The sequence below is a fragment of the Streptomyces sp. R-74717 genome (assembly GCF_047305335.1).
GTDB classification, from domain to species: Bacteria; Actinomycetota; Actinomycetes; order Streptomycetales; family Streptomycetaceae; genus Streptomyces; species Streptomyces atratus.
In genome coordinates this window covers 914328-971998 of the sequence record NZ_CP102361.1, presented here as the reverse complement: position 1 = coordinate 971998, position 57671 = coordinate 914328, and the positions used below count along the sequence as shown (strand labels likewise).

The window sequence follows — 57671 nt, the reverse complement described above, 5'->3', positions numbered from 1 at the left end:
CATCAGCCGGCGTTCGGTCCGCGGACGGCTGGAATGGATGTGGCGGGACCACCCGTTCCCCGACGACGCGGTACTGGCCGTCCAGAAATCCCTGGCGCTGGTCGCCTCGCCCTGGGAGCTGCTGGGCGGACTGCTGAAGGGCATTCCGTCCGTCGTGCTCGGCACCGACGAACTACTCGACCCGGTGCTGTTCGCCGCCGCCGTCGAGCAGGAGCGGATCACGCATCTCTTCCTGACCCCGCAGCTGATCGCCGGGCTGCTGGAGGAGAGCGCCAGACACCCCGGCGGGCACCGGCCCGTGCTGGTCACCAGTGGCGCCGACACCCTGCCGGTGGACACGGTCCTGCGCTTCCGTGAGGTCTGGCCCGACGCCACGCTGCTGAACCTGTACGGCATGACGGAGACCGCCTCCAACGTCGCCGCGTACGACACCGCCCGACTGCCCGCGGACGCCGAACGCGTCCCCGTCGGCAGGCCCGTGGCGGGTGCCTCGCTCTCGGTCCGCGACCGCCTCGGCCGACGGCTGCCATCCGGTGCGACAGGTGAGGTGTGGGTCTCCGGGCCTCCGCTCGCCCTCGGCTATCTCGGCGGCGACGGCGAAGACCGCTTCACCACGGACGACGCAGGAGTCCTGCACTACCGGACCGGAGACCGCGGCCGCCAACTCCCGGACGCGGTACTGGAGATCACCGGACGCGCCGACAACCAGATCAAGGTACGCGGCTACCGCGTCGAGCTGGAGGAGATCGAGGCCACGCTGCGCAAGGCGCCGGACATCACCGACGCGGGGGCGTACGCGGAGAGCGAGGGCGGCGAAGCACGCATCGTCGCCTGTTTCACCGCCGACGAGGAGAGCGGGCCCGCCGCACTGCGCGGCCATCTGCGCGACCGGCTGCCCGACTACATGCTGCCCGCCCGAATTCAGCAGGTCCCGCGGCTCCCGCTGAGCACCAACGGCAAGCTCGACCGCACCGCCCTGCGCACGCTCGTGGAGAGCATCACGCAGGAGCGGACGGCCGGATTCACCCCGACCGACGACACCGAGGCCGCTGTCGCCGCACTCTGGCAGGAACTGCTCGGCGCCCCACCGGCCTCGGCGGACCAGAACTTCTTCGACGCCGGAGGCCACTCCCTGCTCGCCGTGCGGCTCGCCAACCGGCTGGCGAAGACAGCAGGCCGACGCGTCCCACTGCGCCGCATCCTCGGCGCACCCACCGTCACCGCGATCGCCGCCCTGTGCCGCGAGACCCAGCAGGAGGAACAGGCATGAACGTCCCATGGTTGAGCGTGCCGGGCGAAATCCCACCGGACAGCGCGGCCGGCACCCTCGCCGTCTGCTTCGCACCCACCGGCGCCCACGGTTCGACGTTCGCGAACTGGCGGGGCCGGCTGCCCGAGGACACCGCACTCGCGCTCATCACACCGCCGGGCCGCGGTACCCGCGTCGACGAGGAACCCGTCACGGACATGACCGCCTACGCGGATGCCGTGGCGGCCGAGATACGCGCACTGCGGGGAGAGCGGCGACTGGTGCTGATCGGCGTCAGCCTCGGTGCGCTCCTTGCATACGAGACGTGCTGCCGGCTGCTCGATGCCGGGGTGCCGGTCGCGCGGCTGTGCGTGGTGGCCGGACAGTGCCCCGGTGACTTCCACGGAGACGGTGGCGACGTGACCGTCGAGGACGCCCGTGCCTTTGCGACCGGGACCGGACTGACCGACCCGGAGCTGCTGGCGGATCCCGAGTTCGAGGACGTGCTGCTGCCTCCCGTCATCGCCGATCTGCAGTTGGCCGCGGGCTACGACGGCAGCCGAAGTCCCGTACCGCACGTCGAGTTGCGCGCGGTGTGGGCCACCGAGGACCCGCACGTGCCCGAAGTGACCGTGCGCCGCTGGACCGACTGGACCCGTGGCGAGTGCACTCTGCTGTCCGTCGAGGGCGGTCACTACGCCCACCAGGAGAACCCGGCAGCGGTCATCTCCGCCTGTCTGGACGGACTTCCCGGGGCCCGGCCGTCACGACGTTCCGTGCTCGGCGCCGGAGCGACGGCCGTTGCGGGCACGGTGCTGGGCCTCGGTGCGGTGCCGGCCACGACACCCAGAGCGTCGGCCGCCGCGCCGACCGCCGCGGGCAGTGTCTCCTTCGAGGGCGATGCCTCCGACCCCGTGGGCCTCGCCGTGGCCATGATCCGCCAGAACACCAGTAACCCCGGAGACGGTGCGCTCACCCAGCCGTTCGCCCAGATGCTCCAGGGAATCTTCCGCGCGGCCGGGGTGGGCACCGAGATCGTGCCCACCCCCAAGGAAGGCAACGTCCACTTCTTCGCCCGCGTCCCCGGCAGCGGGCCGGCCCGGAAGAAACCACTCATCCTGCTCGGTCACTCCGACGTGGTCCCCGCCATCGGTGACAAATGGACGACGGACCCCTTCGCCGGAGACATCAAGGACGGCAAGCTGTACGGCCGCGGCTCGCTCGACATGAAGGGCGTCAACGCCGCATTCGTCGCCGCTCTGCTGCGTCATGTCCGGGAGGGCGCGGCCTTCGACCGCGACATCGTCTTCTGGTCCGACTGCGACGAGGAACAGGGGCCCTACGGGGTGCGCTGGTTCCTCACGGAACACCCCGGCAAGGTCGAGGCGGGCGCGGTCATCACCGAGGGCGGCTGGGTGCTCAACCAGCGCGACGGCACGACGCCCATGATCGCCTCGCTCACCTGCAACGACAAGCGCTCCCTGCTGCTGCGCCTGGAGACCTCCTCGTACGCCACCCACACGTCCAAGCCATTCACCGGACAGGCCGTGATCCGGTTGGGGGAGGTGCTTGACCAACTCGGGGAGTGGCGCGCGCACATCCGTCCCAACGCGCTGTCCCGGCAGTACTTCGCCGAACTCGCCGAGGCCACCACCGACCGGTCGCTCGCCGAGGCCCTGCGCGAGATGCTCGACGCCCGTACGGAACAGCAGCGGGACAGGGCCGGCGAAGCGGTGGTACGGCTCAGCGAGACCCCTGAGCTGCACAACGCGATGCTGCGCACCACGCTCGCCTTCACCTCCGCGCAGTCCGGCTACTACCCGAGCATCGTGCCGGGCACGGCGACCGCGGACTTCCGGGCCGCCTTCCTCCCCGGGGCCGACGACCCCGGCCGCATCGTCGCCGAACTGCGCTCGCTGATCGGCAACCGGGCGGCGCTGACCGTGGTCGGCAACCCCGGCGAGAGCGAGCAACAGGCCCTGGACCGGCTGCGCGGCTACCTGGCCGTGCCCGACTCCGGCTATGACACGGACGTCTTCCGCGCCTGGCAGACAGCCGTACGCAGGACACATCCCGGAGTACGGGCCACCGCTTGCCAGTTCGAGGCGGTCACCAGCGCGGTGCCGTTCCGAGAACAGAACGTGCCCGTCTACGGCATGTACCCGTTCACCGTGAACCGGGACATGCTCAAGCGCATGCACGGTACCGACGAACACATCGGCGTCGAGGCCCTGCGGCAAGGCACCGAAACCGTCTATCAGCTGCTGGCCGGACTGCGCACCGAGGCCTGACCCCACCGCACCGTGCGGGCGTGCCCGGCCGGGCACGCCCGCACGGTGGCCGGACCCCTGACGTCATCCCACCCTCACCCAGTCGAGAGTGCGCTCGACCGCCCTCTTCCAATCGGCGTAACCCTCGGCGCGCTGCTCGTCGCTCCACTGCGGCTCCCAGTGCTGCGACTCCTGCCAGTGCTCCCGCAACTCGCCCTGGTCGCGCCAGAAACCGGTGGCGAGACCCGCCGCATACGCGGCGCCCAGCGCGGTGGTCTCGGCGACGACAGGGCGGCTCACCCGCACCCCCAGGACATCCGCCTGGATCTGCATGCACAGGTCGTTGGCCGTGACCCCGCCGTCGACCTTGAGCACGTCGAGATGGACACCTGAGTCCTGTTCCATCGCCTCCACCACATCCCGGCTCTGGTAGCAGATGGCTTCCAGAGTGGCCCGCGCCAGATGGGCGTTGGTGTTGTAGCGGGCGAGACCGACGATGGCGCCGCGGGCGTCCGAGCGCCAGTAGGGAGCGAAGAGGCCCGAGAACGCCGGAACGAAGTACATCCCGCCGTTGTCCTCGACGGTTCTGGCGAGCCGTTCGCTCTCGGCGGCATCGCTGATGATCTTCATCTGGTCGCGCAGCCACTGCACGGCGGACCCCGTGACCGCGATGGAACCCTCCAGAGCGTAGACGGCCGGGCTCTTGTCGAACTGGTAGGCGACGGTGGTGAGCAGGCCGTGCCGCGACCGGATCAGCTTCGTACCGGTGTTGAGTACGAGGAAGTTCCCGGTGCCGTACGTGTTCTTCGCCTGGCCCGGATCGAAGCACACCTGCCCCACGGTGGCCGCATGCTGGTCGCCGAGCACCCCGGTGATCGGGATCGCGGCCCGCAGGGGCCGGGACGTGCGCGTGCGGCCGTACGCCTCCGCGTCGGAGGACGGGTGGATGGCCGGCAGCATCGCCCTGGGGATGCCGAAGATGCCCAGCAACTCGTCGTCCCAGTCGAGCGTCTCCAGGTTCATCAGCATCGTCCGGCTGGCATTGGTCACGTCGGTGGCGTGGATGCCGCCGTCGGGGCCACCGGTGAGGTTCCACAACACCCAGCAGTCCGTGTTCCCGAATACCGCATGGCCCTGTTCCGCAGCCTCGCGGACCCCCTCGACATTGTCGAGGATCCATTTGATCTTCCCGCCGGAGAAATAAGTGGCCGGAGGCAGACCCGACTTGCGGCGAATGACCTCGCCAAGGCCCTCGTTCTCCAGGGCCTTGGCGATCGAATCGGTCCGGGTGTCCTGCCACACGATGGCGTTGCAGTACGGACGACCGGTGCGGGGGTCCCAGACGACGGTGGTCTCGCGCTGGTTCGTGATCCCGATGGCATCGAGATCGGTGGCGCTCAGACCTCCGGTGCGCAGGGCGTTCTGCATCACCGAGTTGGTGCGCTCCCAGATCTCCACCGGGTCGTGCTCCACCCAGCCGGGGCGGGGCAGGATCTGCTCGTGCTCCAACTGGTGCTTGGCCACTTCGTTCCCGTCGTGATCGAAGATCATGAAGCGGCTGCTGGTGGTGCCTTGATCCACCGCGCCGATGAAGTCCGCCATGGCGTGCTGCCTCTCCTGAATCCCCGCTCGATGAAGAACCGGGCGTCATTCCTCCGATGGCATGGGGATGGTGCCCTCCGGCTCCGCCTCCGCGGTGGGCAGGAAACGGCCGACAAGGATTTTGTAGAGGAACGCACCGACCAGGCCACCCGCGAACGGGCCCACAATGGGCACCCAGTAGTAGAAGTTCCCGTACTGGTCCCGCCACGCTCCTCCGTAGCCGGTGAGGAAACTCGCGAGCCGGGGCCCGAAGTCACGGGCCGGATTGATCGCGTACCCGGCATTGGTGCCCCACGCCATACCGATGCCCACCACGATGAGGCCCACGATGAACGGTCCGAGATTGGCGCCCGGTGGCTTATTGAGAAGATCCGTGACCGCGAAGATCAGCAACACAAGAATGGCGGTTCCGATGACCTGGTCCCGCAGCGCCCCCCATTCGTGAACCGGAAGCGCGGGGTTCCCGTTGGCGGGCAGCGTCGAGAAAACGAATTGCGTCTTGATCGTGTGCCCCGGGTCCGCCTTCGCCAGGGCCTCGGTGTAATTCCATCGCACCACGAGTGCCCCGACGAACGCTCCTGCGAGCTGCGCGAGTGCGTAGGGTGCCACCTTCTTCCAGGGAAAATCCTTGAAAGCGGCAAGCGAAAGAGTCACAGCGGGATTGAGGTGTGCTCCGCTCAGCCTGCCCGCCACATAGATACCCAGAGTGACTCCGAGCCCCCATGCCCAGGCGATGCTGTCGTGATTTCCGAGACCCCCAGGCGGGTCGGTGAGTGCTCCGCCGGCCACGACCTGGGCCACCACACCACAGCCGAAGAGGATGAGAATCATCGTGCCGAGGAACTCCGCCGAGAGCTCCCCGACGATTCCCGACATCTTGAGCCGCTCCATGGGGATCTCGCTTCCTGTCGAGTCACCACCGTTGGCGGCATAGATCCACATATGAGCGTAGACGCAGGGGGTTGGTTCCGCATTTGGTGGTCATGTGGTGGCGGAAGCCGTGCGGTCGGCGCAGGGCTCGCCTCGTGAAGGGGCCCGAACCAGGGCCTGGCTGTCAGTCCACGTCGACGTTGTCGAAGAGTTCGAGCATGCTGCTGAGCACCCGCACGCAGGCCGTCACGTCGGCGTCGGTCAGGTTCCCGTCCACCTGGCGCAGCAGGGCCTGCTCTCGGGCGAGGGCGGCGGTGATCGCCGCCCTGCCGCCGTCGGTCAGCCGGATCGACGAAGACCGCTGGTGAGCGGGGTTCGGGATGACCTCGATCAACTGCCCCGCCGCGGCGTCGTTGACCACGCGACTGACCGGGCGCGCGTCGAGTGGAGGGCTGCACCGGTCCACGTGTCTCCGGATTCAACGGGCGGCGGCAGCCACCACACCGCCTGTTCCCGCGGCAAGGTGTCCGGACGGTGCGGGGTGCGACGGGGCGGGGAAACCCTGCGGGGGTATCCTCGGGCTCGTACCGCAGGACCGTACGACCGAGAATTCGAGGCAGCCGTGGATCGCAGACGGACGCGCACACCGGGAGCGTCCCGGCTGCTCGTGCTGTGTGCCGTCCTGTGCGGACTGTTCCTCATGCATGGGGCCCCCGCGAGCGCCGCCGAGGGCTGCCACGGCGCAATGGCCGTGACTCCGGAAGCGCCCATGCCCACGACGACGGGTGCCGACCACACAGCCTTGACGGATGCGCACGGCACCGCCCACGTGGCCGCCGCCATGCCAGGGATGAACGGCGAGTCGTGCGTATCCACCCACGCCCGCGATCGCCTGCTGCCGCTCCTCATGTCGCTGGGCCTCGTGGTCCTGGCCGTATGGGTGCTCGGGCGGCGACGTACGGCGGTGCGCGGACCGGCACGGCGGGGTCCGCCGTTCGCCGGCAGGGATCTACTGCTCCAGGTGTGCATCGCGCGGACGTGACAGGTGTCCGCCGGCTCCGGTCATCAGGCCGGACCGGCCTGATGATCCTGTCCCTTTCGCGCGCCACGGACGTGGCGCATCCACCTGGAAAGAACGTGTGATGTCCGCTTCCCTGTCTTCCCCTGCCCGCCGCCGCGCGCTCGCGGCCGCCGGCATCGTCGCCTCACTCGCTCTGGTGCTGGCGGCCTGCGGCTCCTCCGAAGGATCCAAGATCGACGGCTCGTCCATGCCCGGCATGGACCACGGCTCCTCCGCGCCTGCCACCCCCGGCAGTGCGTTCAACGACGTGGACGTGAAGTTCGCGCAGCAGATGATCCCGCACCACCAGCAGGCGATCGAGATGGCGAAGCTGGCCGGCGGCCGCGCCGCCGACCCCGAGATCAAGGAGTTGGCAGCCGCGATCGAGAAGGCCCAGGATCCCGAGATCAACACCATGAAGGGCTGGCTGACGTCCTGGGGCAAGCCGCTTCCCTCGGCCTCGGCCTCGATGGGGGACATGCCCGGCATGGACCACGGCTCGGACGGTTCGGGAATGCCCGGGATGATGTCCGACAAGGACATGAGTGACCTCGAAGCCGCCAAGGGCAAGGACTTCGACAAGAAGTTCGCCCAGCTCATGATCGGCCACCACGAGGGCGCGGTCACCATGGCCGAGGACGAGCAGAAGAACGGCAGCAACGCCGACGCGAAGAAGCTCGCCGGCGCCGTAATCACGGCCCAGACCGCCGAGATCGAGAAGATGAACAAGATCATCTCCAGGCTCTGACCCCTGGCAGGGGGTGCGGGCCTTCGTCATGCTGAAGGCCCGCATCCCTCCCGTACGTCCGAGGGGCCGGACCAGCCCGGCCTCTCGGACGTAGGCGGCCGCTCAGTCCGCTCCCGGTGTTGCGAGCAGGTCGCCCACCTCCTCCGCGGTGGTGTCCCGGAGCTCCTCCGCGAGGAGCAGCCAGCGGGTGATGCCGACCGATTCGAGGAACGGCAGGTCGTGGCTGGCGATCAGCAGCGCACCCTCGTAGGACTCAAGTGCGCTGGTCAGCTGTCGCACGCTGGCGATGTCGAGATTGTTGGTCGGCTCGTCCAGCATCAGCAGCTGCGGGGCCGGCGCGGCGAGCATCGTCGCCGCGAGCGCGGCGCGGAAGCGTTCCCCGCCCGAGAGGGTGCCCGCCGGCTGTTCCGCGCGTTTCCCCTGGAACAGGAAGCGCGCGAGCTGGGAGCGGATGTGGTTGTCGGTGACCCCGGGAGCCATGCGGGCGACGTTCGCCGCGACGCTCAGCTCCTCGTCCAGCACATCCAGCCGCTGTGGAAGGAACCGCAGCGGTACGAACGTCCTGGCCTCGCCGGACAGCGGAGCCAGCTCGCCGGTGAGGGTGCGCAGCAGTGTCGTCTTGCCGGCGCCGTTGCGCCCGACGAGCGCGATCCGTTCGGGACCGTGCACATGGAGGTTGCCCTCGTGCAGTCTGCCGAACCGGGGACGCAGTTCGTGCAGGCTCAGCACGGTACGTCCGGTGGGAACGGCGGTGTGGGGAAGGCTCACCCGGATCTCGGCGTCGTTACGGATCGCGTCCGCGGCCTCTTCGCGGCGCTCGCGCGCCTCACTCAGCCGGTCCTCCTGGAGGCCGCGAAGCTTGCCCGCCGACTCCTGCGCGGACCGCTTCCGCCCGCCGGCGAGGATCTTCGGGAGCCGCCGCTCGGCCTCGATCTTCCTGCCGTGCCGCTGACGGCGCGCCAGCTTCACATGGGTCTCCTCCAGCTCGCGCTTCTGCCGGCGTACGTCAGCCTCGGCGGCCCGCAACATCCGCCCGGCGGCTTCCTGTTCGGTGGCCAGGGCTTCTTCGTAGGCGGACCAGCCGCCTCCGTACCAGTTCACGGATCCGGAGCGCAGTTCGGCGACGCGGTCCACGCGCTCCAGCAGTTCGAGGTCGTGGCTCACCACGACCAGGACACCGGAGCGCCAGGAGTCGACGGCCTCGTAGAGCCTGCGGCGAGCGAGAACATCGAGGTTGTTGGTCGGTTCGTCCAGCAGGAGAACGTCGGGATGCTCCAGCAGCAGTGCGGCCAGGCGCAGCAGGACGGTCTCCCCGCCGGACATCTGGCCCACGGTGCGGTCCAGTTCGACATCGCCCAGTCCGAGTGACCCCAGTGTTGCGAGGGCTCGTTCCTCGACGTCCCAGTCGTCGCCGATCGTCTCGAAGTGTTTCTCGTCCACATCCCCGGCTTCGATAGCGCGCAGCGCAGTGCGCCGCCCGGCGATGCCCAGGGTCTCGTCCACACGCAGCGTCGTGTCGAGCGTGATGTTCTGAGGGAGGTGGGCGAGGCTGCCACCGACGGTCACCGAGCCCTGGGAGGGGCGCAGTTGGCCGGCCAGCAGTCGCAGAAGTGTCGACTTGCCCGAGCCGTTGGTCCCGACGAGACCGGTGCGGCCGCGGCCGATACTGAGGGAGAGCCCGTCGAAGACGGTCGTGCCGTCCGGCCACTGGAAGGACAGGGCGGAGCAGGTCAGAGAGGCGCTGGGGGCGGTGGGTGTCGCCATGGTGATCCTCGCAGTCGCAAGCGCGGTGAATGGGGGCTTCGTATGCGAGCACCACGCAGCGACCGAACCGAGAGGGAGGTGCGGCGGTCCGAAAGATCGAGGGACGGCTCATGCACCGAGGTCGCATCCACGCGGGGTCACGGGCAGGACTGAACACTGCTACTGCGTGACGGGCGTACGGCTGAAGCCGTACGGCGCGATGATCGCGAACCTCAGATGCGCAACGTCCACCTCTATCGGAGACAACAGAGCCGTTGGAAACGATAACGGCCCGGATGGCGAAAGGCAAAGCCTCGATGTCGTGTGGGGGAGCGCGACGAGCGCCCCGCGGACCGGTCGGCCGGGAGGCGGGAGGTCGTGGAGCCCTGTCGGGTGCGGTCGGCCCGAGAGGCATCCGGATCGACATACGAATGTCCCAGTATGGGTGATTTGCTTAGAATTGATCTCTTGGTCAATAAAGGGGCACTTGGGGGGGGTTGTGACTCTTGGGCGCTGACCGAATTGCCCGTTTTGGGAATCTCGTGGTGTGAGTCACATTCGGAGTTCAAGACGCCGTGGCGCGCTGCTCGGTTCCCTTCTGTGCAAGGAAATTTGGCTTCGCGGTGTGAAGTGGATTACTGCCAATTCCGTGATTCGATCTTGCGAATGAATTGTGATCCAAAAATAGGGGCTTGTTCCTTTCGGCGTTTCTCGCCTACGGTCACCGTCAATCCGGACGGAACGCCGAATCCTGCCGCCGTCCGGCAATCCGACCACTCATGTACGGCAGGAACGGGGGACCCAGGTAAGTCGCCGATCCGGTATCCGGAACGGCTCGGGGTGAAGCCGCATTCGTGTGCGGCCGGACATCTTCAGTCCGAACCCGACAGCTCACCTCGTAGGCGACGGAGAGGAATTCGCTATGTCTGCAACGGGTATCCACCGTCGTCGTAAGTCCACTTCGCTGACCCGCGGTCTCATCGTCGCGACCACGGGCGGAGCCGCTCTCGTGCTTCCGCTGGTCGGTGCCGGCTTCGCCTCGGCCGCGCCGGCGCAGTCCAAGGCTGCGGCGTCGACCGTCGCCACCGTCAAGGAAAAGACCGCGCAGAAGGCCGCGCCCACCATCTATTCCGTGATCGCCGGCGACACCCTCTCCAAGATCGCGCGGGGGCATTCGCTCAGCGGTGGCTGGAAGAAGCTGTACGAGGACAATCGAGAGATCGTCGGCGACAACCCCGCAGAGATTCGCCCGGGCATGAAGCTGACAATCGGTGCCCAGGCCGAGTCCAAGACTTCCGCGACTGTCACTGCCGCACCGGCCGCGACGCCCGCGACGTACACGAACGATCTGAACGGCTGGATCAAGGAGTCGCTGGCGGTCATGGCCAAGCACGGTATCCCCGGCAGCTACGACGGAATCCACCGCAACGTCATGCGCGAGTCCTCCGGCAACCCCCTGGCCATCAACAACTGGGACTCGAACGCCGCCAAGGGCACGCCGTCCAAGGGCCTCCTCCAGATCATCGACCCCACGTTCCGGGCCTACCACGTGCCCGGTACGTCGATGGACAGCTACGACCCGATCGCCAACATCACCGCAGCGTGCAACTACGCCGCTGACAAGTACGGCTCCATCGACAACGTGTTCGGGGCCTACTGACGCACAGCAGCGCCGCTGGCGGTTCAGTACCGACGGGTGACCAGGGGCTGGACAAGCCCCTGGGAAGGGACCGCACCCGTCGGTCAGGGGCCGCCTTTCGGCCGCTCACCCGCGTGGACAGCATGCGGAGGCGACGTTATGTGGGGCGTCGGCGGGAGCCGGGAACGGTCACATGGCCGGCGAGCCAGGAGAGCAGGGGCTCCAACTCCTGCGCTGCTCGGAGCACGGCGTCGACCAGCGCCGACGTGTGCTGCGCGCAGTCCCCACCGAGCGGACGGGCAGCGGAGACCGAGCGGTACCGGAGCAGGTCGGCACGGGGATGACCGGCGTCATGGCCGCGCGGCATGCGCTTCATGGTGTCACCGGTGATCTCGTACCCCTGAGCCCCCAGCGCCTCGATGGCACACACCAGTTCGGGGCCACTGCCCTGCGCGGCAACGGCCGTACGGAACAACGGGACCTGCCCCGGGTCGGGGTAGGTCCAGCCGCCCTTGATGCGGAGCCCGTCGAGGTCGAAGCGGAGGCCGATCTCGACGTTGCGTGCGATCCGGATCACCGCCCCTTGGTGCTGCCACCACCAAGGGTCCTTGCGGAACCCCCAGACGGAGAAGTCCTCGTACGCCTGGTCCGCGTCGGCCACATCGTTCAGCAATGCGATCATGGGCTGCCGTACGAGACGCTCCCGGTCCTTTCGGCGCTTCTCGCGAGCTTCTTGCGAGGGCATGCCCTCCAACTGCAGGAGCAGCTCGAACGCTTGCTCTGTCCAGCCGCTGAATGCTCTTGTCACGCGAGAGATCCTAGCGATCCGGGACTTGAGGGTGCGCGTGCACCGGGCCCTGAGCCGAAACCGTGCCCGGCTTGCCCGTCGCCTGCATCGCTGCTGGTGCCCCGGTTCCCGGGAGCGCGGGTGCGGTCGAAACCCCCGGCTACCGCATCAAGGTGACCGAATCGTCGGTCACCATCGTCGGCCATGCCACGGCCATGACGAGCTACCGGCCGAGCCTGCGCCGGGACTGCCGGCCGATGAACTCGATCATCAGCCCGGGACGGATCGATGTCCCCGACCGGAGTGCCACGACCGTCCCGAACGGAACGGTGATCGCGGCCCGGCGCGCGCCCGCCGACGTAGCCCTCACTCCTGGGCGCTCTCCGTCGGCTGCTCCGGCTTCTGTGGCGGAGGCCTCGGAACCGTGGCCGCCGACCCCTCCCGGACGGACTCCACCACCGCCTCGTGAAGGCGCCGGCTGTCGTCCTCCGAGCAGCACGGCACCGGGCTGCCCGACATGGTGAACCAGTCGATCGCACCCGTGTACTGCACGGTGACCTGGGCCGTGTCATCGGCCCAGGTCGTGTGGACGGTCAGGTCTCCGGACAGGACGCCGACCTCCTCCGTGAGCACGCCACCGTGCCCGGAGAACACACCGCGAGTCGTCCATGACGCCCAAGCCATGTCTCCAGGCTGGCATCAAGACCGTGGATGCGCGACCCGCGGCCATCCGCGCATCGCGGCGCTCCAGGACGCCCGCACCCTTCCGGAATCTGGAATGGGCGAAACTTTGCACCGGATCCTGCTGCGGTTCCCGCACCCGCCGATCCCCATACAATGACGCACTCTTAACGCCAAATCGTCAGATCTGCTCGCCGAAACAACGAATTCCGAAGGTGAACGCCTCTTGACCTGCGGAACTCGTCAGGATTGCATGTCGCGCTGGGAGCGACGAAACCACTCACCACGTCCTCGTCTGGAGGCGATACCGCTCCCGCGCTCAGACACCGCACCTGTTGATCGGAATCGCACGATGACCGAAACGCTCAGCGCTCCCCAGGCGCTCGCCCCAGCGACCGGCCCCACTCCACAGAAGCTCAAGCGTTCCATCGGCGTCGTGGGCGGGACGCTGCTCACGCTCTCCTGCGTGACGCCCGCTTCGACACTCTTCGTGGTCGTACCCGACCTGTTCTCCAGCCTGGGCACGTACACCGCCCTCACCATCGCCATCGGCTCGCTGCTCTGTATCGCGGTCGCCTTCTGTTACTCGGAGCTGGGCACCCTCATACCGAGCGCGGGAGGTGAGTACGCCATGGTGTCGACCATGGCGGGACGGCTGGCCGGGTGGCTCGTCTTCGTGCTCTCCCTGCTGGTCGTGATGATCGTGCCCCCGGTCATCGCCATGGGGACGGCCGACTATCTCGCTCCCGTCGTGCACATTCCGGCTCCCGCCGCGGGCGCCGGGGTCATGGTCCTCGCCACTCTCGCCGGTCTCCTGGACCTGCGCGCCAACGCGTGGATCACCGGGATCTTCCTCGTCCTCGAAGTGATCGCGGCGGGTGTCGTCGCCGTTCTCGGCTTCGCGCACTCCGAGCGTGGGGCCTCCGCGTTGGTGCACGGGTCGGTCGCCTCGTCGGGCAGCACGACCTCCACGGTCACCGCGATGATGGTGGTCTCCGGGCTCGCGATCGCGCTCTTCATCACCCAGGGGTTCTCCACGGCTGTCTACCTCTCGGAGGAACTGGAGAACCCGCGGCGCAACGTGGCCCGCACCGTGCTCGCCACCCTCGCCATCTCCACTGCGGTCATCCTCGTCCCGGTCATCGCGATCACGCTCGGCGCCCCGGACCTCGCGACCCTGACCTCGGGCGACCTCAACACCATGGTCGCCGCCTGGTCGAACTCGGCCGTCGGTACGTTCGTCAGCCTCTGCGTGGCCCTCGCGATCATCAACGCGGGCATCGTCATGGTCATCCAGAACTCACGGGTCCTGTTCGCCTCCGCCCGTGACAAGGCGTGGCCCGAGCCGATCAACAACGCCCTGTCCCGACTCGGCCGGTTCGGCTCCCCGTGGGTGGCGACCCTGGTCGTCGGCGTCCCCGGCGCGGCGCTCTGCTTCGTCAACCTCGACACCCTGTACGGCGTCACCGGCGTCTCCGTCACCGGCATGTACCTGCTGGTCGCGGTCGCCGCCCTGCTCTGCCGCCGCGGCACGCACCGCGAGGCACCGGCCTGGCGCATGCCCCTGTGGCCTGCGATTCCCGTACTGCTCATCGCCGTGCTCGCGTACATCCTGACCCAGCAGGAGACCGAGTACCTGCTGTGGACCGGCGGGATCACAGCGGTCGCCACGCTCTACTGGGCGCTGTATCTGCGGCCCCGCCGGGACACCCGCTGGCTGGTCACTATTCCGGAGGACGCGCAGTCCTGACCGGATGACCGGGACTCGCGACCCGCGTCCCGCACTCTGCCCGGCCCGCTGAGCCGTCACCCCGGATAGGCCGGGGCGACGGCGGAGGTCATCAGCCGGCGGGCCGCACCGGTGCCGTCGGCCGGGACGGTCCACAGGTCCGAGCCGTAGTCGCCGGGGAGGGCGTAGACGAGGGTGGAGTCGTCCGCCCATACCGCCTGGTCGTCGATGTTGCGCCGCTCGGCGGTCGCAGTCTGTGACATGCGGCGCAGATCGAGCACATACAGCCGCCACGGGGCGTCGGGCGAGGCTCCCGGGACGCGCTTCTTGTAGGCGATGCGGGTGCCGTCCGGCGAGAGCGAAGGGCATTCGACGTTCCCGTGCAGGGTGGTGAGGGTGCGGGCGGTGACGTCGCCCCGGACGAGGTAGGTCCGGCCGTGGGTCGCCAGGGTGGCGTAGAAGCGGGTGTCATCGGCGAACGTGACACCCCAGATGTTGATGTCCGAGGCGTGGTAGCGCCTGCCGTCCTTGGTGACGGTGTACGTCTCCAGGTTGTCGTCGATCGCCCAGGTGCGGGTATCGACGATGGCGGTGCGGGTGGAGAAGTCGGTCCCCGCGTAGGAGTCCCCGCTGACGAAGACCGTCCAGGCGACCAGATGGCCGGACGGTGCGACCCGGGCGCGGGTGGGAATGCCGGCTGCCGGGAAGCGGTGCAGCTCATGGAGGCGCGAGTCGAGTACGACGGCCCGATAGGTGTCCTGAAGCGCGCCGCGCCGGGCCTGCAGACAGATGCCGGTACCGGCAGCGGCGTGGAAGCGCAGGCATGTGACGCCGGACACGGTCCGCGCACCGTTCGGCCGGTCGGCGGGCACGGTGGCGATCTCGTCGCGGTGCGGGCCCCAGGCCAGGTTGCGTACCAGCAACTGACGCTCTCCGGCCGTCCGGAGCGAGACGGTACCGCTCCGGACAGGGGGACCACCCGCCTGCTCCTGGTCGCGTCCGTCGGACCGGTCCGCGGCATGCAGCACCGCAGCGGTCCCGGCCGTCCCGAGCAGCAGGACGGCGAGGAGCAGGGTCACCAGGCGGCTGGTTCGGCTCATGCGGACACCTCATCCGTGTCACGGTCTGCGGAACACTGCGCGTCACGATCGGTGCCGCGGAGGACGATCGAGGCTGTCAAGGCACTCACGGCCAGCGCGGCGGCCGTGACGGCGAGACTCGTCCGTCCGCCCCACAGGCTCCAGGCGGAGCCGAACGCCAGTGAGCAGGCGAACCTTCCCAAGGCCTGACCGGTGCCCACCAGCGCCTGCCCGGCGCCCTGGTGCTCTGCCGGGACGACCCCTGCGGTGGCGGCGGCGAGCACCCCGTCGGTGGCGGCGTAGAAAGCGCCGTGCAACACCAGCACGGCGATCAGCACCGGGGCACCCTGCAGCGGGGCCAGTACCAGGCCGTACCCGAGCAGCAGGCTGCCGTGGCCCGCCAGGAACAGCCGACGGCGGCCGGTGCGGTCGGCGAGCACGCCCATGGGTACGGCGAGCAGCAGGAAGACGGCGGCCGTGCCGAGCGGGAGCAGCGGGAAGAGCTGGGCGGGCAGCCGCAGTTCGCGCTGGAGCAGCAGATAGAGGAACGAGTCGCTGACCGTGGTGAGGCCGAGCAGGGTGGCGCACAGGGTGAGCCTGCGCAGTCCGGGGCGGCGCAGCAGGGCGACCGAGTCGCGCAACGCGGGGCGGTTCCGGGACGGCTCGGTGTCCTTCGGAGCGATCTGCCCGGGCACGAAGAGCACCAGCACGAGGACCCCGAGCGCGGCCACGCAGCCGCTCACCGCGAAGACCGCGTCGTAGCCGTCGACAGCGGCCCGGAGAACGGCGAAGGCCGCCAGCGGTCCGAGCAGGGCACCCGTGGTGTCCATGGCGCGGTGCACGCCGAACGCTCTGCCCCGGTGCTCGGGCCGGCTGGCCAGCGAGATCATCGCGTCCCGGGGCGCGGTTCGCAGCCCCTTGCCGGTGCGGTCCACCGCGAGCACGGCACTGATCACGGGAAGGCTGTGGGCGAACAACAGCACAGGCTTGCAGAGCGCGGACAGACCGTAACCGATGCCCGCCACCGACTTGTGCCGGCGGCCACCACCCCGGTCGGCGAGGTGACCGCCGGAGAGTCGTACCAGGGCGCCGACGCCGTTGTTGATGCCGTCCAGCACACCGAAACCGAGCGGCGACAGGCCAAGGACGGTGACCACATACAGCGGCAGGACAGCGCTGACCATCTCCGAGGAGATGTCCGTGATCAGGCTGACGGCGCCGAGAGCAAGGACGGTGCCGGGTAACGCCGCCGGCCGCCGCCCCGGACGGGTGCCCGGGGCGGCGGCTTCGGCTTTGCGGGAGTCTGCGAGATACACAGACGTCAGTTCCAGATGCCGGAGATGTCGGACGCCGAGGCCGCATTGCCGGCGTGCGTCGTCAGGCCGGCCAGGTCCTCCAGGGTGCGGAGCACGTTGTAGTGGTTGTAGGTGGCACCGCTGGAGCTGCCGGGGGTGACGTGCTGACCGTAGAAGACGGTGGGGATGCGGTTCCCCGACAGCTTGTTGTCCTCGTCGAACGTGACGACCAGGAGGCTGTTGTGGGTCTTGGCCCAGTCGGCATAGGCGCCCAGCTTGTTCTTGATCCACGTGTCACCGGTGGAGACCGAGCAGTCGTGCATGTCGCTGCACAGGTTCGGTACGACGAATGAGACCTTCGGCAGGGCGGTGAAGTCGGCCGGGAACTGCGTCATGGTCTTCGCCGTGCTGGTCGGCACATTGGAGAAACCGAACCAGGGGTTGTGCTTCTGGGCGTAGTCACCGCTGCTGCAGACGGTCGAACCCTGGCTGGGCAGCGTCTCGTTGTAGCTTGCCCACGTCTTTCCGGCGGCGATCAGCTCGGAGGCGAGATTGGGCGCGGACAGGGAACCGACGCCCACGCAACTGTCGTCGGTGCGGCCCTGGTTGGAGCCGGAGAACAGCATGTAGTAGTTCGGCTCGCTGGGGTGGGTCAGCCCGAAGGACTGGGTGAGGTCGGCGCCACCCGCCTTGAGAGTGTTGTTGATGTACGGGGCGCCGGAGGCGCCGATCACCTGGGTGTAGGCGTGGTTCTCCATCACCACGACCACCACATGATCGGGGGCCGGGAGACCGGCGGCCTGTGCGGTGGAACCGGTGGTGGCCCAGAGGCCGATCGAGGCGGCGGCGAGAGCCACGGCCCCGGCCAGCGCGGTGAGGGAGCGTCGGCTGTGCCTGGACGCCTGGACTGCGGTCATGACTGTCCTCCGGACAGAAGTGACGAGCACACGGGTGTGGGGCGTCGCAACCCTAGGAGCCACCGGGTGGACTCGGCCGCGTCCCGTGCATGAAGAGCAGGCGAACCTTTCCCCATCATTCTGCCGCGCGGTGGGCGGACCACGCTGCGCCCGCAGCGGCCCGATCACGCTGCCCTCCCAGGGGCCCGATCGCCTGACCGGGAACGGTCTGTCGGCCCGGCGACGTAGCCGGCACACCCATGGACCATCAAGGTGGGACCAGGACATCGCGACATCGTCGGAGTACGGGAGCCGGAGCGAGATGAGTGTCGAGCGGGTGGGAGTCGTCGTCCACCAGGGCCGTCCCGAGGCCGTTGCCGCGGCGCGCGTCGTACGCGACTGGTGTGCGGGCGAAGCCGTTCCGTGCACGGACATCGACGTGTGGCGCGGCGACGCGCGCCGTCGCGGCGGACGGGAGGAGGCCGATGTCGCGGGCAACCCCGATCTCATCGTGACGCTCGGAGGCGACGGCACGTTTCTGCGCGGCGCCAGGATCGCGGCCAAGAACCACGCCGCCGTCCTCGGGATCGACCTGGGCCGGGTCGGCTTCCTGACCGAGGTGCCGGCCGAGGACGTCGTCCGGGCGCTCGACGCCGTCCACCGCGGGCGGGCCGACGTCGAGGAGCGCATGACGCTGACGATGAGGACCTCTCGCGTACTTGAAGTGCCCAAGGACATCGACGCCCTGATGGGCTACGGACGCCGTCCGATGCTGCCCCCACCCCATGTCGACCTGGAGGCGGAGGCCGCGGCGGAGGGCTGGGGCGTGGCGCTGGATGTCACGGCCCTCAACGACGTCGTCGTGGAGAAGCTCGCGCGCGACCGGCAGGTGAGTCTCGGCGTCTATATCGGCGGCCGGCTCCTCGCCTCGTACTCGGCCGATGCCGTCATCATGGCCACCCCCACCGGGTCGACCGCCTACAGCTTCGCCGCAGGCGGTCCGGTGGTCTCACCACGTATGGACGCCGTCCTCTTCACACCCGTCGCACCGCACATGACCTTCAACCGCACAGTGGTCGTTGCGCCGGACGAACCGGTCGCGGTGCGGGTCCTGCCCCATTCGGGGCAGGGCGCGGTCACGATCGACGGCCAGCTGCGCGGCGTACTGGATGCCGGAGACTGGCTCGGGGTGTACGCGGCCCCCCGTCGTCTGCGCGTCATCAGGCTCGGCCCGCACGATTTCTACGGGCGGCTGCGCACCCGCCTTCGCCTCACGGACGCTCCGGCCACGGCCGCCGACGGGGAGAGCGCGCCTCTGTTCCGTCCCGACGGCCCGATCCCGCACGACCTGGCCCATCTCCATTTCTCCACGGCGGACAGGGACGAGGAAGCCGGTGGCTGACCGGGCGGGGGAGAGCCGAAGGCTGAAGAATCGGTGAAGAAGAGCCGACACGTCGTACCACCGAAGGAGTTCACATGCCCAGCAGTGCCGACCTCCCTGCCGCCACCGGAGTGACGGTGCCCGACACCAAGGTGGCCGCCGCGGCCACCGAGCTGGTGCGTGACACGACCGACGACCTGATCTACCACCATTCCCGCCGGGTCTACTTCTTCGGCAGCCTGCAGGGGCAGAACAAGGGGCTGAGCTTCGACCCGGAGCTTCTCTACGTCGGAGCCATGTTCCATGACCTGGGCCTCAACGAGGAGTTCCGCGGGAGCGGGCGCCGGTTCGAGGTGGACAGCGCCGACGAGGCACGGAGATTTCTGCAGAGCCACGGCGTGCCCGAGGACAGCATCCGCCGCGTCTGGACGGCGATCGCGCTCCACACGACGCCGGGAGTTCCACAGTTCATGGAACCCGAGGTCGCCCTCGTGACCGCGGGGGTGGAGTACGACGTGCTCGGCATCGGATACGCCGACATCGGCGACGCGGACCGTGCGTCGATCGTCGCCCTCCATCCCCGCCCCGACTTCAAACAGCGCATTCTCCGGGCCTTCACCGAAGGCATCGAAGCCAAGCCGGACACCACTTTCGGCAATGTGAAGGCCGATGTGCTGGAGCGTTACGTACCCGGGTTCAAGCGGGGCAACTTCGTGGACACCATCCTGGATTCCCCCTGGCCGGAGTGAGGCTCCCACAGGGCACGCAAGTCGGTGGACGCCTTCGCCCGGGCGCACCATGATGGGCGGTCCGAGCTGCGGCTGTTCGTGGCGGACGAAAGCCGTGGCAGCCACCGGACGGGGGGTGTCCATGGGCGACAGGGCAGGCCGTACGGCTCCGAGCCCCGCTGCCCGCCTCCCGCGCCCCTACAACACCGGCTCTGCTCCGCGGGCCGATCTTCACGGCAGCTGTGCAGCTGGCCGTTCCGTTCACCGTGCGCCTGGGCGACTGGGCACTGAACACCGCGCCCGCGCCCTCGACCGCCGAACTGATGCTCCTCGCGGTGTGCTGCGCGGGGATCGCCCTCGTCACCGTCCAGCCGCACGACCGACTCGCCACCGCTGAGTGATCGCGAAGCGGTCCTCAACGACCTTGAACCGCACCGGGCTCAGCCGGCCGGTCCGTCCCCCGGTGAGAGGAGCGCATCGTCCCAGGCAGGGTTCCGGCCTCTTCGGCGGGCCACGCGTGCTTGTGGCGAACTCCGGTCGACAGGCGAGCCCGCGACGCACTGAGATGGCCTCTGCTGCCCGCCGCACGGAGCGGGCCGGACGCAGAAGGCGTTCTTGGCAACCGGGAGAGCCGCGGACACGCGCCCCGCGATCAATGCCGCACTGGTCAGTCGGCTGGTCGATACGCAGTTCCCGCAGTGGGCCGAGCTGCCCCTGAAGCTGCTCGATCCGGCCGGTTCGGACCATGTGATCTACCGGCTCGGCGACGAACTGACCGTCCGGCTGCCCCGCCACGCCGGGGCCGTCGGGCAGGCCAAGAAGGAGTCCGAGTTGCGACTGCGGTGACAGCTACCACTTCGCTCTCGATCGGACAGGGGAAGCCGGGGGCGGGGAGCATCCGGTCGTACGCCGTGACGGGCTGGACGGTGGTGAGTACCTGGTGGCCGAGTCCTTCGCCGGGTTTCTGGTTCAGGTGTCGCGGTTGCGCGGGCTCGGGGACGGCCCCAATCCGGCGGTCGCCCGTCTGTGGCGGTCGCCGCCGGGCGCGCTGCTCGACAACGGCGTTCTGGTTTACGGGCCGCACTGCCTCCAGGAACGCAACGAGACCTTCGAGGTGCCCGGGTACGCGCCCGACTGGGTGCTGGTCGGCGACGACAGCGGGGGCGGCGGACTGTTCATGCGCCGCCACGGTCGCGACCGCACCCGTGTGTACCGTCTCGATCTGGGCGCGATCGACGAGGACGTCGAAGCGGACGGCGACCTGATGACGGACGACCTGCTCGGCCGGCTGAGCGCGGGCCGGGCCTGACGGACCCCGGCCTGTGCGGGGTTGCCGGAGCCGGGCGCGGGGGGTCACACAGACCGGGGTCCGTCGTCTCCCAGGAGCCGCCCATCCCGCAGGTGACATCGTGACGTCGCAACGGCACCCATCGAGGAACCGGGCAGGCATACCTCTGATCCGCCACGGAGAACCAGTTGCCGGGTGACGGCAGCCGTACGGGAACAGGGCCTGGACGGGGCCTGCTCGCTTCGTGGTGCAACCGGTGGTCTGCCGGAAGCGTCGTGTACAGGCAGTACGACCGCACGAGCAGGAAGGCAGGAGATCTTGAAATCAAGCAGGGGTGCGTCACGCCGTGCAGTGCTCGCCGGTGGCCTGGGGGCGGCGCTGGCTGCTGTTCCCATGCCATCGGCCGCGGAGACCTTCGGCCCGGGGAGCGAGGCGGTGCGGAAGTTGCGCGACCTCGAACGGGAGCATGCCGCTCGGCTGGGGGTGTTCGGGTGGAACACGGTGACGGGCAGGAGCGTCCTCCACCGGGAGGAAGAGCGCTTCCCCATGTGTTCGACGTTCAAGACATTGGCCGTCGGGGCCGTCCTGAGGGACCTCGACCATGACGGGACGTTCCTTTCGAAAGTCATTCACTACACGAAGCAGGACATCAAGAGGTCGGGAGGTGCGCCGGTGACCGGTCTGCCCGAGAATCTTGCGCATGGGATGACGGTCGAGGATCTGTGCGGCGCGGCCATCTCGTACAGCGACAACACCGCGGCGAACCTCCTGATGGAAAGGCTCTGCGGACCGACGTCCGTGACTCGCTTCTGCCGGTCGATCGGAGACTCGGTGACCCGGCTCGACCGCTGGGAGCCGGAGCTGAACTCGGCGGAACCAGGGCGTGTGACCGACACCACCAGCCCTCGCGCCATTGGGAAGACCTACGCGCAGCTCGTCCTCGGGGGCGCGCTGGAGGCGGGGGACCGGAAGAGGTTGACCGGGTGGCTGCTGGCCAACACGACCGGCGGCAAACGCCTGCGCGCCGGCCTCCACGAGGACTGGTCCGTCGGCGACAAGACCGGCACCGGCAGCTACGGCACCGCGAACGACGTGGGCATCGTCTGGCCGCCCGGCCAAGGGCCGATCGTGATGGCTGTTCTGTCCACCAAGCACGACGCCGACTCCGAGGCGGACGACCCGTTGATCGCCGATGCAGCCGCCATCCTGGCAGCCGCCCTCAACTGACGTCCGGCGCGGCTGTACGGTCGGGCCCGTCGGGCCGGCAACCCCGCTCTGTCGGCGCAGCGCGGGGTTCCTGGCCCCTTGCGGGACGCTCAACTCAGCCACAGCACCAGGGGCGCCCTCCCTGTGCCGAGGAGTGCGCTCAACCTGCCTGTCACCGTGAAGGTAGCCTCTCCTGATGCGTATCGGGATCGTTGGCACCGAGAACACTCATGTCGACCACATCATCAGCCACCTCAACGTCCACGAGGCGGGCGGCGGCGCCCGCGTCGTGGCTCTCAGCGGCGGGCACAGCCGGCGCAACGACACACTCGCGTCCACCGGAGGGGTGGAAAAGATCGTCGACGAGCCCACCGGCCTGCTCGGACTGGTGGACGCCGTCATCGTCGCGGACCGGCACGGCGCGCACCACCGCGACCAGGCGACCCCCTTCCTGGCCGAGGGGCTTGCGGTATTCGTCGACAAGCCGCTGGCCTGCACCGTCGAGGACGCCCAGGCCATGATCGACACCGCGCTCGCCCACGACGCGCCGCTCACGTCATCCTCGGCGCTCCGCTGGATTCCCGACACCGATGCGCTGGTGGCCCGGACCGCGCGGGGCGGGCAACCGCACGTGGTCGTCACGTCCGGACCTGCCGATCCCGACGGCGAGTACGGCGGGATCTTCTTCTACGGCATCCACCCGGTGGACGTAGCTCTCCGCCTCGCCCCCGGTGAGATCTCCGACGTACGCACGGACACCACCGACACCACAGTCACCGCGTCATTCACCGCGGGCGGCACCCGTGTCCTTGTGAACTTCGTCAAGCCGAACGACACGCACCAAATCCCCTTCCACGCAATGGTGCTCACTCAGGACACCGTGGTCGAGCAGACTCTCACCCTCGACGCCCACTACTGCGTGCCGGGTCTCGAAGCGTTCCTGGAGATGGCCCGTACGGGCAGGCCACCGATCGGCCATGGGGATTTGCTGCGCCCCATCGAGGTTCTGGAGTCCGTCGCCGCTGCCCTGCGTACGCGGTCGGCCGGCCTTCGGTGAGGTGACGCACCTCGATCCACCTGGGCCTCGGCGGCCGCAGGGAAGTCTGAGGAGGCCCCTGTGTCCACCGACCGGTGGACATGCGGTTCAACCGGTAGAGGCTGCCGGCGGATTGGTCCTGCGGTCCAGCATTTGAGGCATGAGAAACCTCAATCGCCCAGTACGTATGGCTCGTTGGAGTGCCAGGCATCCGTGGCGCGCGATCACCGGCTGGTTCGTCTTCGTCATTCTGTGTCTCGGCGCCGGGATGGCCGCCGGCAGCAACGCGGCCACCACCGAGGACTTCTGGGTGGGGGAGGCGGGGCACGCCGAATCGATGGCGACCGAAGGCGGGCTGCAGCGCCGGCCCACCGAGCACGTGATGATTTCCTCCCGGTCCGGCCCACTGGACACGGCGGCGGCCGCTTCCGCGGTCCACGACCTGACAGGCCGGATGGCCGAGTTGCCCGAGGTCGACAGTGTGGCGGACCCGGTCCGCTCCGCGGACGGCACGACTCTGCGCGTCACGGTGGTCCTGAAGGGCCCGGAGCTGGACGGCAAGAAGAATGTCGTTCCGCTCCTCGGCCAGACGGCGAAGGTGGCCGCCGACCACCCGGGCCTCGTCGTGGAGGAGACCGGATCGCCCGCCATCAGCAAGGGCGTCAACGACCAACGTGGTGAAGACCTCGCCCTGTCGGAACGCATCACCCTGCCGGTCACGCTCGTCATCCTGCTGCTTGTCTTCGGCTCGGTGGTCATGGCCGGCGTGCCGCTGCTGCTTGCGCTCTCCTCGATCGCCGCCGCCCTGGGCCTGGCCATGGCGGCCTCCCACCTCCTCCCGGACGCCGGGGTCGGGACCAACATGATCCTGCTCATCGGTCTGGCAGTGGGCGTCGACTACACGCTCTTCTACCTCAAGCGCGAGCGCGAGGAACGGGTCCGCGCCGATGGCCGGCTCGGTCCCGAAGCACTGGTGGAGCTCGCGGCGGCAACAGCGGGCCGGGCCATCGTGGTCTCCGGTCTCGCGGTGATCGTCTCCACCGCCACCCTCTATCTCGCCACCGACGTCATCTTCTCCTCGCTGGCGACGGGCACCATCCTGGTCGTGGCGGTCGCCGTGATCAGCTCTCTCACCGTGCTTCCCGCACTGCTGGTGAAGACCGGTCATCGTACGGAACGCAGTGCCGCCAAGAAGGCCGCCCGGCGGGCGGGCCGGGGCAAGCCGGTGAAGCCCGAGAACGGGCGGGTGTTCGGCGCCCTGATGCGGCCCGCGCAGCGGCATCCCGCGATCACCCTGTGTGTATCCGTACTGGTCATGCTCGGCGTGGCCGCGCCGGCGCTCGGCCTGAAGCTCATCGACCCGGGCAAGGACACGTTCTCGCGCTCCATCCCGGCCATGCAGGTGTACGACCGGCTGACCGCGAAGTTCCCCGGACTTCTCGTCAAACACGAGGTCGTCGCCCGATCCGCCCCGGACCGGGCCGGACAGGTGAAGCAGGCTCTGGTGGAACTGGGCCGGCGGGCCCGGAAGGATCCGCTGTTCGCCCGGAACGCCGAGCCGACGGTACACACCTCGGCCGACGGGCGGATCAGTGTCCTTGAGCTGGCCGTGCCGTACCCAGCGCCCTCCGACCGGGCGATCGCGTCGCTGGACCACCTCCGTGAGAGGTATCTGCCCGAAACCGTAGGGAAGTTGCCCGGTGTGGACACGGCGGTGAGCGGCGATGTGGCCCGCGGCCGGGACTACGTGGCGCACGAGAACAGCAAACTGCCGATCGTCATCGGCTTCCTGCTGCTGTTGACCTTCGTGATGACCGTGGTGGCCTTCCGGTCGGTGATGATCGGTCTGATCGGCGTCGTCCTCAACCTGCTGTCCGCGGCTGCCGCACTCGGAGCACTGGTCGCGGTCTTCCAAGGAAGCTGGGCCGAGGGCCTCCTGGGCTTCGACTCCCTCGGCGCGATCGCATCGCGCGTACCGCTCTTCCTCTTCGTGATCCTCTTCGGCCTGTCGATGGACTACCAGGTGTTCGTGGTCAGCCGCATCAAGGAGGCCATGGAGGGCGGAATGACGGCCCGCGCCGCAGTGCTGGACGGCATCGGCCGGTCGGCGAAGGTGGTGACCAGCGCGGCGATGGTCATGGTCACGGTATTCGCCGCCTTCGGCTTCCTGCACCTCACCGAGATGAAGCAGATGGGCTTCTGCCTGGCCGTCGCGGTGCTGCTGGACGCGGTGGTCATCCGGATGATGATCCTGCCGTCGATCCTGCTGCTCCTCGGGGAACATGCCTGGTGGCCCCTGCGCCCCTCGCCGCGGGCAGCGAGCGCCGCCCGCACCACCCGCCCTCTCCAGAACGTAATCTGACCGGCATGCTTCAACGACCGCAGCGCGGCGACCCGTTCTGGATCTGGGTGCTCCACTGGTGGCAGTGTCTGTCCTGGGCACTCATCGCCCTCATCGGCCTGCTCACGCTCGTGAGCGACACTCCCACCGCTACCAAGTACGGGCTGCTGGCGCTGCTGGCCGTGCTCGCTCTCTGCTACGCGCTCGTGCGCGGCTTCCCCGGCAACCCGGTACTGAGCCCGTACGGCTATCTGTGCGTGCTGATCCTCGCACTGGGTGGTCTCTCCTACCTCGGGGACGGTTTCGGGGTGCTGTACACCGTGACGCTGGCGCAGTTCGTCATCTTCGTGAACAGCCCTCGGTCCGCGATCATCTACAGCGGGTTCGGTGCCCTGGCGATCACCGTCGGCGGCACCTTGAGGGAAGGCTGGGGAGCCGATGTCCTCACCACCAACACCATCTCGTCCCTCGGCGTCTACGCGGTGGGCGTGGTGATCGCGGTGCTGACGCCCAAGGCGCTGGACCTGCGGGACGAACGTGTCCAACTGCGCGAGGAGTTGAAGACAACCCAACTGGAACTGTCCGAGGTGTACCAGCGCCAGGGCGCGGCGGAGGAACGCGAACGCCTCGCCCGGGAGATCCACGACACACTCGCCCAGGGGTTCGCCTCCATCATCGTGCTCGCCGAGGCCGCCCGCTCCGGGCTCCACGGTGACCCCGACCGAAGTGCCCAGCAGCTCCAGTCCATCGAGCAGACCGCCCGGGAGAACCTCGCGGAGGCCAGGGTCCTGGTCGGTGCCGCGCCCCGCAGCGGCGTGGCCGGCGGATCGGTCGCCACGACACTCCGCCGGGCCCTGGACCGGTTCACCGAGGACACTGGGCTCACCGTCACGGCGGAACTGACGGACGTCGAGTGCGACCAGCCGACTCGAATCGCACTGCTGCGGTGCACCCAGGAGTCCCTGGCCAACGTCCGCAAGCACGCGTGGGCATCCGCAGTGGGCGTCGTCCTGGCACGGCACCCCCACGGCATCGAGTTGGAGATCACCGACGACGGATGCGGATTCGTGGTCGAGGAGTCCCACGGCTTCGGTCTGAACGGCATGCGCAGACGCCTCGCGGAATTCGGCGGCGGGCTCACCGTCACCAGCTCGGTCGGCGACGGCACCCGGATCCTCGTGACCATCCCCATGAACGGCCAGGTATGACATGACAGCTCCAACACTGACACCGAGCCCCCTGCGCGTCATTCTGGCCGATGACCATACGGTGATGCGCGCCGGGCTTGTCGCGCTGCTGGCCTCCGAACCAACCATCGACATCGTCGGCGAGGCCGGTGACGGCCGAGAGGCCGTGCGGCTCGTCGAGCAGTTCCAGCCGGACGTGGCACTCGTCGATCTGCGGATGCCGGTTCTCGACGGGGTGGGCGCCACCGCCGAGATCGTCTCGGGCCCCGGTCGGACCCGGGTGCTGATCCTGACCACGTACGAAACCGACGCGGACATCGAGCGCGGCGTGGAGGCGGGAGCAACCGGCTATCTCCTCAAGGACGCAACCCGCGACCAACTCGTCGAAGCGATCCACTCGGCCTCCCGGGGCGAGACCGTCCTCGCTCCGCGCGTCGCACAGCGGCTGGTGGCCAGAATGCGGCAGCCCGCGCCCGTGACCCTCACCCCGCGCGAGTCGGAGGTGCTCGACGCGGTGGCCGACGGACTGTCCAACGCGGAGATCGGCCGACGCCTGTTCATCGGGGAGGCCACGGTGAAGACCCACCTCCTGCGGATATTCGCCAAGCTCGACGTCAGTGACCGCACACGCGCGGTGGTTGTCGCCATGAACGCCGGCCTCCTCCACCGGCGTTAGACCCCGCCCCGGGTCACTGCCTCGGGGGTTCTACGGCTCCTCCCCGGATTCGCGCCACCCATCCGGTCCCCGAGGGTGCAACATCGGCACCGCTGACATGTAGTCAAGGACCGATGGGTTCCTCTGCCGGGCTCCGGCACCAGACGCTCAACCATCAACACCCTGCCCGACTACCGAGACCTCCAGTTGAGACGCTCTCCGACGCGGTCGCCGCCCTGGATACGGCGTTTATGAGCCACGGCAGACCCGATCACGAGTCCGGCGGTCCGATCACGATGCCCTCACAGCCCTGTGGGCCCCGCTGCATCGTCAGGACCGGGGCCGAAGCCACGCCGCCGTCCTGGCGGGCGAGCGGGATCCCGACCGGCAGGGAAGGCCGTTCCGGTCCGGGCGGCCTTGCCCATGTCTCCCCGGCCCGCGCCGACCAATCGAAGGATCCCCGCCCGGAAAGGGGGAACTATAAAGTCCCAATAGATTATCAGTATTACTAGTAACCCATTTGGCGGAGGTCGAATTATTCGCATTCCGCCCGGCTGGTCCGTCTGTTCATTGAAAATTGGACGGAGTGGCGAATATTGCCCTGAGGTCCGACACATCATGACGAGGCTTGAATCAGACGGTTGAGGGAGCCGGAGAGGGAAATGCAAACAGAGCGGGTTCGCACGGCGGCCCCGCTCGGGTTTGCCGGGTCCTTAAGGCGGTTCACATCAGTCTCCAGGTACAAATTCTTCGATGCGTGACAACTGACGTCCGAAGCGTCGGTCCAGCGCGCCCGCAGGAAGTCGTCAGTTCCTCCTTCGTGGTCTGTGCATTCTTCTGTACTGGTTCCTTCGTAAAGGTGCTGCGGATGGAAAATTGCGAACCACTGCCCGGTGGCGATCCGGAGAAGGATTCCGTTCCGGCGCAGCGGGAGAGAGCGCTCGTACTCTCGGCGCGCGGTGTTCTCCGCGTGCTGGCTTATCCGTTCCTGCTGGTGGCCGCAGTTTCGGTGGCCGCGGCAGCGCTGTGTCTCGACTGGGATCCAGAGCGCGTGAGCCCGCTCTTCCTGATCGGCACCATCGCCTACCTCACCGTTCTCGAACGTCTGATTCCGTATCAGCGCACCTGGCACCCGAGCCCCAGCGAATGGCGTTGGTACGGCATCTACTTCCTGCTGACGATGGCGGCCAGCGCCCTGGCGCAATATGCGGTCACTGCGGCCGTCTCCGTGGTGACGCCCGACGAACCGGTGCTCAATCTCTGGGCCGAAATACCCGCAGCCCTGCTGACCGGATCGCTGGCCAGTTATCTTGTGCACCGACTGGGTCACGCCAACCCGATATTGTGGCGACTGCACGGTGTGCACCATGTGCCGCAGAAAGTCAACGTCGCCAATAACGGTGTCAATCACGTTCTCGACATCGTCCTTGCGCAGGGGGCAGTGCAACTGGCTCTGGCGTTGGTCGGGTTCTCCCATGGTTCTGTCTTCGTCGTGGGTCTTTTCGTCGCTGCCCAGGGCTATTTCGTCCATGCCAACATCGACGTGCGCATCGGCCGGCTCAATCATGTGCTCGCCAGTCCCGAACAACACCGCCTGCACCACAGCACCAGCCTGTCCGAGGCGGGCCACTACGGCTCGGATCTGTCGATCTGGGACCACCTCTTCGACAGCTACACCTGGCGGCCCGGCCGTGAGCCGATCGCGGTCGGAATCGGCGATCCCGAGTCGTTCCCCCCTACCGGCGAGATCACCAGCACCCTTCTCCACCCCTGGCGCCGTGCGAAGAGGGCCGGGCCCGGTTCCGCCTGACCGCTGCTCTTCTTCGGGAAACCGCACTGCCCTCCCGCATCCATGCCGTGCCGCTGCGCCACGACCTGAGGAGTACGACCTTGCCCGACGTGAACAGTGCCCCTGTGAGCGACAAAGTAGCGATCATCGGCATGGGCTGCCGACTGCCCGGCGGTGCATCGGACCACCGCACCTACTGGCAGAACCTCATGGACGGCAAGAACTGCATCACACCGACACCGGCGGACCGCTACGACGTCACGACGCTCGGCAGCAGATACAAGGAGAAACCCGGACGTCTGATCGGCGGCCGAGGCGGATACATCGACGGTTTCGACGAGTTCGACCCCGGCTTCTTCGGTATCAGCCCGCGTGAGGCCGACCAAATGGACCCGCAGCAGCGCAAGCTGCTGGAGGTGGCCTGGGAGGCGCTGGAGGATGGCGGTCAGCGGCCCTCGGAGCTTGCCGGAAGCAATGCCGCCGTGTTCGTCGGCGCGTTCACGCTGGACTACAAGATCCTCCAGTTCTCGGACCTGAGCTTTGCCTCACTGGCCGCGCACACCGCCACCGGCACCATGATGACGATGGTCTCGAACCGGCTCTCGTACTGCTTCGACTTCCGGGGTCCCAGCCTGTCGATCGACACCGCGTGCAGCTCCTCCCTGGTGGCGGTGCACCTCGCCTGCCAGAGCCTGAACAACCGGGAGACCGATCTCGCGCTGGCCGGTGGCGTCCTGCTGCATGCGGCACCGCAGTACACCATCGCCGAGACGAAGGGCGGTTTTCTGTCGCCCGACGGCCGCTCGCGTACGTTCGACGCCACGGCCAACGGTTATGTACGGGCCGAGGGCGTCGGAATTGTCGCGCTCAAACGGCTGGACGACGCCGTACGCGACGGCGATCCGATCCACGCGGTGATCCTCGGCACGGGGGTCAACCAGGACGGCCGCACGAATGGCATCACCGTGCCCAGCGCGGACGCCCAGGTCGCCCTCATCCAACGCGTCTGCGCCGGAGCCGGCATCACCCCCGGTGCCCTGCAGTACGTGGAAGCGCACGGCACCTCGACACCTGTCGGCGACCCGATCGAGGCGAACGCACTGAGCCGGGCACTTGCCGTGGGCCGCAGACCCGGTGCCACGTGCTACGTCGGGTCCGTCAAGACGAACATCGGGCACACCGAAGCGGCAGCGGGCATCGCCGGACTGATCAAGACCGTTCTCTGCCTCAAGCACCGCCGTATCCCGCCCCACATCAACCTGGACCGGATCAATGCCGCCATCGACCTGGAGTCCTCCCCGTACCGGATCCCGACCGAGCCGACCGCCTGGCCCGAGCACGAGGGCCCCGCACGGGCCGGGGTGAACGCGTTCGGCTTCGGTGGCACGAACGCGCATGTCGTGCTGGAGCAGGCACCCGAGCGCGAAGCACAGCCGGCCGCGCCCGGCGAACGGGCCTGGAATCTCCTTCCGCTGACCGCCCGGACCCCGGACGCCCTGCCGGAGCTGACGACGGGCATCCGCCGCGAGCTGGCGGGGGTCCAGGGGTCCGAGGTGTCGTTGCCCGACCTCGGATACACGCTTGCACGCCGCCGCCAGCACCTTGAGTCGCGGCTCTCCATCGTGTACTCCTCACGGGCCGATCTGGACGAGGGGCTCGCCGCTTTCCTGCGGGACGAACCTCACCCCCGGGTAATCCACGGCAGACAGCTCGACGCCGAACAGCGCGGCCTGGTCTGGGTCTTCACCGGAATGGGGCCGCAGTGGTGGGGCATGGGCCGCCAACTGTTGGAGGGCGATGAGGCGTTCCGGGACGCGGTCACCCGCTGCGACCTGGCCGTCCACAAGCTTGCGGGCTGGTCCCTGATCGAGGCGATGACAGCCGACGAAGCCGGATCGCGCATGGGCGAGTCATGGCTTGCGCAGCCGGCCAACTTCGCCGTCCAGTTGGGACTCGCGGCCATGTGGCGTCAGTACGGTGTGCGGCCCGACGCCGTGGTCGGTCACAGCACCGGCGAGATCGCTGCCTTCTACGAGGCGGGGGTCTACACGCTGGAGGACGCGGTCAGGATCGTGGTGCACCGCAGCCGGCTCCAGCAGAGACTGACCGGGACCGGCACGATGCTCGCCGTGAGTCTGCCCGAGGAGGAGGCGCAGCTCCGGGCGGGCGCGTACGGGGACCGGGTGTCCGTGGCCGCGGTCAACAGCCCCTCGGCCGTCACGCTGGCCGGGGACCGGGACGCACTGACCGAACTGGCGGACGGGCTTCGCTCCGAGCAGATCTTCGCCAAGTTCCTGACAGTACAGGTCCCGTACCACAGCGCGGGCATGGAGGCGATCAAGGACGAACTGCTGGCCTCACTGGACGGGCTGGACCCCCGGGCGGCGACGGTTCCGCTGTATCTGACGGGTCAGGAGGGCACGGCGCACGGCAGCGAGCTGGACGCGGGCTACTGGTGGAAGAACGTCCGCCACCGGGTCCGCTTCCGCTCGGCCATCGACCGGCTCGCCGACGACGGGTACGGGCTGTTCCTGGAGATCGGCCCGCATCCGGTGCTCGGCCACTCCATCCGTGAAAGCCTCGACGGCCGGGGGACGCACGTACGTACCCTTCCGTCGATCCGCCGCCAGGAGAACGAACCGGAGCGCTTCGCCGCCTCGTTGGCAGAGCTGCACAACCTCGGCGTCCCCGTCGCGTGGGACACCCTGCACCCGGTGGGCACTCCGGTGGCCCTTCCCCGCTACCCGTGGAAGCGCGACCGCCACTGGACGGAGCCCGGCCCCGTGGCGCAGGTCCGCCTCGGCCACGCCGACCACCCTCTGCTGGGCCGCCGCACGACACACACCGAACCGACCTGGCACACGACACTGGACACCGAGCGGCTGCCCTACCTCGACGACCACCGCATCCAGTCCACCGTGGTCTTCCCGGCAGCGGGGTACCTGGAGATGGCCATGCAGGCGGTCCGCTCCCTGACCGGCGGCACCCATGCCGTACTGACGGACATCGAACTCCGCAAAGCGCTCTTCCTGCCCGAGGGCGAGGACCGGGCCGTGCGTCTGACGCTCTCGTCGCAGAACGCGGCGTTCACGATCGCTTCGACAGGGGAGGGCGAGGGCGACCGGGCGGTGCACGCGAGCGGTGTCGTGCGCTCCGGGCAACCGCGCCCGGCCGGCCCGCCTGTCGATACCGCCGCCCTCCGGGCACGCACCCTGCGCCGGCTGGACGGCAAGGACTGCTACGCGGAGCTGGCCGCCCTGGGCTACGACTACGGCCCCGCGTTCCGGGCCATCGAAGAGGTGTGGATCGGTTCCGGTGAGGTGCTCGCCCGGCTCCGTCCGCCTGCGGTGATCGGTGACGAAGCGGCCCGACACCACATTCATCCCGTGCTGCTCGATGCCTGCTTCCAGTCGTTGCTGACGACGCAGCTCCTCGAAGACGGAGCGGAGCGGCAGACCTCCGGCATCCGCCTGCCCCTGTCGATCGACGAGGTGTGCATCGCCCCGGTGGGAGACCAGCCGATCTGGGCGCATGCCACGGTGACCCGCAGTGACGGGGACGAGCTCGTCGGGGACATCGCCGTCTACGCGGACAGCGGTGTACATCTGGGCGGCGTCGGTGGTTTCCGCGCAGCCGACGTGGAAAAGGCGTCCACGGCGGTCGGACTCGGCACGATCGACTCCTGGCTCGCCGAGACCGTCTGGATCGACAGGCCCTTCGACGCCGTCGAGGACGAGGCCGACTCCGGCAGCCCCGTTTCCACCAGCAGCGACTGGCTGGTGTTCGCCGATCGGCAAGGCGTCGGCGACGCCCTGAGCACCCTGCTCGCCGGGCGCGGCGAGCGCTGCCACCTCGTGCGTCCGGGGGACTCGTACCAGAAGGGGGGCGACGGAAGGGAATTCACTGTCGTGCCGGGGTCCGCCACGGACCTGGAGCAGCTCTTCGCCGACCTGGGTATGGACGGCAGGGACGGCGAGGACGGCCGACCGTCCTTCGGCACCATCGTGCATCTGTGGAATCTCGACCTGCCGCCCCTTGCTGAGGCCTCGTGGCAGGACCTCGTACGGCACAGCGGCACCGGGGCGTACTCACTGATCGCGCTCGCCCGGACGCTGCTCAGCCACGGGGCCGACGGCCGGCTGCACATCGTGACCCGCGGCGCGCAGCACGTCGACCCCGGCGAGGCCGTCGAACCTCTGGGGGCGCCCGCGTGGGGGGTCGGCCGGGTGCTCAGGCACCAGGAGCTGATCTCCCACCGCGGCAAGCTGATCGATCTGGATCCCGGCCGTCGAGGAGACGAGGGATGCCTGGCCGAGGCGCAGGCGCTGTTGCGCGAGATCCTGACCGACGACGAGGAGGAGATCGCGCTGCGTGGCGTCGGCCGCCTCACCAGCAGGGTGCGGCGGGCCGAAGGGCTGACCCGCCCCCTTCCGCTGAGTCTGCGCGCCGACGCGAACTACCTTGTCACCGGCGCCTTCGGGGCGCTCGGCCGGCTGCTCTGCCGGACACTCGTACGGCGTGGGGCGCGCAGTCTGATCCTGATCGGACGCACCGCGCTGCCGGAGCGCTCCGCTTGGCGCGGTCTCGATCCCGCCACTGCCGAGAGTCGTGCCGTGGCGTTCGTCAAGGAGTTGGAGGCGCTCGGGGCGCGGGTGGTCCTGGCACCGCTCGACATCACCGATGAGGCCGCGTTCACGGCCTGGCTCGAAGCTCACCGGCTCACCGACCCGCTGCCGGTCCGCGGGGTGTTCCATCTGGCCGGGCAGGTGCGCGACACACTTGTCGCGGACATGGACCGACAGACCTTCGCCGCGGCCCACGACCCCAAGGCCGTCGGTGCGCACTTGCTGCACCGGCATCTTCGGGACGAACCGCTCGACCACTTCGTACTGTTCGCCTCGATCGCTTCGCTCATGACCACGGCGGGCCAGACGAACTATGCCGCCGGGAACGCGTTTCTGGATGCGTTGGCCCAGCACCGTCGAGCGCTCGGCCTGCCGGGGCTCAGCGTCGACTGGGGACCGTGGGCCACCGGCATGATCGAGGAGCTGGGGCTCGTCGGCCACTATCTCCACAGCCGTGGGATGAGCTCGCTCGCACCCGACGTCGGCATGGCGGTCCTGGAACGCGTCATCGGCCAGGACCGGGCCCAGCTGCTCGTCGCCACCGTCGTCGACTGGCCGGTGTTCCTGGCCTGGTACCCCTCCCCGCCCCCGCTGGTGGCCGAACTCGCGGCGGCGGCCTCGGCCGCGACGGTCGACGGGACGAGCGACGGCATCCTCGACACCTTCCGCAACGCGGACGCGACGGAACGCCTTGCCCTGGTGACCCGGCGGTTCACCGCTGTGGCCGCCTCGGTGCTGCGGACGAACCCCGATCAGATCGATCCGCAGGCCGGTCTCAACGCGCTGGGACTCGACTCGCTCCTGGCGATGGAGCTGCGCGCCCGGCTCAGCTCCGAGCTCGGCGTAGCTCCCCCCGTGGTGGCTCTGCTGAGCGGTACATCGGCCGGCGAGCTGATCGCACAGCTCCATGACGCCCTGTCCGAGTCGGTGGCGTCGGCAGCCGGCGGTGACGACACGGCGGCTGTGGAGGTCTTCGAGGACGAGTTCCGCCATCCACTGACACAGAACCAGAAGGCCCTGTGGTTCCTCAGGCAGCTCAACCCCGAGGGCTATGCGTACAACATCGGAGGCGCGGTCGAGGTCCGTGTCGCTCTCGACCCCGACCTGATGTTCGAGGCCGTCCGCTGCATGGTCGCACGCCACCCCGCGCTGCGGACCAACTTCCTCACGGTGGACGGACGGCCGCTGCAGCAGGTTTCGACGGACCGGAGCCCGGACATCGCGCTGTTCGACGTGCAGGACCAGCAGTGGGAGGAGATCCATCGTACGATCGTGGCCGAGTACCGCAGGCCGTACGACCTGGAGCGTGACCCGCTCTTCCGCTTCCGGCTCTTCAAGCGTGGCCACGACCGCTGGGTGATCATGAAGGCGGTCCATCACATCGTCTCCGACGCGATCTCGACGTTCACCTTCATCGAGGAGCTTCTCGCGGTGTACGAGGGGCTGCGCCAGGGCCGTGCGCCCTCGCTGCCGCCGGTCACCGCGCGCTATCTGGACTTCCTCAATGCGCAGAACCGCTTCCTGGCCGGTCCCGCGGCGCAGCGCATGCTCGACTACTGGCGCTCGCATCTGCCGGCCGAGGTGCCGGTCCTGGAGCTGCCCGTCGACAAGCCCCGTCCGGCCGTGCAGACACACAACGGGGCATCGGAGTTCTTCGTACTGGACACGGCGCTCACCGCCCGCGTCCACGCCCTGGCCCGCGAGCACGACGTGACCCCGTTCATGGTGCTGCTCAGCGCCTACTACGTGCTGCTGCAGCGCTATTCCGGTCAGGATCACGTCATCGTGGGCAGCCCGGTCACCGGCCGGACCGAGCAGGAATTCGCCTCCGTCTACGGCTACTTCGTCAACCCGCTCCCGCTGCACGCGGATCTGTCCGGCGCGCCTTCAGTCGCCCAGCTGCTGCAACAGGTCCGTACGACCGTGCTGGGCGGCCTGGACAACCAGGAGTATCCGTTCGTCCTGCTGGTCGACGAGCTGGGGCTCCAGCACGACCCCAGCCGCTCCGCGGTGTTCCAGGCCATGTTCATCCTGCTGACCCACAAGGTCGCCACCGAGAAGTACGGCTACCGGCTCGACTACATCGAACTCCCGGAAGAGGAAGGACAGTTCGATGTCACCCTGTCCGTCTACGAGGACGAGGCGGAGCATCGGTTCCACTGCGTTCTCAAGTACAACACCGACCTGTTCCTGCCGGAGACCATGCGGCGGATGGCATCGCACTACACCACACTGCTGGACAGCATGACCCGGGCACCGGCCGATCACCCCACCACCCGGCTGGAGATGCTGGGCGCACAGGAGCGTGAGCGGCTGGTCGGTGAGTGGAGCGGCGCCGGGCACGCTGCCCTGCCCCCTGGAGCAGGGGAGCGCGAGGCGGACGGCGTCCGCCCGGTGCATCAGCTGATCAGCGCGGTCGCCGCCCGGTGCCCGGACGCCGTCGCCGTCACGGTCCCGGCGCGTCAAGGGACGGCCGTTCGCCTGACGTACGCGGAACTGGACCGTCGCTCCGGGGAGCTGGCCCGGCGGCTGCGGGGGCTGGGGGTCGGAGCCGGCTCGGTGGTGGCGCTGTGCCTGGACAAGTCGTCAGACCTCGTCGTCGTGCTGCTCGCAGTGCTCAAGGCAGGCGGCGCCTACCTTCCTGTCCCGCCCGACCACCCGGCCGACCGAGTCGGCCACACCGTGCGGACGGCGGCCGCCACCCTGGCCGTCGTCGAGGACGACGCCGGCAGGGACCGGATGGCAGGACTGCCGACCAAGACACTGACCCTGCGGGAGCTGTACGAGGCGGCGCCCGCGGCCGGCGCCGAGGACCTGGGAGGCCTCGACTCGCCTGCGTACGTCATCCACACTTCCGGTTCGACAGGGCATCCCAAGGCCGTCCAGGTCAGCCGGCGGAACCTCGCCTCGGCGTACGCAGCCTGGCTCCAGGAGTACAGGCTGGACTGTGACGTCCGGGTTCACCTCCAGATGGCGGCCCCGTCGTTCGACGTCTTCACCGGTGACCTGGTGCGCGCGCTGTGCTCGGGCGGCAATCTGGTACTGGTCGACCGCGATCTGCTCTTCGACACCGAACGCCTGTACCGGACCATGCGCGAGGAGCACGTCGACTGTGCGGAGTTCGTCCCCGCTGTCGTACGCGGTCTCATGGACCACTGCGAACGCGAGGGCCTGCGGCTGGATTTCATGCGTCTGCTGGTCGTCGGGTCCGATGCGTGGAAGGCCGGGGAATACCGAAGGCTGCGCGACCTGTGCGGACCGCACACCCGTCTGATCAACTCCTACGGGGTGACCGAGGCCACCATCGACAGCGCCTGCTTCGAAGGACCCGTCGACGACCTGGAACCCGGCCGGACGGTGCCGATCGGACGCCCCCTGAGCAACAGCAGGCTCCATGTGCTCGATCGGCACGGTGAGCCGGTGCCGCCCGGTGTGCCGGGCGAACTGTGGATCGGCGGCGACGGCGTCGCACTCGGTTATGCGGGCGACCCCGCACAGACGGCCCAGCGATTCGTGACCCGGACACTGAGCCGGGAGCCGGGCGCCGAACCCGTACGCCTCTACCGGAGCGGCGACGCGGCGCGCTGGGACGCGCACGGCCGGGTCCATCTGCTCGGGCGGGTCGACGACCAGGTCAAGCTCCGCGGCCATCGGATCGAGATCGGCGAGATCGAGGCACACCTCGCCCAGTGGCCCCAGTTGGCCCGGACGGTCGTCACGGTGCGTCCCGACGCCCGGGGAGAAGATGCGCTCTGCGCCTACTGCGTACCGGCGGACGGAGCAGCGCTGGACCGGCGCGCGCTACGTCGGCACCTCGCGGGACTGCTGCCCGCATACATGGTTCCTTCGCACTTCATCGCCTTACCGGAACTGCCGCTGACCGCCAACGGAAAGGTCGATGTCGCGGGCCTGCCGACACCCCGGTACGACGCCGACGACGAGCCGGAGGAGCTGCTCGGCACCCCGTTCGAAGAGAGCATGGCGCGGCACTGGAAGGAGCTGCTCGGGCTGGAGCGGGTCGGCCCTGCGCAAGAGTTCTTCGAGGCCGGAGGCAGCTCCATCAAGCTGATCGAGCTGATCCACCGCCTGCGGCAGGAGTTCGGCGTCGGTATCCCCGTCAGCCTCCTGTACCGGGTCACGACCCTGCACGGGATGGCCGCGACGGTGGAGCGTCTCGCCACCGGCGGCAGCTCGGACGACCTGCCCTGCCTGAGCTTCAACAGCGATCGGGAGCCGACAGTGTTCTGCTTCCCACCGGCGGGCGGCCACGGACTCGTCTACCGGACATTCGCCGCCCAGCTGCCCGAGTACCGGCTGATCGCCTTCAACTATGTCCCGGGCGAGAACAAGGTGGCCCGCTACGCCGACCTCGTCGAGTCCCTCCGGCCCGAGGGCAGATGCCTGCTGCTCGGCTACTCCCTCGGCGGCAACCTCGCATTCGAGGTGGCCAAGGAGCTCGAAGGCCGGGGACGAGACGTCGCCCATGTGATCGTCCTGGACTCGCACCGCATTCTGGAGCCCTACGTCCCCGGCCCCGAACACTTCGAGTTCTTCGAGGCGGAACTGGCCGAACACCTGCTCAAGCACACAGGGTCTGAGATCGTCGCCCGCGAGGCCCTGGACCACGCCGCGGAGTACCTGGCGTTCTGCGGCCGCACACCGAACCTCGGTGTGGTGTCCGCGACCGTCAGCATCGTCACGGACCAGGAGAAGACAGCGCTCTACGCCGCCGGTGAACGCGGCACCTGGCACGGCAGCTCCACCACGGCCACGGCGGTGCTGCGCGGCTCCGGAATCCACGCCGACATGCTCGACCCCAAGCACGTGGCCCGCAACGCCGAGCTGGTGCGCGGCATCCTCCAGGAGGGCGGCGCCGATGGCCGGTGACGCGGGAGACGTGTGGAGTGCCGAGGAGCGGGAGGCGGGCGGCCGGCCCCGTGTCATCGTGATCGGTGCCGGCGTCGCCGGAATGTCCACCGGATGCTACGCGCAGATGAACGGGATGCGGTCCCGTATCTTCGAAAAGCATGTGCTGCCCGGGGGCTGCTGCACGGCCTGGTCGCGCGACGGCTACATCTTCGACTACTGCATCGAGTGGCTGATCGGCACGGCCGCCGGCAACGACGCCCACCGGGTGTGGCGCGAACTGGGGGCGCTCGACGGCAAGACCATCACCAACTTCGAGATGTTCAACCGGGTCGTCGACGAGACCGGCCGGTCAGTGGTCTTTTTCAACGACCCGGACCGGTTGGAGCGGCACCTGCTCGATCTCTCGCCCGCCGACGCCCGGCTGATCCGCTCGTTCTGCCGGGACCTGAGGCGGTTCATCGGCATCGAGCTGTACCCGTTCCTGACCGCCCCCGCCCTGCGGACCGTGCGGGAAAGAGCGGCGACGCTGCGCACGGTCCTGCCCGCGTTCCGTCTGTTCTGGCGTACGGCGGCGACACCGATGCACCAGTTCGCCGATCGGTTCCAGGACCCGCTGCTGCGGCGGGCGTTCCGCAACATCTTCTTCCAGGATCCGGAGGGCTTTCCGCTGCTCCCGTACCTGTTCAACATGGCCAGCGCCCACCACCACAACGCCGGTTTCCCGCAAGGAGGTTCGCTGGGCCTGGCCCGGTCGATCGAGGAGCGGTACAAGGCGCTGGGCGGTGAGATCAGCTACCGGGCACGGGTCGAACGGATCCTTGTCGAGGACGGGCGTGCCGTCGGCATCGAACTGCGCAACGGCAGACGGTACTACGCCGACCATGTCGTCTCGGCCTGTGACGGCCACACCACGATCCACGGACTCCTGCAGGGCCGGTTCACCGGTCCGCGGATCGACAAGCTGTACAACGACCTGCTGCACCGCCCGGGCACCCTGTTCCCCGCGGTGGTCTCGGCCTTCGTCGGGGTTCGGGGCGACCTCGGCCCCGACCGGGCGCACAGCACCACGTACCTGCTCTCTTCCGAGGATGCCGCCCAGTTGCCCGGCGCACTGCAGAGCAGTCTGGTGGTCCAGTTGCGCTCCCACTACTCGGACGGATTCGCCCCGCCCGGAAGGTCGGTGGTCCATTGCACCTATTTCAGCGACTTCGCCTACTGGAAGGCGCTGCGCGCCGTCGACCGCAAGGAGTACCGCGCGAAGAAGCGCCAAGTGGCCGACTTCGTAAGGAACTTCCTGGAACGCCGCCTTCCGGGCACGGCCGAGCGCATCGAGCTGGTCGATGTTGCTTCCCCTGCGACGACCCGGCGCTACACGGGCAACCACGACGGCTCCATTCTGGCCTGGAAGGCGTTCTCCGAGGCCGACGACATCGCGGCCAAGCTGGTGGGCAAGGACCGCATGCGCCTGCCGGGCCTGCGCGGATTCTCCATGGCCGGGCAGTGGGTCGGCATGGGCGGCCTGATCCGTGCCGCGTCGACCGGCCGCTTCGTCGTCCAGTACCTCTGCGACGAGCTGGGACGCGGGTTCACAGCGTCCGAGAGCCAAGGCGGCGAGCCGTGGCATCCCGGAAAGCTGGGCCGGCTGCCGCAGCTCGACAGATGGTCCGCGCGCGGGGACACCCGTACATGAACACCGAGGAGAGCAGGTTCGTGTCGCGTTCCGAACGACAGTCGATGATCATCATCGGCGCAGGGCTCGGCGGTCTGTCCACCGGCTGCTACGCCCGGATGAACGGCTATCGCACCCATGTCCTGGAGATGCATGAACTGCCGGGCGGCTGCTGCACGGCCTGGGACCGCGGCGACTTCACCCTGGATCCCTGTGTCAGCTGGCTCCTCGGCAGCGGCCCCGGCAATGAGATGCACCAGATCTGGCTGGAGCTGGGCGCGTTGCAGGGCAAGGAGGTACGGCATTTCGATGTGTTCAACGTCGTGCGTGGCCGGTGCGGCCGGGCCGTCTACTTCTACTCCGACCCCGACCGGCTACAGGCCCATCTGACGGACATCTCGCCCGCCGACTCCGCTGTGATCCGGGACTTCTGCAAGCAACTGCGCGCCTTCCGCAAATGTCTCGCCGTCTATCCGTTCCTCAAGCCGGTCGGGCTGATGCCGACGCTGGAACGATGGCGGATGCTGGCTTCCTTCCTCCCGTACTTCAACGTCGTGCGCAAATCCATCAGCGTACTGATGACCGACTACTCGGCGAGGTTCAAGGACCCCCTGCTGCGTGAGGCGTTCAACTTCATCCTGTACGAGAAGCATCCGGCGTTCCCAGTACTGCCGTTCCACTTCCAGCTCGCCTCGCACGCGAACCTCTCCGCGGGCGTCCCCGAGGGCGGATCGCTCGGACTGGCCGAGTCCATCGAGCGCCGCTACCGCAGGCTCGGCGGTCAGGTGACCTACAACGCCAAGGTCGAAAAGGTGCTGGTCGAGGACGACCGTGCAGTAGGGGTACGGCTGAGCGACGGAAGCGAACTGCACGCCGACATCGTCGTCTCGGCCTGCGACGGCCGCACCACGATGATGGATCTGCTCGGTGGCCGCTACCTCAACGAGGCGTACCACCGGCTCTACACCCGGACCATCCGTGAACCCGGCATGGTGTTCCCCGGATACTTCACACTCTTCCTCGGCCTCCGCCGGGACTTCCCCGACGCCGACCCCTGCACGACCTATCTGCTCGACGAAGCGGAAGCGGCAGGCCTGACCGGCATACGTCACCCGAGCATCAACGTCCAGTTCCGCAGCAGGCACTACCCGGAACTCTCCCCGCGTGGGACGAGCATCGCGTACGTCACCTACTTCTGCGACATCGCCCCCTGGCGGGCTCTGGACGAAGGACCGGAGCAGGCGACGCGGACCCGCGGCGGCCAGGAACTCCACACGCTGCCGGTACGTCATGGTCGCGGGTACTACGCGGCCAAGCGGCGGGCCCGCGACGTACTCGTCGCATTCCTGGAACGGCGCCACCCCGGCATCGCGGACGCGATCGCAGTGCGCGATGTGTCGAGCCCGCTCACACAGGTCCGCTACACGGGCAACTACGACGGCACAGTGCTCGGCTGGCAGCCGTTCGTGGAAAGCGGGGAGACGCTGGAGACGCTCATCAAGAAGCATGGCCCGGGCCTGCCGGGACTGCGGAACTTCTACCAGTCCGGCGTATGGGCGACGACGGGCGGCCTGATCCGCGCGGCGGCGGCAGGCCGGCACGTCATGCAGTTCATCTGCCGGGACGACGGCCGGACTTTCACCGCGTCCGTCGACGAGAGCGGGCCGCCCCCCACCCATCTGGTCGTTCCGGTGGGGCCGCGACCGGACGCGCAGTCCGTCATGGGGGACCGCTCGTCTCCTCTGGAGAGAAAGGGAATGGGATGAGGGCCAGGAAATGGGTGGTACGTGAGCACATCGAAGGCGTCCCCGACGTCGAGAGGGTCTATGGGTTGGTCGAGGAGGATCTCGACGTCGACCTCGCCCCGGACGAGATGCTGCTGAGAACGCTTTACGTTTCGGTGGACCCCTACCTCCAGGGCATCGCACTGGACACCCCTCTCGGTGCGCACATGGGCGCCGATTCGATCATGGAGGTGCTGGAAGCGGGTCCCCTTGCGGCCCACCGGCCGGGTGATCTGGTGCAGGGGTTCGGCGGCTGGCGCACCCATCTCATCAGCAACGGTGCGGCCACCCCCTGGCAGACCGGGACGTTTCCGATGGTCTTTCCCGCCTTCCGCCGCCTGGACCCCTGCTGGTACGACGACGCGCTTCCGCTTCCCACCGCGCTGAGCGTCATGGGCGGCCCCGGCATGACGGCCTGGGGCACTCTGACCAAGTTCATGTCGGTCCGCTCGGGCGACACTGTCGTGATCAGCGGTGCCTCCGGCTCCGTCGGTTCGCTGGTCGGCCAGCTGGCCAAGCTCGCGGGCGCCCGCGTGGTGGGCACCACCTCGACGACGGAGAAAGCGGAGTACCTCGACGAGCTGGGATTCGACGCGGTCGTCGTCTACCGCCACGGGGACAGCTGCGAAGCGGTGCGGTCCGCTCTCACCTGGGCCGCACCGGACGGAGTCGACAAGTACTTCGACAATCTCGGTGGCACGGTGACGGATGCCGTGTTCTCCATGCTCAACGTCGGCAGTCAGGTGGCCGTGTGCTGGCAATGGGCCACCCAGGTCGGCCGGGACGTCACCGGGCCACGACTGCTGCCGTACATCATGTTCCCGCGCACATCGGTGCGCGGCATCTTCTCGCTGGAATGGTTCACCGAGCAGAACTGGCGCGCACTCCACGATGAACTCGGCGGCAGGATCCGGAGGGGCGAGGTCCGCTGCGGGCACACCCTCCATCACGGCTTCGAGACCATCCCGGACGCCTATCGGAGCCTTTACCAGGACACGGGAGCGAACCGGGGCAAGGTGCTGGTCGAGCTCTGACTGCCGCTTCGCCCGAACCCCTTCCTTTCAGCCCGGCCCGCCCAGCCGCAGCCCCTCCCGTACCCGTGCAAGCCAGGAGGTCCCGTGCCCCGCTCCGACGACACCGACGCGATTACCGGCCCGCCATCGCACCCTCTGCACCGTCTGAGGTTCGACCCACCCGGACCGCCCGGGCCCGTCGCGTTACCCGACGGCACTCGGGCCTGGTTGGTGAGCCGGTACGCCGACGTACGCATGGTCCTGACCGACACCCGATTCGGACGCGCACAGCTCCACTCACCGGATGCCCCGTCCCTGTCGGGCGAATCCGGTCTGGTCGGCAGCCTCGACCTGATGTTCAACCAGGACGGCGAGGACCATCTGCGCCTGCGCCGCACCCTGCGGCGTGCGTTCACGCCGAGAGCCGTCGCCCGCTGGCGGCCCTGGATCGCATCGATCGTGGAGCAGCGCCTGGACGAACTCGCCGACAGCACACCTCCGGTGGATCTGGTGGCACGCTTCACCCTTCCGCTCCCGGTCGAGGTGATCAGCCGACTGATGGGTCTCGACGCCCCGGCACGGGAACGGCTGCGCCACTGGAGCCAGTACGCCTTCTCCGACGGCTCCCACCCCAAGGAGGAAATGGAATCGGCGCTGGCGGAGTTCGCCGCTTTCGGAAGCGCGCTGCTGGCCGAGCGGAGAAGCGTGCCGGGCGACGATCTGACCAGTGTGCTCGTCCGGGCGGCCGATGACGAGGGCGGTATCCCGGAGGGGCAACTCGTCGACCTCGTGTGCGGGCTGGTGGTGGGTGGACACGACAGCACGATGACGATGCTCGGCAACTCCCTGCTCTACCTGCTCGGCGAACGGCCGGAATGCTGGCCCCGTCTCGGCGCGGACGAACAGGCCGCCGGGTTGGTGGCCGAGCGGCTGCTGCACCTGGTTCCGCTCGGCGACGACCGGGGGACCGCACGCCACGCCGCCGCCGATACGGAGGTCGGCGGCGTGACCATCCCGGCGGGCTCGGTGGTTCTTGCCGACTGCGGCATGGCCAACCGTGACCCCGATGTGTTCCCGGCCCGGCAGTTCGCCGACCTGTTCGCGCCCTTGGAGGCCCCCACTCTGTCGTTCGGAGCCGGCCCGCACTACTGCCTGGGCGCCTGGCTGGCCCGGCTCGAACTCCAACTGTCCCTGCACCGGCTCGCCGCCCGCTTCCCCGGCCTCCGGATCGCGCAACCCGCCCACGCGGTGGAGTGGCGACGCGGCACCACATCCCGAAGTCCTCAGCGGATCACAGTCACCTGGTAGGAGGACGACATCCGGGCCGCCGACCGGGGGAGCCGGCCCATGTACGGCCCGCTGCCTCTGTGCAGGTGCCCTGAGGGTGTGCGCCCGCTCAGTGCAGGTGCACCGGCAGCGATTCGATGCCGTAGACGATCGACAGCTTGCGGAAGGCCAGGTCCTGGGGCGGGACGGCGAGGCGCATCCGGGGAAACCGCCGCGCCAGGGCCGGGTAGGCGGAGCGCAGTTCCATGCGCGCCAGTTCGGCGCCGATGCAGCGGTGGATTCCGTAGCCGAAGGCGAGATGCCCTGAGGTGTTGCGGTGCGGGTCGAAGCGTCCGTCGTCCATGACGTACGACGCGTCGCGGTTGGCACTGCTCAGTGAGCAGAGCACCATGTCGCCCCGGGGAATGACCACCCCCGCTATCTCTATGTCCTCGCGGGCGAACCGTGGGAAGGCGATCTGCACCGCGGAGAGGTAGCGCAGCACCTCCTCGACGAACGGCGCGGCCATTGCGTCGTCCGTCCGTATTCGCTCGAAGACGTCCTGGCCCTGAAGCAACACGAGGGAGCCGAGGGCGATCGTGCTGGCGGTCGTCTCGAACCCTCCGGTGAGCACGCCGTCGGCGAGGCCCGCGAGTTCCTCGTCGTCGACACTGTCGCCGTGCTCCTTCACGATCATGCCGAGCAACCCGTCGCCCGGTTTCTCGCGCTGCATCTTGACCACATTCCTGAAGTACGCCAGCGACTCCGACATGGCGCCGAAGGGTGCGGTCGTCCCACCGAAGAGGTCGAAGCGGTCCATGGCCAGCTGCTGGAAGTCCTGGCGGTCCTCGTAGGGAATGCCGAGCAGCTCACAGATTGTGAGGGAGGGGATCGGCAGCGCGAACTCCTGCACCAGGTCGACCGGGCCCTGACGGGCCTCCATCGCGTCGAGGCGCTCCTCGACGATGGCATCGATCCTGGGGGCGAGTCGACGCAGCCGGCGCATCGTGAATTCCGGGGTCAGGATGCGGCGCAGCCGCGTATGTACAGGAGGATCGCTGAACCCGAGCCCGCCGGGGCTCTGCTCCGCTGCGACCCCGGCGTTCGTGGCGAGGTGGGCGAAGTCGGTGCTGAACCCGTCGGCCGATCCCAGGACGGCTTTCGACTCCTCGTAGCCGGTGACCACCCAGGCGTCCATACCGAACGGCAGCGAGACCTTGGACACCGGCGCCTTCGCCCGGAGCCCGGCCAGCTTGTCCACCGGGTCCAGGCCATCCCTGCGCAGCAGCATCAGCAGGTCTTCGGGCAGCAGCCTGATGGTGGAAGAACCGATCCCGTACTTCTGGATCCTGGACAGGTAGGTGCGCCCGAACCGGGCGGTGATACGAGAACGGAACGTCGTCCTCAACGTGCACTCCATTAGTCGTCGCGCGGTCCGCACACATGGTGCGGACATGAGAAGGCTTTGCAGTAGGCATGGACACGGACATTGGCCGGCGCCAACACGGTTTGCGCCCAGAGACGTTGTGTCGCAGGGCAGGAGCCGGAAGAGCGCTGGTAGCACACGGTAGCTGAGCGGACGGAGTGGGCAGTTCGGCATGTCTTCGAAGCCAGGACCGGCCGACCGCCGCTGCATCTGCTGTCGGGCGTGATCACTGGCCACGCGGCCGGACGCGGGACGGCCGGACGGGCGGTATGGCGCCCGGGGCCGGGATTCCGGCGAAACAGTGAACGCAGCGGGTCGTGCGTCCGTCGCTGGTTGTCCGCCCGTCGGCCTACTGCTCCGCGAGGCACAGCTTCGTGAGCAACGGCGTGCCTGCCACCATCCGGTGCGGCCGGTAGGCCGGGGCGCCCAGCTTCGCGGCCCCGCGGGCGAACATGACGGAGTGCCGGCACTCGTCGGCAATCTCCGTGAGTGCCCACTGGAACCGGGGGCGGCCGGGTTCTTTGTGTGGATGTCGCGCAGCACCATCTGCTGCAGGATCATCTCGAACCAGAAGCCGGTGCCGCCACCGACGCGGCCTCCTGCCGCGTCAGCTCCTTGCGCTGCGCATCGGTCAACTCGTGCCGGTACGCCGTACCGTAGAGCGTGCTCCATTCGGGACTCGCACCGTGGAAATCCTTGTCCAGCGGGGTGTCCCAGTCCACCTCTGTGACCGGGTCGTACGACAACTTGGGCGACGAGGCGAGCAGGCGCCCGGAGACGTCGTCCTCCTGGAGCCGGTCCTGGTCCTTTGGCCGTACGGTGCTGCTTGCCATGCTGCGGCTCCTTGAATCGACAGATCGACTCCACGCCGGCCGACCGTCGCCTCACCTCGTGCCCGCTCGACGAGATCGATGGCTGCCGAACGCCCCCTTCGCTTGTTAGATGCGGCGTCTACCAAGCTATTGGACGGAACGGCGGCCTCCTTCGGACCTGTCACCTGCGGACCTCCGGCCGGCGTGCCGAGGCAGGAGCCGAGGTCCGGGCCCCGGGACGCCTACGTCAGGGTGAGGGCGATCACGGCCCGGTCGTCTTTCCCTCCGGCCGACCATTTGTCCGTGTCGGCCCTGATGAAGGACACGAGAGCCTCGGGATCCAGTGCCCTGTGGCCGTCGCCGAAATGAGCCGCCAGCCGGTCCAGCACCGGATAGAACTCGCCGCCCGCGTTCCGCGCCTCGCTGACCCCGTCCGTGTACAGAAGGATCACTTCCCCCGCCCGCAGCGGGTGAGTGGTGACCTCGGCGCTTCCGAAGCCCAGCTCGCCCAGCCCCAGAGGCAGGCCAGGGGCGGTACGAAGCCGTTGCGTGCCCTGCGGAGTGAGCAGAAGCGGTGACGGATGCCCGCGATCGACGATCCTCACCGAGCCTCCGTCGGGCGGGAACTCCAGAATGAGAGCCGTGACGAACAGCTCGTCATCACCTGCCGGACGTCCGGCATTGCGGGCGATACTGAGCTCGAGGCGCTCCGCGAGACAGCTCAAGTCGGTCCACTCGTGGGCGGAGACCCGGAAGCTTCCCAGGACGGCGGCGACCGTCTGAACCGCATTCAGCCCCTTCCCGCGTACGTCGCCGAGGACGACCCGCACGCCGAACGGGGTCTCGCACAGCTCGTAGAGGTCACCACCGACGAGCGTGCCGCCCTCACCCGCCTCGTAGAAGCCCGCTGCCCGCACCGGACCGAGCCGTTTTGGAAATGGGCGCAGCAGCGTCATCTGCATGGCCTCGGCGACCGAGCGGGCGTGGACCAGGCTGGCCTCGCCGCGGATCCGCTGCCGGGACAGCGCGACGCCGGCGATACCGATCAGTGCGGTGGCGAGGTAAACGGCCACATGGTGCTGTTCCGCGAAGTGCCCCGGGCGCAGCGAGGCCATCCACATCTCCAGCCCCAGACAGATGGCGGTGATCCCGGCGGTGTGCCGCGGGCTCCGGGTGGCCGCCGCCAGGGGCGGGGCTCCGACGAGCAGGAAACTCAGCGGTTCGCGGCTGTGGAGCAACGCCAGATCCACCAGCAGGTCCACGGACATGAGCAGGAGGGGCAGCCACCAGATCCACGTCCTGTAGCCGCCATGCCGAGGACGCCACCGCAGTAGGCGCTTGATCCCTCCCGCGCCGCCTTCACTGGCATGTGACATAGGGAAACCTTATGCGCATTTCATGCCCTTTCTCCATTGCTGTGCAGTCCCACTGGCTGACTTCCACGGCGTCACCCGCCGCCGTAGCCGCAGGTCGTGGAGGCCGCGCCGACGGCACCGTACGGCCCACTTCGCGCCTCAGTCCTTCTGCCCGACCGGCGGCGCCGCGGGCATGGGGCAGGGATCACGGCGTGGGTGCGCCGGCGGGGGCGCGGGGCATGGCCACGGTCATGGGCTCGGGCTCACAGGCGGACGACGACCAAGGCGATGTCGTCACGGGCGCCTCCGCTGACGCCGAGGCGGGCCAGCAGGGCGTCGGCGAGGCGATCCGGGCCCAGGCTGCGGTGACGGAACAGAGCATCGGTCAGCCGGCCCAGACCGGTGTAGATGTCCTCGCCGCGGCGTTCGATGAGCCCGTCGGTGTAGAGAACCAGGGTGTCGCCCCGGGCGTAGGGCACGGCGGCCCGGGGGCGGGGGACATGGTCGGGGTGGGCGGCCAGGGGCGGGTCTGTGGCCCGGTCCAGCAGGTCCCAGTTGCCGTCGGGGTGCACCAGGACCGGGGGCGGGTGACCGGCGCTGCTGTAGGCGATCCGGCGGCCGACGGGGTCGATGACCGTCTGGACGGCGGTCGTGGCCAGCGCGCCTTCTACGGACCGCGCGTACAGGTCCAGGACTTCCAGGGCTTTGTCGGGCCCGTCGACGGCTCTGACGGCGGCGCTCAGGGCGCTGCGGAGCATGCCCATGACGGCGGCGGCCCCCAGGCCGTGGCCTACGACGTCACCGACCGCGACGGCGAAGCCGTCCTCGGGCAGGTCGACCACGTCGTACCAGTCACCGCACACGTTCAGCGTCCCGGTGGCGGGCAGATAGCGCACCGCGATGTCCCGGTGGCGGCCCAGGTCCGGCGAGTGAAGCATCGCCTCCTGCAAGGTGACGGCCACCTGGCGTTCCCGGGCGTGGGACTGGTGCAGTTTCTCGTTCAGCCGCTGCAACTGCTGCGCCCGGGCGTACAGTTCGGCCGCCATCGCCTCCCGCTCGCCGAGCGCCCCACCGCCCGCCTCCGGCAGGCCGGTGCGGGACAGGATGAACGCGGTCACGTCCTCCACCCGGTGGATGATCCATGCCACCTCTCCGTCCGGTCCGAGCACGGGGGTGTTGATCGGGGACCACCACCGTTCCTCGAACAGCCCCTCCTGGCCCGCGACGGGGATGTCGTATTTCTGCACTGCCATCGTGTCCGGCTCCTTCGAGCCGAGGACCCGGCGCAGCGAGGCACCCAGATTCTGCACACCGTCCGCGTCGGGGTCCGCCGGATTGTCCGGAAAGGCTTCGAAGAGGTGCTGCCCGATCAGGTCCTGCCTGCTGCGGCCGGCCGCCCGCAGATACGCCTCGTTGACGTCGACGATCACCAGGTCGGGGTCCAGCACCAGGTACGGGCTGGGCGTGGCTGCGAACAACCCCCTGTAATCGATCTGCGGTGTCACGGGTCCCGTGCCGGCCTTCCGGTGCTCGCGGTGTTCTCGCCAATCTACGAAGCACGTGACCTCCGCGCCCGCCCTGATCCGCCATCCGCTGCCGGTCGGGGAGGGTGCCGTCAGCCGGTGGCGGCCGAGGGGGCGCCGGCGCAGCGCAGTGACATCGCCATCAGCTCGGCGACCAGATGATCGGCCGCGTCGCCGGTGGGAGCGGACAACGGGTCCACCAACACCTCTCCGATCGCGCCGGTCAGCGCGGCGGCCGTGACCTCCGGGTCCTGTTGGGGGAACAGTCCGGCGGCGACGCCCTCGCGAACCACATCGGTGAACACCGCGCGATAGCGGCGACGGAATTCCGAACGGGCCTCACCCAGCGCGGGCTCGGCCGGGGCCGCGAGCAGGGCGTAGGCCAGTCCGGGGTGTTGCAGGGCGCGGCGGGCGAAGACACGGACTCCGCACGCGAGTCGTTCCGCCGCGTCGCCGCTGCCGTCCCGGAGCACTTCTCCGAGCACCTCGACCTCGCGTGCCGAGGCGCGCCGGAAGACCTCCACGGCCAGGGCACCCTTCGAGGGGAAGTGCTGGTAGACGGACCCGACCGACATTCCGGCAGCGGCGGCGACCGCGGTGACGGAGGCATTCGCCCAGCCCACGTCGGCGACGACGGACGTGGCGCACTGGATGAGGCGGTCCTTCGCGGCGGCGAGCCGGTCCTGCACTGCGGGGGTTTTGCGGTAGGCCATGAAAGAAGTGGACCATTGTCCAGATCTTTCTGTCACCCTCCCTGCCGCCTCGTGGCTCTCCTTCGGGAAGTGGCTCTGTACCCCCTCGGGCAAGGTGAACAAGCCAGTTCTGCGGGCCGGCCTGACATGCTCCCGAACATATGTGGAGCACGCACCGGTTCCGTTGGACGGTAAATCTCGGCGGGCACGTGTGCCCGCACTGCCTGCAGCCCATGGACACCGCCGGACCCACATCACCCCACGTGTGCGGCTTCCATGCCGCAAGCGCCGCCCGATGGCCGGGGTGATCCGCCCGACCGGACTCGCGCTCTCGGTGTCGACCCCCTGTGAAAGGGGCCGGGCCGGCTCCGCGACCGACGCCGACTCTCCGGTCGCGTTCGGCCGGACCGGTAAGTCGATCCACTCTCCGCCGCGGATCCAGCACACCGCGACCGCACCGTTGTGGTCGCAGATGTCGACGTCCTCATTGATACGGGCCACGGATTCCCGGTTGCCCCTGTCGGCGTCGTGGTACACGGCACCCTCGCCACACCGGGTTCCCGGAGGGCGGACGGATCAGGAGCGTGACGCTTCCTCACAACCTTGACCTGCACATCTTCGCCACCGGGCCCGGCCGACATGAGCACGGTGCGGGATGCGGCGCGGGCCGGAGCAGCCGTCGGGGCTGCCGGTCCGCGCGGCCGTGTCCGCCGGCGGTTCGCGGGGCGGGACGCAGGTCGCGGCGTTACGCTTCCGGGGGGCCGCACACCCGGCGAGTTGGCTGAACATTGCGTAGACTAGTTAGGTGACTGAGGCATCTAGTGGGGGAGACCGGTAGGAACCCCTCCGTCCTCTTTGCGAGGCCCGCTATGGCAGACACCGAGACCGTCTCATTCCCGCAAAACCGCACCTGCCCGTACCACCCGCCGTCGGAGTACCGGCCGCGGAACGACGGGCAGAAGCCGCTGTCTCCCGCCAGACTCTTCGACGGCCGCCGGGTGTGGCTGGTGACCGGGCACGCCGAAGCGCGTGCGCTGCTGGTCGACCGGAGACTGTCGGCCGACCGGGAGAACCCCGCGTTCCCCGTGTTCACCGAGCGCGTGGCCCGGAGCACCAAACGGCGTATCGAACTGCTCGGTGTCGACGACCCCGAGCACAACGCGCAGCGCCGGATGCTGATCCCGAGCTTCTCCGTGAAGCGGACCGCCGCATTGCGGCCGAGGATCCAGGAGACCGTGGACCGGCTGCTGGACACCATGATCGAGCAGGGCCCGCCCACCGATCTGGTGAGCGCCTTCGCGCTGCCCGTTCCCTCCATGGTGATCTGTGCGCTTCTCGGCGTTCCGTACGCCGACCACGACTTCTTCGAGTCCCAGTCGCGCAGGTTGCTGCGCGGTCCCGGGGCTGCGGATATCGAGGCCGCGCGGGCGGCGCTCGACGAGTACTTCCGGTCGCTGATCGAGCGCAAGCGGTCCGACCCGGGCGAGGGGCTGCTCGACGAGCTCATCACCCAGCAGCTCGACACCGGGGCCATCAGCCGCGACGAACTGGTCCAGCTGGCCGAGATCCTGCTGGTAGCGGGCCACGAGACGACCGCGAACATGATCTCGCTGGGTACGTTCACTCTCCTTCAGTATCCGGACCAGCTGGACCGGTTGCGCACATCCGAGGATCTGATGCCCGCCGCGGTCGAGGAGTTGCTGCGATTCCTGTCCATTGCCGACGGCATCTCACGGGTGGCGACGGAGGACATCGAGGTGGGCGGGGTGACCATCCGGGCAGGTGAGGGCGTCGTACTGTCCACTTCGGTGATCAACCGGGACGAAGCCGCGTACCCGGCGCCGGACGAACTGGATCTCGGCCGGCAGTCGCGCCACCATGTGGCCTTCGGCTTCGGGGTCCATCAGTGCCTCGGCCAGAACCTCGCGCGGGCCGAGCTGGAGATCGCCCTGCGCACCCTCTTCGACCGGCTGCCTCAGCTGCGGCTGGCGGCACCCGTCGACGAGATCCCGTTCAAGCCCGGCGACACGATCCAGGGCATGCTCGAACTGCCCGTGGCGTGGTGACCGGACCCTTCCTGGAAAGGACGCAGTGGTGATGCGGATCAGTATCGACAGGGATGTGTGCATCGGCGCCGGCCAGTGCGCGCTGACCGCGCCGAAGGTCTTCACCCAGGACGACGACGGCTTCAGCGAACTGCTGCCGGGTCACGAGGAGGACGTGGCTGACCCGATGGTCAAGGAAGCCGCCCGCGTCTGTCCTGTGCAGGCGATCACGGTGGAGTAGCGGAGCGGCGGAGCAGCCCGGCTACGGCTGCCGGAGCCAGTCCGCGTAGTGCGTGGGGGCACGATCGGCGCCCTCCGGCGCGGTCAGGACGTCGCCGGTGACCATGGCGAACATGCCCGCCCGGTCGTCGGTGACCACGCGGCGGCCGTCGGGGTGTGCGGCCACCGTGATCCGGCCGAGTTCGTCGAGGGGGAAGACGTCGGGGCCCGCGACGTTCCGGATGCCCTGCAACGGCGTTTCGGAGGCGGCCCGCACGACAGCCGCGGCGACGTCGGAAGCAGCCATCGGCTGCAGGGGAGTGGAAGGCAGGCGGACGGTGTCGCCGTCGGTCGTCCAGGACAGGACCGCTTCGACGAACTCGAAGAACTGCGTGGCGCGCACGATCGAGTACGGCGTCGGTGCGTTCTTGAGGACGTTCTCCTGGGCGACCTTGGCACGGTAGTACGCGAGCTGCGGAACTTGGTCCACGCCGACGATGGAGAGAATCACATGGTGGCGGACACCGGCCGCCTCCGCCGCGGCCGCGATGTTGTTCATCGACGTTTCGAAGAAGTCGATGGAAGATTCGTCGAATGCCGGGGAGTTCGTCAGGTTGATCACCACATCGGCGCCCGAGACAGCCCGCTCCAGGCCTTTGCCGCTGATCACGTCGACTCCGGTGGACAGCGAAGCCGGTACCACATCGTGGCCGGCCGCTCTCAGCCGTTCGACCACCTGTGTGCCGATCAGACCGCGTCCTCCCAGGACTGTGAATTTCATGCCGCACCCTTCGCCGAGTGTTTCAGGGCCCCGCGGGCGTCCGGGTCGCAAGTTCCGTCCCCGTACACCCTTTTCGTGGAAGCCTTCCACACCGCGCTCGGCGCGGCTCGTTCTGCGGGCCCGGTCGGTGGGGCTCAGCGCATCCGTGGCTCGCCCGCAGGTGCGCCGCTGTCCTGCTCGCACGCGGGGGCCGCGCCCGGTGCGGACGCGTCGTCGGCCGGGGCGTCCGCCACCGATGGCACCACCTGCGGAGCGGGAATCGAGCGGACCAGCAGACTGACCGCGCACGCCACGGTGGTCACTGTCATCACCAGGTACATGACCCGGTAGTCCAGCACCCCGATCAGCGCCGCGCCAGCCGTGAGCGACAGGGTCTGTGCTCCGTCCTTCGCGGTGTTGACCGTGGCGTTGACCCGACCCTGCATCCGGGCCGGTGCGTACAGGTGCACCGCCGCGCCCAGAACCACGGCCACGAACGGCAGTCCCGCACCGATGAGTGTCGTCCCGACGAGGAAGAGCGCCACATCGCGTGAGACGCACAGCAACAGCCCCACCGCGACGAGCCCGTAGCCGACGCAACTGGTACCGACGTCACCAAGACGCCGTATCACCGTCCCGGAGATCAGACCGCCGAGCGCGGAACCGGCGCCCTGGATCGACGCCATGACCCCGACGAACGCCGCCGGGCGGCCCAGGCCGTGATCGACGGCGGCGAAGGCCGCGGTCTCCAGCATGCCGATGCCGCCGAGGAAGACGACCATCGCCAGCGTCAACCGGAACAGCAGCGGTGTGCCGCGCAGATACCGCAGGCCGGCGGAGAGGGAGGTGCCGAAGGACTCCTCGACGGGGTCCGGTTCCGACTCGACCACCTTGACCGAACCGATCAGCAGCGCGGCCGCGCTCAGTGTGAGCGCCCCCAGCACAGCCAGCGCGACGCCGCCGAAGGCCACGTACACCCCGGCTCCGGCCACCGGGGAGGCGATGCGCACGCCCTCCCTGGTGGCGATGAGGAGCGACCTGGCCTGGACGGCGTCGGACGACGGCAGCAGGTCCTTCAGCAGCGCCTGCCGGGCGGGGGTGGAGACCAGCACCCCGTAGGCGAGGGCGACCACATAGATGATCCACAACTGGCCGGAGCCCCGGACGGCCAGCAGCGACAGCACGAGAACCGCCATGCCGCCGTACATCCTGACCAGCAGCGGTTTGCGATGCACCCGGTCCACGAGGTGCCCGAGCAAGGGCGCGGACAGGCCCGGCACGGTGAGTGCCAGCATGACCAGACCGGCGGCGGCGTTCGAGCCGGTGAGGTCCTTCGCCCAGATGGCGAGTGACAGAAACATGGCGCTGTCCCCGAAGCTGGAGACCGCCTCGCCGGCGAACATCCGACGGAACTGCGCATTGCGGCGAAGAAGCGCCCACACGGCTGACCTCCACTGCTGGCTGGGATGCGGCCGGGGAAGGCACCCGTACGACGACGGGTTCCCTCCCCGGCCCTCGGTCGGTGAGCTCTCAGTTCTCGCCCATGGCCACTCGCAGGCTCCTGGGGCGCATGTCCGTCCAGACCGCGTCGATGTGGGCCAGGCACTCCTCGCGCCCGCCGCTGAAGTCCGTGCGGTGCCAGCCGGCCGGGAGCGGGCGCCCTTCGGCCCAGAGGCTGTACTGCTCCTCGTCGTTGTGGACCACGCTGTACCGGGTGCCGGTCGTCTGCTCGCTCATGAGTCCGCTGCCTTTCCTGACTGACGGTTGAATCGACTGGAGGGATCTGTTCGGGCGCACGACCGGTGACGGTGTGCGTGTGCCTTGCTCAGGGACGTCTCAGGCGCTCCTCGATGATTCGCCGCACCCCGTTGCGGTCGGTCTTCCCCGAGGTGTTGCGCGGCAGTTCGTCGAAGAACAACAGGCGTCCCGGCCGCATGTGGACCGGCAGGTCCCGCCGCAGGCGTTCGCGCAGCGCGGCCTCGGCGGCCGCCGGGCCGACGGGTCCGCCGTCCTCGGCCCGGCACACCACGGCGAGATGCAACTCGGCCCGCCCACGCAGCGCTTCGGTGAGCAGGGCGACCGCCTGCGAGACGCCTGGGGTGCGCTCGGCGACCGACTCGATCTCGCCCAGCTCGACGCGGTGTCCCCGGATCTTCACCTGGTCGTCGATCCGGCCGTGGAAGAAGTACTGCCCGTCGGCACCGATCCGCACCATGTCGCCGGTCAGATAGGCACGGGAGCCGTCGGGGCCGGTGGTGAAGGACCGGGCGGTGAGGCCCGGCTCACCGACGTAACCGCGCGCCACGCCGACCCCGTAGAGGCAGAGTTCACCGACCTCGCCCTCGGGAACGGGCTGCCGCGCCCCGTCCAGCACCTGGGCGCGCAGGCCGGTGATCGGTACGCCTATCGGAAGCGGGTCCCGGTAGGGGGCACGGACCTCGGTGCACAGGCCGCAGACGGTCGTCTCGGTGGGGCCGTACCCGTTCCACAAGGTAGCGACGGCCCCGTCCAACTCCTCGGCCAGCGCGGCGGGCAGCGCCTCCCCGGCGCTGACCAGGTGGGTGAAGGCCCGCTCACCGGCCAGGAAGGGAAGCAGCAGCCGCAGCTGACTGGGTGTGGCGTACGCGGCGCCGGGCTCCTGGGCGAGCAGCCATTTCGCGAAGAACTCCGGGTTTCGCGCACACCGCGACGGAGCGACGGCGATCGTGCCACCGCTCGTCAGCGGCACCAGCATCTCCGGCACCGACATGTCGAAGACGATGCTGCTGTGCGCGAGCATCCGGTCGCCCGGCCCCAGCCCCATGGCGCCGGAGAAGTGGTCCAGCATGGTGAGCAGCCCGGTGTGCTCGATCTCCACCCCCTTGGGGAGCCCGGTCGAGCCCGAGGTGAACAGGATGTACGCGGCAGGCTCGCCCGCGTCCGGCGGGCCGGTGGTCCCGGTCGCCCGCCCGGAGACCACGTCGGCGACGGCGGCGCGGACGATGCCGTCGGCGTACGGAAAGGGAACGGCCGCCTCGCAGCCCGCCTGTCGGACCTGGTGGCGGCGGCGCTCGGCCGGCGCGGCCGGATCGAGCGGCACCGCCACCGCGTCCAGCAGCCAGGTCGCCAGCAGGGCGACCACATAGTCGGTGCCGTACCCGCACTCCACGGCGACCCGCGTACCGGGGCGCACCCCGTCAGCCGACAGCCTGGCCGCGCGGGCGCGGGCGGCGGACTCCAGTGCCGCGTAGCTCAGTTCGCCGCTCTCGTCGACGATCGCCACGGCGTCCGGCTGGATCTGCGCCCAGTGCAGGAAGCGGCCCAGAGAAGGAGCGGCGCTCACAGCCCGCCTCCCGTCAGCTCCTGCCGTACGAGGGTGGTGAGCCCGCGCAGGGTGGGGTTCTCGAAGAAGTCGACCAGATCGATCGTGACGTCCAGCTCCTCGCCGAGGAGGGCCAGCAGCCGCATGGCCTTGATGGAATGTCCGCCCGCGTTCAGGAAGTTGTCCTCCGGCCGGGCGCTCCCGGTGCCGAGCACCTCCTGCCAGAGCGCGGTGACCGTGCCGTCGACCGGGTCGCCGTCCTGAGACGGATCGGCGGATTCCGCAGGAGCGCAACCACCGGCCCCGGCCCCGTCCGACGCCGACAGGAGTGCCTCGCGGTCCGCTTTCCCATTGGCGGTGACGGGGATGCGGTCGACGACGATCACCGTCGGAAGCATGTACTGCGGCAGTTCGCTGCGCAGTCCGTCCCCGAGCGCGGTGACGTCCGGGGCCACCTCCGGTCCGTCCCCGGCGGTGTCCGGTGCCACGAAGGCGATGATCTCGATGCCGTCGTCCGTCGGACGTGCGTGCACGACGGCGTCGGCCACCCCGTTCTGCCTCCGTACCGCCGCCTCGATCTCGGCGAGTTCGACACGGTGGCCGCGCACCTTCACCTGGTCGTCGAGCCGCCCCACGTACTCGTACCGCTCACCGGGCAGGACCCGTACCTGGTCGCCCGTGCGGTAGAGCCGCTGCCCGGGACGCCCGGCGAACGGGTCGGGGACGAAGGCAGCGGCGGTCTGCGCGGCGGCGTCGAGGTAGCCGTGGGCGAGCCCCTCGCCGCCCACGTACAGTTCCCCGGTCCCGCCTTCCCCGACCCGCTGCCCGGATGCGTCGAGGACGTACGCCGTGCTGCGCGGGAGCGGGCGGCCGAGGGGGACCACGCCCTCGGCGAGATCCTCGGCGGTCACTCGGTGCGTGGTGCTGAACGTGGTGTTCTCGGTGGGTCCGTAGCCGTTCACCACGGCGGCGGGCGGGGCGGCTGCGAACAGCTTCCCCAGCCTGCGTGCATCGTGTTTCTCACCGCCGAAGAGCAGCACCCGCAGATCCCGG

The 57671-nt window shown here is 68.9% G+C and carries 40 protein-coding genes, 5 pseudogenes and 1 riboswitch (2 of these 46 cut by a window edge); of the genes and pseudogenes, 24 read left to right on the top strand and 21 right to left on the bottom strand.

Translation table 11 applies throughout. From position 1 onward, the window contains the following. Both NRF20_RS04380 and NRF20_RS04375 read left to right on the top strand, forming a co-directional pair. A protein-coding gene (locus NRF20_RS04380) for an AMP-binding protein (RefSeq protein ID WP_398631611.1) crosses the window boundary here: on the top strand, window positions 1–1270 show its 3' portion. 485 nt of this gene lie to the left of the window's left edge; only the last 1270 of its 1755 coding nucleotides appear in the window; its start codon lies off the left edge, out of view; it ends in the stop codon at window positions 1268–1270. Beyond that, window positions 1267–3540 (top strand): M20/M25/M40 family metallo-hydrolase, encoded by a 2274-nt coding sequence (locus NRF20_RS04375; protein WP_398631612.1) that lies wholly within the window; start codon window positions 1267–1269, stop codon window positions 3538–3540. Before NRF20_RS04380 ends, NRF20_RS04375 begins: the two co-directional genes overlap by 4 nt. A gap of 63 nt (window positions 3541–3603) precedes the next feature. Here NRF20_RS04375 and glpK read toward each other — a convergent pair whose 3' ends face one another. The 3 genes and pseudogenes from glpK to NRF20_RS04360 all read right to left on the bottom strand — a co-directional run. Then, window positions 3604–5121 (bottom strand): glycerol kinase GlpK, encoded by a 1518-nt coding sequence (glpK, locus tag NRF20_RS04370; protein ID WP_398631613.1) that lies wholly within the window; start codon window positions 5119–5121, stop codon window positions 3604–3606. A 45-nt stretch (window positions 5122–5166) separates the two neighbouring features. Further along, window positions 5167–6012 carry an MIP/aquaporin family protein gene (locus NRF20_RS04365; protein ID WP_266355146.1) on the bottom strand — a complete coding sequence of 282 codons (846 nt, stop codon included), beginning with the start codon at window positions 6010–6012 and terminating at the stop codon, window positions 5167–5169. A gap of 163 nt (window positions 6013–6175) precedes the next feature. After that, window positions 6176–6421, bottom strand: a pseudogene (locus NRF20_RS04360) (MarR family transcriptional regulator); the annotation flags it as partial. 339 nt (window positions 6422–6760) lie between these two features. Between NRF20_RS04360 and NRF20_RS04355 the strand changes: the two are divergent. Together NRF20_RS04355 and NRF20_RS04350 are read left to right on the top strand one after the other, a co-directional pair. Continuing rightward, window positions 6761–7033, top strand: a complete 273-nt coding sequence (locus NRF20_RS04355; protein ID WP_398631614.1) for a hypothetical protein — start codon at window positions 6761–6763, stop codon at window positions 7031–7033. Between the two features lie 100 nt (window positions 7034–7133). Beyond that, on the top strand, window positions 7134–7799 hold the full coding sequence (locus NRF20_RS04350) for a DUF305 domain-containing protein (RefSeq protein WP_398631615.1): 666 nt from the start codon (window positions 7134–7136) through the stop codon (window positions 7797–7799). A gap of 287 nt (window positions 7800–8086) precedes the next feature. Here the strand turns inward: NRF20_RS04350 and NRF20_RS04345 are convergent. Both NRF20_RS04345 and NRF20_RS04340 read right to left on the bottom strand, forming a co-directional pair. Beyond that, a pseudogene (locus NRF20_RS04345) lies at window positions 8087–8828 on the bottom strand (ATP-binding cassette domain-containing protein); the annotation flags it as partial. A 120-nt stretch (window positions 8829–8948) separates the two neighbouring features. Beyond that, window positions 8949–9563 (bottom strand): annotated as a pseudogene (locus NRF20_RS04340) (ATP-binding cassette domain-containing protein); the annotation flags it as partial. A gap of 711 nt (window positions 9564–10274) precedes the next feature. Continuing rightward, window positions 10275–10460: riboswitch (cyclic di-AMP (ydaO/yuaA leader) on the top strand. 4 nt (window positions 10461–10464) lie between these two features. Here NRF20_RS04340 and NRF20_RS04335 point away from each other — a divergent pair. Beyond that, a complete protein-coding gene (locus tag NRF20_RS04335; protein WP_413752037.1) occupies window positions 10465–11202 on the top strand; it encodes a LysM peptidoglycan-binding domain-containing protein in 738 nt (245 codons plus the stop codon). Window positions 11203–11338: 136 nt separating this feature from the next. Here the strand turns inward: NRF20_RS04335 and NRF20_RS04330 are convergent, their stop codons facing one another. The 3 genes from NRF20_RS04330 to NRF20_RS04320 form a co-directional block, all read right to left on the bottom strand. Beyond that, window positions 11339–11989, bottom strand: coding sequence for a DUF2461 family protein (locus tag NRF20_RS04330; RefSeq protein WP_398631616.1), 651 nt, complete (start codon window positions 11987–11989; stop codon window positions 11339–11341). A gap of 202 nt (window positions 11990–12191) precedes the next feature. Further along, the gene (locus tag NRF20_RS04325; RefSeq protein ID WP_398631617.1) at window positions 12192–12338 is read right to left on the bottom strand and encodes a hypothetical protein; all 147 of its coding nucleotides are present in this window, start codon (window positions 12336–12338) and stop codon (window positions 12192–12194) included. Beyond that, a complete protein-coding gene (locus tag NRF20_RS04320) occupies window positions 12335–12652 on the bottom strand; it encodes a hypothetical protein (protein WP_398631618.1) in 318 nt (105 codons plus the stop codon). The genes NRF20_RS04325 and NRF20_RS04320 overlap by 4 nt, the downstream gene beginning before the upstream one ends. Before the next feature lie 349 nt (window positions 12653–13001). Between NRF20_RS04320 and NRF20_RS04315 the strand changes: the two genes are divergently transcribed. Continuing rightward, entirely contained in the window at window positions 13002–14399 is a 1398-nt protein-coding gene (locus NRF20_RS04315; protein ID WP_398631619.1) for an APC family permease, read from the top strand. Window positions 14400–14455: 56 nt separating this feature from the next. Here the strand turns inward: NRF20_RS04315 and NRF20_RS04310 are convergent, their stop codons facing one another. From NRF20_RS04310 to NRF20_RS04300, 3 genes are read right to left on the bottom strand one after another with little or no spacing between them, the layout of a single operon-like run. Further along, entirely contained in the window at window positions 14456–15478 is a 1023-nt protein-coding gene (locus NRF20_RS04310) for a TolB family protein (RefSeq protein WP_413752036.1), read from the bottom strand. Beyond that, entirely contained in the window at window positions 15475–16773 is a 1299-nt protein-coding gene (locus tag NRF20_RS04305; RefSeq protein ID WP_413752035.1) for an MFS transporter, read from the bottom strand. The genes NRF20_RS04310 and NRF20_RS04305 overlap by 4 nt, the downstream gene beginning before the upstream one ends. A 5-nt stretch (window positions 16774–16778) precedes the next feature. Next, on the bottom strand, window positions 16779–17669 hold the full coding sequence (locus NRF20_RS04300; protein ID WP_398631622.1) for an alkaline phosphatase family protein: 891 nt from the start codon (window positions 17667–17669) through the stop codon (window positions 16779–16781). A 301-nt stretch (window positions 17670–17970) separates the two neighbouring features. Between NRF20_RS04300 and NRF20_RS04295 the strand changes: the two genes are divergently transcribed. The 16 genes and pseudogenes from NRF20_RS04295 (at window position 17971) to NRF20_RS04220 (ending at window position 44527) form a co-directional block, all read left to right on the top strand. Further along, window positions 17971–19050, top strand: coding sequence for an NAD(+)/NADH kinase (locus tag NRF20_RS04295; RefSeq protein WP_398631623.1), 1080 nt, complete (start codon window positions 17971–17973; stop codon window positions 19048–19050). A gap of 74 nt (window positions 19051–19124) precedes the next feature. Next, window positions 19125–19778, top strand: a complete 654-nt coding sequence (locus tag NRF20_RS04290; RefSeq protein WP_398631624.1) for an HD domain-containing protein — start codon at window positions 19125–19127, stop codon at window positions 19776–19778. Between the two features lie 221 nt (window positions 19779–19999). After that, window positions 20000–20158: a hypothetical protein gene (locus NRF20_RS04285; protein ID WP_398631625.1), complete on the top strand. Its 159-nt coding sequence runs from the start codon at window positions 20000–20002 to the stop codon at window positions 20156–20158. Window positions 20159–20372: 214 nt separating this feature from the next. Beyond that, window positions 20373–20585, top strand: a pseudogene (locus NRF20_RS04280) (phosphotransferase); the annotation flags it as partial. 112 nt (window positions 20586–20697) lie between these two features. Then, complete coding sequence (locus tag NRF20_RS04275) at window positions 20698–21066, top strand: hypothetical protein (RefSeq protein WP_398631626.1); 369 nt, start codon at window positions 20698–20700, stop codon at window positions 21064–21066. 294 nt (window positions 21067–21360) lie between these two features. Beyond that, the gene (bla, locus tag NRF20_RS04270) at window positions 21361–22272 is read left to right on the top strand and encodes a class A beta-lactamase (protein WP_398631653.1); all 912 of its coding nucleotides are present in this window, start codon (window positions 21361–21363) and stop codon (window positions 22270–22272) included. A gap of 175 nt (window positions 22273–22447) precedes the next feature. Beyond that, window positions 22448–23308, top strand: coding sequence for a Gfo/Idh/MocA family protein (locus NRF20_RS04265; RefSeq protein ID WP_413752034.1), 861 nt, complete (start codon window positions 22448–22450; stop codon window positions 23306–23308). A 139-nt stretch (window positions 23309–23447) separates the two neighbouring features. Next, window positions 23448–25649: an MMPL family transporter gene (locus tag NRF20_RS04260; RefSeq protein ID WP_413752033.1), complete on the top strand. Its 2202-nt coding sequence runs from the start codon at window positions 23448–23450 to the stop codon at window positions 25647–25649. A gap of 5 nt (window positions 25650–25654) precedes the next feature. Beyond that, on the top strand, window positions 25655–26836 hold the full coding sequence (locus tag NRF20_RS04255) for a sensor histidine kinase (protein ID WP_398631629.1): 1182 nt from the start codon (window positions 25655–25657) through the stop codon (window positions 26834–26836). Window position 26837: 1 nt separating this feature from the next. Continuing rightward, window positions 26838–27491 (top strand): response regulator, encoded by a 654-nt coding sequence (locus NRF20_RS04250; RefSeq protein ID WP_398631630.1) that lies wholly within the window; start codon window positions 26838–26840, stop codon window positions 27489–27491. Window positions 27492–28338: 847 nt separating this feature from the next. Next, window positions 28339–29280 carry a sterol desaturase family protein gene (locus NRF20_RS04245; RefSeq protein ID WP_413754524.1) on the top strand — a complete coding sequence of 314 codons (942 nt, stop codon included), beginning with the start codon at window positions 28339–28341 and terminating at the stop codon, window positions 29278–29280. 131 nt (window positions 29281–29411) lie between these two features. Further along, window positions 29412–38771 (top strand): amino acid adenylation domain-containing protein, encoded by a 9360-nt coding sequence (locus tag NRF20_RS04240; protein WP_413754523.1) that lies wholly within the window; start codon window positions 29412–29414, stop codon window positions 38769–38771. After that, on the top strand, window positions 38761–40443 hold the full coding sequence (locus NRF20_RS04235; protein WP_398631632.1) for a phytoene desaturase family protein: 1683 nt from the start codon (window positions 38761–38763) through the stop codon (window positions 40441–40443). Before NRF20_RS04240 ends, NRF20_RS04235 begins: the two co-directional genes overlap by 11 nt. Beyond that, on the top strand, window positions 40440–42188 hold the full coding sequence (locus NRF20_RS04230; RefSeq protein ID WP_398631633.1) for a phytoene desaturase family protein: 1749 nt from the start codon (window positions 40440–40442) through the stop codon (window positions 42186–42188). Before NRF20_RS04235 ends, NRF20_RS04230 begins: the two co-directional genes overlap by 4 nt. Then, window positions 42185–43240, top strand: coding sequence for an MDR family NADP-dependent oxidoreductase (locus NRF20_RS04225; protein WP_398631634.1), 1056 nt, complete (start codon window positions 42185–42187; stop codon window positions 43238–43240). Before NRF20_RS04230 ends, NRF20_RS04225 begins: the two co-directional genes overlap by 4 nt. An 84-nt stretch (window positions 43241–43324) precedes the next feature. Continuing rightward, complete coding sequence (locus NRF20_RS04220) at window positions 43325–44527, top strand: cytochrome P450 (RefSeq protein WP_413752032.1); 1203 nt, start codon at window positions 43325–43327, stop codon at window positions 44525–44527. A gap of 88 nt (window positions 44528–44615) precedes the next feature. Here NRF20_RS04220 and NRF20_RS04215 read toward each other — a convergent pair whose 3' ends face one another. The 5 genes and pseudogenes from NRF20_RS04215 to NRF20_RS04195 form a co-directional block, all read right to left on the bottom strand. After that, window positions 44616–45905 carry a cytochrome P450 gene (locus tag NRF20_RS04215; protein WP_398631636.1) on the bottom strand — a complete coding sequence of 430 codons (1290 nt, stop codon included), beginning with the start codon at window positions 45903–45905 and terminating at the stop codon, window positions 44616–44618. Between the two features lie 400 nt (window positions 45906–46305). Further along, window positions 46306–46744, bottom strand: a pseudogene (locus tag NRF20_RS04210) (diiron oxygenase); the annotation flags it as partial. A gap of 221 nt (window positions 46745–46965) precedes the next feature. Then, entirely contained in the window at window positions 46966–48099 is a 1134-nt protein-coding gene (locus NRF20_RS04205; protein ID WP_398631637.1) for a PP2C family protein-serine/threonine phosphatase, read from the bottom strand. A gap of 242 nt (window positions 48100–48341) precedes the next feature. Next, window positions 48342–49583, bottom strand: a complete 1242-nt coding sequence (locus NRF20_RS04200; RefSeq protein ID WP_413752030.1) for a SpoIIE family protein phosphatase — start codon at window positions 49581–49583, stop codon at window positions 48342–48344. A gap of 110 nt (window positions 49584–49693) precedes the next feature. Next, entirely contained in the window at window positions 49694–50314 is a 621-nt protein-coding gene (locus NRF20_RS04195) for a TetR/AcrR family transcriptional regulator (protein WP_266355101.1), read from the bottom strand. Between the two features lie 848 nt (window positions 50315–51162). On the opposite strand from NRF20_RS04195, the gene NRF20_RS04190 reads away from it, so the two are divergent. Further along, window positions 51163–52359 carry a cytochrome P450 gene (locus NRF20_RS04190; RefSeq protein ID WP_398631639.1) on the top strand — a complete coding sequence of 399 codons (1197 nt, stop codon included), beginning with the start codon at window positions 51163–51165 and terminating at the stop codon, window positions 52357–52359. Between the two features lie 31 nt (window positions 52360–52390). Further along, window positions 52391–52579, top strand: coding sequence for a ferredoxin (locus NRF20_RS04185; protein WP_393702826.1), 189 nt, complete (start codon window positions 52391–52393; stop codon window positions 52577–52579). Between the two features lie 21 nt (window positions 52580–52600). On the opposite strand, the gene NRF20_RS04180 is transcribed toward NRF20_RS04185, so the two are convergent. The 5 genes from NRF20_RS04180 to NRF20_RS04160 all read right to left on the bottom strand — a co-directional run. Next, window positions 52601–53338 (bottom strand): NAD(P)H-binding protein, encoded by a 738-nt coding sequence (locus tag NRF20_RS04180; RefSeq protein WP_413752029.1) that lies wholly within the window; start codon window positions 53336–53338, stop codon window positions 52601–52603. 134 nt (window positions 53339–53472) lie between these two features. Beyond that, window positions 53473–54759, bottom strand: a complete 1287-nt coding sequence (locus NRF20_RS04175) for an MFS transporter (protein ID WP_398631641.1) — start codon at window positions 54757–54759, stop codon at window positions 53473–53475. An 88-nt stretch (window positions 54760–54847) separates the two neighbouring features. Further along, window positions 54848–55054 carry an MbtH family protein gene (locus NRF20_RS04170; protein ID WP_093897039.1) on the bottom strand — a complete coding sequence of 69 codons (207 nt, stop codon included), beginning with the start codon at window positions 55052–55054 and terminating at the stop codon, window positions 54848–54850. 88 nt (window positions 55055–55142) lie between these two features. Continuing rightward, the gene (locus NRF20_RS04165; RefSeq protein WP_398631642.1) at window positions 55143–56639 is read right to left on the bottom strand and encodes an amino acid adenylation domain-containing protein; all 1497 of its coding nucleotides are present in this window, start codon (window positions 56637–56639) and stop codon (window positions 55143–55145) included. After that, window positions 56636–57671, bottom strand: partial view of an amino acid adenylation domain-containing protein gene (locus NRF20_RS04160; protein WP_413752028.1) — the end only. It continues 2315 nt past the right edge of the window; the window shows 1036 of its 3351 coding nt (coding positions 2316–3351); its start codon lies off the right edge, out of view; the stop codon is at window positions 56636–56638. The genes NRF20_RS04165 and NRF20_RS04160 overlap by 4 nt, the downstream gene beginning before the upstream one ends.

Bases quoted from the DNA above. Each gene is read 5' to 3' on its own strand.
- NRF20_RS04205 (WP_398631637.1), bottom strand. From the start codon at position 48,099: ATGTCACATGCCAGTGAAGGCGGCGCGGGAGGGATCAAGCGCCTACTG.
- NRF20_RS04375 (WP_398631612.1), top strand. From the start codon at position 1,267: ATGAACGTCCCATGGTTGAGCGTGCCGGGCGAAATCCCACCGGACAGC.
- NRF20_RS04295 (WP_398631623.1), top strand. From the start codon at position 17,971: ATGAGTGTCGAGCGGGTGGGAGTCGTCGTCCACCAGGGCCGTCCCGAG.
- NRF20_RS04320 (WP_398631618.1), bottom strand. From the start codon at position 12,652: ATGGCTTGGGCGTCATGGACGACTCGCGGTGTGTTCTCCGGGCACGGT.
- NRF20_RS04300 (WP_398631622.1), bottom strand. From the start codon at position 17,669: ATGACCGCAGTCCAGGCGTCCAGGCACAGCCGACGCTCCCTCACCGCG.
- glpK (WP_398631613.1), bottom strand. From the start codon at position 5,121: ATGGCGGACTTCATCGGCGCGGTGGATCAAGGCACCACCAGCAGCCGC.
- NRF20_RS04215 (WP_398631636.1), bottom strand. From the start codon at position 45,905: ATGGAGTGCACGTTGAGGACGACGTTCCGTTCTCGTATCACCGCCCGG.
- NRF20_RS04180 (WP_413752029.1), bottom strand. From the start codon at position 53,338: ATGAAATTCACAGTCCTGGGAGGACGCGGTCTGATCGGCACACAGGTG.
- NRF20_RS04315 (WP_398631619.1), top strand. From the start codon at position 13,002: ATGACCGAAACGCTCAGCGCTCCCCAGGCGCTCGCCCCAGCGACCGGC.
- NRF20_RS04195 (WP_266355101.1), bottom strand. From the start codon at position 50,314: ATGGCCTACCGCAAAACCCCCGCAGTGCAGGACCGGCTCGCCGCCGCG.
- NRF20_RS04250 (WP_398631630.1), top strand. From the start codon at position 26,838: ATGACAGCTCCAACACTGACACCGAGCCCCCTGCGCGTCATTCTGGCC.
- NRF20_RS04230 (WP_398631633.1), top strand. From the start codon at position 40,440: ATGAACACCGAGGAGAGCAGGTTCGTGTCGCGTTCCGAACGACAGTCG.
- NRF20_RS04335 (WP_413752037.1), top strand. From the start codon at position 10,465: ATGTCTGCAACGGGTATCCACCGTCGTCGTAAGTCCACTTCGCTGACC.
- NRF20_RS04355 (WP_398631614.1), top strand. From the start codon at position 6,761: ATGCCCACGACGACGGGTGCCGACCACACAGCCTTGACGGATGCGCAC.
- NRF20_RS04290 (WP_398631624.1), top strand. From the start codon at position 19,125: ATGCCCAGCAGTGCCGACCTCCCTGCCGCCACCGGAGTGACGGTGCCC.
- NRF20_RS04265 (WP_413752034.1), top strand. From the start codon at position 22,448: ATGCGTATCGGGATCGTTGGCACCGAGAACACTCATGTCGACCACATC.
- NRF20_RS04170 (WP_093897039.1), bottom strand. From the start codon at position 55,054: ATGAGCGAGCAGACGACCGGCACCCGGTACAGCGTGGTCCACAACGAC.
- NRF20_RS04235 (WP_398631632.1), top strand. From the start codon at position 38,761: ATGGCCGGTGACGCGGGAGACGTGTGGAGTGCCGAGGAGCGGGAGGCG.
- NRF20_RS04310 (WP_413752036.1), bottom strand. From the start codon at position 15,478: ATGAGCCGAACCAGCCGCCTGGTGACCCTGCTCCTCGCCGTCCTGCTG.
- NRF20_RS04185 (WP_393702826.1), top strand. From the start codon at position 52,391: ATGCGGATCAGTATCGACAGGGATGTGTGCATCGGCGCCGGCCAGTGC.
- NRF20_RS04260 (WP_413752033.1), top strand. From the start codon at position 23,448: ATGAGAAACCTCAATCGCCCAGTACGTATGGCTCGTTGGAGTGCCAGG.
- NRF20_RS04190 (WP_398631639.1), top strand. From the start codon at position 51,163: ATGGCAGACACCGAGACCGTCTCATTCCCGCAAAACCGCACCTGCCCG.
- NRF20_RS04240 (WP_413754523.1), top strand. From the start codon at position 29,412: ATGGGCTGCCGACTGCCCGGCGGTGCATCGGACCACCGCACCTACTGG.
- NRF20_RS04365 (WP_266355146.1), bottom strand. From the start codon at position 6,012: ATGGAGCGGCTCAAGATGTCGGGAATCGTCGGGGAGCTCTCGGCGGAG.
- NRF20_RS04225 (WP_398631634.1), top strand. From the start codon at position 42,185: ATGAGGGCCAGGAAATGGGTGGTACGTGAGCACATCGAAGGCGTCCCC.
- NRF20_RS04350 (WP_398631615.1), top strand. From the start codon at position 7,134: ATGTCCGCTTCCCTGTCTTCCCCTGCCCGCCGCCGCGCGCTCGCGGCC.
- NRF20_RS04245 (WP_413754524.1), top strand. From the start codon at position 28,339: ATGGAAAATTGCGAACCACTGCCCGGTGGCGATCCGGAGAAGGATTCC.
- NRF20_RS04255 (WP_398631629.1), top strand. From the start codon at position 25,655: ATGCTTCAACGACCGCAGCGCGGCGACCCGTTCTGGATCTGGGTGCTC.